The following is a 57,671-nucleotide window of genomic DNA, read 5'->3' on the forward strand; positions in this document are numbered from 1 at the left end:
TATTACTTGATAAGTGCTATCTTTTCCTCCACTTACAGGAATTATACAATCCCAATTTGCTCCATCCTTTGATTTATATTTGTCTAATACTGTTATTAACTCTTTCTTTCTTTCATTCCAATCTACTTCTACGCGTTCCTCATAATTTCTGCAAGCATTACATATACCTTCTTCATCTATATATAAGTGCGGTTTTGTTTCTGGGAATAAACATTTTCTGCAATATTTAATCATTGTCGGCCCTCCATTTATTTTTTTATATTAATTTTCTTTTATTTCATTCTTAAAATTATCCTGTAAATAATATGGTATTGTGTTCTTATTAAGATCTTTATTTTTCATAGATTACGTTGTTGAAATACAAATCTTTGTTTTTGAAAATCCGTCAAATCATTTCTCATTTACTTAGTTATTTTTAAAAATTATTAAATAAAATTTCAGTTAAATTTTAGAATTAAATATCGTCTAAGAATTTTGTTGCTATAATTGCATTTTGTCCTAATAAGCAAGGAATTTCATCAATTATAGGGTAAGCAAGAAGACTATCTTTCGAATAATAAGCATTATCTTTTTGAATAATATTACTTTTAGTGACTGGACAACATAATGGATTTGAAGTTTTTAAATTAGATTCTTTTTTAATTATTATTACTCCTGTAGGATTTAAAGGATTTAAGCTTGTCTCAAGCAATCTATGCTCAACAATATTATATCCAAGTCCTTTTGCCGTTGAATATAATCTTGTAATATATCCACATTTTATCATTCTCTCTTTTGCTTTATCACTTGCAAATTCATAAGCTGGTTCTATCAATATTAAATACTTGTTTGTTATGCGATACAACTCAACAAGAGCATCTTTTTCCCTTCCTCCATTGGGCTCAATGGAATGAGAAGTATATACTATATCAATAGAATTATCTTTTAATGGTGTAGAAAATAGATCCGCTGTAAATAATTTAACATCATTTATCTTTAACTTTTTCAAAAAATTTCTAGCATATTTAATTCTTGACCAGGATAAATCAAATCCATAACACCGTTGTGGCATTTTTTTTAGTAAAATCAAAACATTTCCCAATGTTGTTCCATCACCAACGCCAACTTCTAATAATGAATCGTATTCACCTAAGCTATAAATTATATTAGATATATATGAACAATACAATTTATACTTATCATTTAATATGGGATCTTTACTATATTCTTCATCATAGCTACCAGATTGAAAATCATAACTAATTAATATATCCTCAATTGAATTATTTTTTGCACCATCTATTTTTTTTAAATAACTTATTATATTGCCATTATGTAAATATATTTCCTTAACTTTATTCAAAATACTTATTTTGTCCATTTTTTATTATCACCTACATATTTATTAAATTTTTATATTTGCATTCGAATTGTTTATATAATTAACTTTGACTTCAATTCTTTAATATTATTCACAAGTAGCTTATTTAAAAATTCTAAATATTTTTCCAACTCCACAGTATACCCTAGTAATATATTTTCCTCACAATCAATTTTTTTTACCTTATCTTTACCTACATATGAATATTTTATAGCAATAGCGCTAAACTTAGTTTTTAATAATTCTGATTTTATATATTCCTTATAAAATGATTTCTCTTCTAATTTATTTTCATAACTTTTTATATATTCTAATTCATTTATCAATCTATTTATGCCTAATTTTTTTTCTTTATATTTATGAAATTTTTTTAATCTTTTTTTTCTATCTTCGTTAATTTGAGTTAAATTCTCAACTTGTTCTTCTGCATTTAACATCAATTTGATTAATTCTTGCAAATTTTTTTCCTCATCAAATTCTTCATAGATAGAATTTATAATGTTATCAATTGGAAAATCATTGGTTAAATCTTCTTTTATAACATCCCTAAATTTTTTATTTTTAGCACCTTCAATTAGTAGTCCAGATGAACTATTTATAAAAGACACATCAGTACACTCTTTAATATATTCTTCCATAACATTCTTAAATCCTAATAATGGTATTGTAGTATAAACATCTTCTCCCAAAATATTTTTTGTTTTGTTAGAATGAAATACTCCAACTGTCTCCATACCATTTAATTTACTCCATGATCCATTAGCATAATACTGATTATCTTTATAACAAAAATCTTGGCCCAATAATATAATTTTTCTACATCCTAATTTAACAAGAGCATCTAATGCTGTATTAGATATAGAAAATGCACTTATTATAGTTTCAAAGTTTGACTCAATTCTACTTTGAAAATAGTTACTCATAGTATCTGTACTCAGAATCATTCTTACTTTTTTTCCTTTATATTCAGGTAATATTCCATCATACAATCTATCCGAAAAAAATAATGGTGACGCTTCTGTATTAATATTTTGAAATATTTCTTTTTCTTCTTCTGTGCCATCAATTGCAAATCTAAAATGAGGAATAATACCATTACTATCTAAAATTTTTATTGCTGAACCTGCTGCTGCTATAATAACTTTATCCTTTAAAAGCTTTAGATCTTCAATATTTCTATCAAGAGAAGCTCCTGCTGATACTAATATAGCTGGAATATTACTAAATTTATTACAAAATGAGTTAAATGACAAAGCCATCATTTTTCTATTATTTATACTATTCTTAGTCCAATCATATAAGAAATGCTCATTAGTTCCTAAATTAAGTATTACATTTTTCAAAAAATTATTTAAACCCTTATAAATTTTTTCATAATAACCCTCATAAAGAGTTCTATAAGATATATTATAAACTATATTAAATTTTTCATAAACATTTTCGAATACTTTTTTTCCTATAATATTTATAACTTGATCTTCTCTAAAGTTTACCACAAAAGTTACTATGTTTAATTTTCCAACCAAATCTTCAATATCCATATAATGCAACTCTTCTTTAAAAAGATTTAAATCTGGTTCTATTATAATAACTGTTTTTAATTTTTTGAAATTATTCGCAATATATTCTTTTCCAATACCACATCCAAATCCAAACAAAACAAGGTTTTCAACATCTGATTCTATATTTCGAAACATCTCAGAAATTTCTCTATTTTCATCATACAAACTATGAATAAAACATTTTTTTCCATTATTCTCTACTAATAAGTTAAGCTTATCTTCTACCACCTCTACTTTTGAAGAATACTTAGATTCATCCTTTAATATAGAATTATATAATAGTTTATTATTATATTTTAAGTATCGTAAATTTCTTTCATAAAGATTCATACAATTTTCCTCCTACTTACACACTTCAATTTTATGAATAAGAGGTTCTAATTCATATTTTAAAATATCACTATATATTAAATAGTCTTTATTTTCTAAAGATATGTTCATATAATTAAAAATTTCATTCATATTAACAGCATATTCTTGCGGTATACTAGTTAATGCATTTGACAGAGAATTTATTAGACTATTTATATTTTCAAAAGCGTTTTTAATATCATATTCAAATATTTCATTTTGAATTTCTCTACTTAACTCAAGTATTTCTTTCATCTTTAAATACACATCCTTAATAAAATAATATTCATTTAAAAAGGTCAGAGATAGCTCTCTGACCTTTATTAATTATTATCTTAACAACTGTAATACTTGCTCTGGTTGTGATTTTGCTTGTGCAAGCATTGCTTGAGAAGCTTGTGAAAGTATGTTGTTCTTTGAGTACTCTGTCATTTCCTTAGCCATATCAACATCTCTAATTCTTGATTCTGATGCTGTTAAGTTTTCTGATGAAGTTCCTAAGTTATTTATTGTATGCTCTAATCTATTCTGGAATGCACCAAGTTTAGCTCTTTCACTTGATACTGCTTCTAATGCATTATTTACTACACTAATTGCAGTTTCAGCTCCAGTTTGAGTAGATATATCTATAGAACCAAGTTTCAATGACTTCGTTGACATTTCATTTATATCAATATTCATAGTTTGTCCTTGGTTAGCACCGATATGAGAAACTAATGAAGAATCAGAAGCTGCATCCTGTGCTTCCTGTGTAACTGTTACAGAACCAAACATTCTGTTAAATCCTGAAACTGTTGATGTATCTGTAGCAGATTTTTGAGCTGATAATTTCATATTACTTAAATCATTCTTTGCACCTGCTGCACCAGTAATATTTATTGTACCATTAGTAGCATCTAATGAGATTACTGCATCCTTTAATTCTGGAGTATTTCTCATTGAATTTAATAAATCACCTACTGTTGTTGAATTTGTAACAGTAAAATCTGTAGATTTAATTTCAGAACCATTTTGTGTTCCTGAGAATTTAATAACATTTCCTGCTGTAAGTCCTAAATTATTTCCGTCTTTATCAACTAAATCTGATAGCTTAGTTGAAGTGTCCAAAGTTTGCTTAATTGCATCAGCACCAGCAACAGCAGTATTATTTAAAGTTGGGCTCACAGTTGCTTTAGTATCTTGTGTTGCATCCCCTAAAATATTCTTTACAAAAGTCTGACCAGCAGCATCCTTCATTTCAAAGTTTGAAGCTCCTGCATTAACTGTAAATTTTAAAGTTTCCTTAGTACCAATTGTAGTACTAACTGTAATAGCATTGGCACCAAAAGCTTTGTCTAATTGTGATTGTAATGCTTTAACAATAGCATCTCTAGAAGATTTCTTTTCTGCTACACCATTAGTATTTATACCCAAAGCTTTCTCTTTTGACAAATCAATAATTGCAGATTTATTTCCTAAAGTTACTGTTGTTTTTGTATCTGTTGCTGTAGTAATAAGATCATGACCTGATTTTATATCTGCTCCATTTGTTGCAACATCTATATTTCCAGCACTTCCTGCTAAACCTAATGCTCCTAAAGCAGACCTAGCTGCTGTACTTGGAGCCGCTACAACTACAGAAGAATTCAAACCTTTTGTAGCAGATTCAAATTTAATTTTGCCATCTGAATCTAAGCTAGCTTTTACTTTTCCAACTAAATCTTTATTACTATTGATTTCACTATTTACTTCATTAACAAGATCTTGCTTTGTAGTATAAGTTCCTGCCTTTAATGTTATTGTATTAGCATCTCCACCATTTACAGAAATGTTGAATTGATCATTTACGTTATTAGCAATAACGCTTCCTGCACCTCTTGCCATAGTTGAACTAGTACCTGCCTTAATTACATTAGCCACGCCTGAAACTTTTTCTGTAGCATTCGCTGTAGCACTACCAAATAATGTTGTAGCTCCAAATCCTGTACCACCATCTGCAGCAGTAAGTGTAGCTGCATTGAGTCCAGCTTTAGTACTTAAAACGATTTTGCCATCTGAATTCACATTTGCTACAATATTGCCTGTTCCAAATTTTGTATCTAGTGCACTATTCATTGCAGTAACAATTTCAGCACCAGTCTTACTATCACCTGCAGCAAAACCTAAATCAATAGTAGCTTTTGTACTACCAACAGTTAATTCAAACTGATCTGTAGTAGCACTACCAAATGTTATACTAGCACTATTAACATCTAAACCAGTTATTCCAGTTTCTCTATCTGTAGCTTGGAAACCCATTGCTGATAAAGCATTATCGGCAGATGTAGTAGTTGATTTTGCAACTGTAAACGTCATATCTCTTCCAGTTTCAGCTGAAGTTATTTGAAGTTTATTATCACTTGTAATAGAAACATTTACTTTTTCAAGTTTTGCTTCAGTTACACCAACATTTGCATTTATTGCATCTTGAACTGCCTTTGCAAAGTCTGTTCTGCTGTATCCACCATCAGCACTATCAGCTATTTTAACATCAGCCAGTGCAGTTCCATTCACTGTTATATCAAAAGTTGAATTTACACCATCTTTAATAGTAGTTCTTTCTGATACTTCTAATCCTCCAGTTTGAGAATAACCAGTTCCTTCAACAGCAGTAATTGCTTCTTTATTGGTAATTGTATCTCCTGCTTTTAACATAGCTCCAACAGCATCTATGTCACCAACACCGAATTTACTTGTTGCTGCTTCTGTTCCTTGTGAAGTTTTAGCAGCACTTAAGCTACCATTTAATAATTTCTTTGTGTTGAATTCTGTATTTTCAGCTATTCTGTCTATTTCTGATTTTAATTGTGATACTTCTTTTTGCATTTGAGTTCTATCAGAATCTGTTGCAGTATCATTTGATGATTGAACGGAAAGCTCTCTCATTCTTTGAAGAATAGATTGAGTTTCATTTAAAGCACCTTCAGCTGTTTGAACCATAGAAATACTGTCTTGAGCATTACTTGAAGCTTGATTTAAGCCTCTGATTTGTCCTCTCATTTTTTCTGATATTGCAAGACCTGCTGCATCATCACCAGCTCTGTTTATTCTAAGACCTGAAGAAAGTTTCTCCATAGATTTTGATGTGTTTGAGCTGTTAGCTCCCATTAATCTTTGCGCATTCATTGCGGATAAGTTGTGATTAATTATCATAATATTTCCCTCCTTGATTTTTGCAGCACACTTCCTTGTGTACCATAATCTTATTTTTTAATTTATAGTTAAGCTAAAAAGCTTACTAACGGTTATTTGCTTGAGCTGGCCAGCTCCATTTTTTGCAATCACTTATATAATAAAGCCTTTTTCGGCTTATTATCCAATCAAAAAAGAGTGCATTCTTTCGCTTACATGGCGTCCTGCCAAACTGCGAAAATAATCCACTCCTCCTGAGTTTACTTATATTCAATTTTGTAATAAATGGCTTGTCTACTTTACTGCAATTTTTTGCTGTTCTTCCCAAACTTCACCTCTGGTGATTTTTACATCCTTTGGTGCTTCTATTGCAAGTCTTAAATCTCCTGCATCACTTTTTACAACCTTTACCTTTATACTGTCACCAATTATTACATATTCTCCCGGCTTCCTGCCTAAAACTAACATATTACTCCCTCCTTGAAGCAATAAAAAATGGACGATTAACACACCTATCATCCTCTGCCTCCTGCAGAATTAGATAAGTCTATTAATCGTCCATGATTACTTACTTTATATAATTTTACTGTTCTAGTAAGATTTTCGATAAACTAAAAAATTACTTTATAGCTTATGTAAAATTTTTTATGTTTTTAAAAATATTTTTTTATATTATGTCAAATTTCTCCCCTTGTTATCTCTATATCTCTGGGAGCCTCTATAGCAAGTCTCAATTCACCCTTTAAACTTTTTATAACCTTCACCTTAATTTTGTTATCAATAACTACATATTCTCCTGGCTTCCTGCCTAAAACTAACATATTTCTACCTCCATGTAAAAAATTAGCATTTATCGTTAAAAGCACCAAGGAATATTATACCTTATTTCATAACAAATTTACAATACATTAGATATATGAAATTTTATACGTCTTTTTGTTAATTCTTGATTAAAATAGTCATATGAGCCATAGTTCCATATCCATTTCCTTTTAAAAGATTAAAAACATGTTTTAAAAATTCTTTATTATGATCTATTGCTTTTGTAAAAGCTTGCACAACTTCTATCACTTTATCTGTATTAAATTTTTCTTTGTATAATGAAGCAATGCCAATCAAATGCATTTTAATCATAGCATAATGAACTATGAACATTACATAATTGTCAAACATATTATTATACTGTCCTAAAGGAAATAATTTTTTAAAAACGTAGTCTACCAAATAGTTTTCTAATATATATTCATGCTCCTTCATATAAGGCATATAATATTTTTTGCAGCCTTCACTATACCTTAGTGATATTTTTTCTATAGTAGATTCTCTTGTATAAAGAATTCCTGTAAGAAATTCTGAGTAACAGTTAAAGTATTTCTTACTTCTATTTCCTGCTAAAATTTTAATGTCACAAAGCTCTTTTAATAATTCCATCTGCATTGCATCACTACTTGGCATATTTTCTAATATATCTTTAAATTCTCCTGTAACAATTAGCTTAGTGTAATCTTCTATTAATGCTAATACATTTTCCACTTCATTTTCCTTATAAAGCTCTTGAATTTTTTGATAAAACATTCCGAGTATTATAAGTCTCTCATCAATAGTATAATCTCTTGCTTTTAAAACCTGTATAGTAAAAGTTCTCAATTTCCAAAAATATTTTTCTGATTTATTTTTAAATTTAAACTCTTGAAAATTAAAATTGTACTCAATAATATTCCTAATATTGCTATTTTCCTCAATTTCAAAAAAATTAATGCCTTCTTCCTTTAATAAAGCCAGCCTTGCAATTTCCGGACAAGATAATGTAGCTGATCTTTCAAAACTGCCATTTACTACATTTACGCTTCTTGGATATGTGGAACATACATTAGATAGATATTTTTCATCCAATACTTCTTGAATGCTACAGAATTTTTTTTCATTTAAAAATGGACAACAATCATTATCTAACATTTTTATTTTTGCATAATTCTCATTGGTTCCATTTGAACGATTTCTACTTATATATTTTTGTAGTTTTTCTTTTAATTCTTGGTTCCTCACATTTTTATATTTCATATTGGTTTCTTTATCTATTGCAACATTCCATCCTATACAACAGTTATCTTCACATTGTGCTCCTATACATTTAAATTCGTTCATATATTCTGGTACAAGTACTTTTCTCTTTTTCATTGTTAGAGTCACCTCATAAAATAAATAATTTTATTTTAAAAGAGGCTTTGTAATACAAAGCCTCTTTAATTGAATTATCTTAATAATTGTAATACTTGTTCTGGTTGTGATTTTGCTTGTGCAAGCATTGCTTGAGAAGCTTGAGAAAGTATATTGTTCTTTGAGTACTCTGTCATTTCCTTAGCCATGTCTACATCTCTAATTCTTGATTCTGATGCTGTTAAGTTTTCTGATGAAGTTCCTAAGTTATTTATTGTATGCTCTAATCTATTTTGGAATGCTCCAAGCTTAGCTCTTTCATCTGAAACGCTTTCTAGTGCATTTTGAATTACAGAAATTGCACTTTCTGCACCTGCCTGTGATGATATATCTACAGCATCAAGTTTTAATGCCTTTGTTGTCATTTCATTAATGTCTATATTCATTGTCTGTCCTTGATTTGCTCCAATATGAGAAACAAGTGAGTTATCACTAGATGCATCTTGTGCTTGTTGTGTTACATTAAAGTTTCCAAATACTTTGTTGAAACCTGGTACAGTAGATGTATCTGTAGCAGATTTTTGTGCTGTAAATTTCAAGTTTGAAATGTCCTTAGTAGAACCAGTTGCTCCTTGAATGCTTAATTTGCCTGTTGCTGCATCTAAAGAAACTGTAGCACCTTTAAATGCATCTAAATTTCTAAGTGTATTTTCAATATCTGAAAGTGTAGTAGTATTTGTAACTGTAAGGCTAGCTTCAAAAGAAGAACCATTTTGTGTTCCATTTACTTTAATAACATTTCCAGCACTTAATCCTAGATTATTGCCATCTGCATCAGCTAAATCCGTTACTAATGTATTATTAGCAATAGTATTGTCAATTGCATCTGTACCTGCTGTAGTTGTATTAGTTCCTGAAGCGCTTACTGTAGCTGTTTTAGCAGCACCAAATAATACTGTAGCTCCTGTATTTGCACCATCTGCAATAGAGAATGCTGCTCCACGAGTATTATTAGAAATACTTAAAGTATCTACTCCTGCTGCTGTAGTAGAAGTATTTACTGTTACTGCACCTTGGCCAAAAGCTGTATCCAATTTAGATTGTAATGCCTTAACAATAGCATCTCTTGAACTTACAACGGATCCACCAGTCGCAGTAGTATTAATTCCTGTTGCTCCTGCAAGGTCAATAGTAACAGTTTTATTTCCTAAAGTAACATCCATCTTTGTTGCTGTAGCAGCGGCACTTAAATCAACACCAGCTTTAAGATCAACAGTTCCTGTAACTCCTCCTGCTACACCTGCATATCCAAGAGCACCTAATGCACTTTGATTAGCAGCTGTAGGACCGCTTACAATTACATTGGAAGTAGATCCTGTAGAAGTAGAAACAAATTCTATTTTTCCGCTGTTGTCAGAAGCAAGCTGTGCCTTTACTTTTCCTACAAGTGAAGCATTACTATTTATTTGATTATTAACTTCTGTAACTAAAGCATCACGTGTTGCATAGTTTCCTGCATTTAATGTAATTGTTTGTGCAGCACCACCATCTACGCTAATATTAAACTGATCATTTGCATTTTTAGAAATATAAGTACCTGCTTTTGTAGCTTCTACTGTATTAACTCCTTTTGCAGTTATGTTTGCAGATTGAGCAACATCTGAAGATGTTAAACTTGTACCAAATAAATTAGCAGAACCATCATCTGCACCAGTAGTTGCAGCTGCAATAGCAAAGCCTCCTGCTGCAACATTTGATGTAAACTTCAAGTGACCGTTTCCATCATCACCTACTGTAACAGCTCCTGAACCTGCTCTCTTATCCATTGCTGTCTGAAGTGCTGTTTTAAGTGCATCAAATGTATATGTGGTACCAGCAGTCAAACCTCCATCTGCAACTAAATCTACGTCCGCTATACTTTTATTACCTAAAGTAACATTAAATCTAGAATCAGCAACAGCAACTGTTATTCCTGCTGACAAATCAACATTACCAGTTACAGTAGTTTGCTTATTGTCAAATCCCATAGCTTCTACTGCACCTTTATTCGCACCTGCAGTAGTAGGAGCTGAAATAGCTACTTGTAATGTAGCGCTGCTTCCTGTAGCTGCAGTAGTAAATTTAAGGTGATTGTCTCCAGTTAAAGATACATTTACTTGGTTGAATTCAATTTTTGAATCTCCTGCATTTGTAGCTTCTATCTTTGCATTAATTGCTGTACTTAAAGCAGATGCAAACTCTGAACGAGTATATCCTTGAGTTGTACTTGCTCCTATAGTAACATCAGTATATGCTACTCCATTAATATTAATGTTAAAAGTATCATTTGTACCTGTCTGTATTATTGTTCTTTCATCAAGAGCTGCTCCCGCTGTAGTAGAATAACCTGTACCAGTTGTTCCTGCTGCTGCATTACTTAGCACTACTGCTAAACCTGCTTTAGAAGCACCTGCTGTTGCTGCTGTTGTTGCTGCATCAAATACAGATGAACTTGCAGCAGTTCCTTGTGCTGATTTTGCTGCACTTAAGCTACCATTTAACAATTTTTTTGTATTGAATTCTGTGTTTTCAGCTATTCTGTTAATTTCTGATTTTAACTGGGATACTTCTTTTTGCATTTGAGTTCTGTCTGAATCTGTTTCAGTGTCATTTGCGGATTGAACTGAAAGTTCTCTCATTCTTTGAAGAATAGATTGAGTTTCATTTAATGCACCTTCAGCTGTTTGAACCATAGAAATACTATCTTGAGCATTTCTGGATGCTTGATCTAAGCCTCTGATTTGACCTCTCATTTTTTCGGAGATTGCAAGTCCAGCTGCATCATCTCCAGCCCTGTTTATTCTAAGACCTGATGAGAGTTTTTCCATTGATTTTGATGTAGCTGTATTATTAGCTCCCATCAATCTTTGTGCGTTTAACGCAGGTAAATTGTGATTAATTATCATAATAAATTCCTCCCTGAATTTTATTGGGCGTCCATGCCCGTTTATTTATAGTTAAGCTTTGATTAAGCTTACTAACTTAATTAAATTATTGTATTATTTTAAATCACATTAATTTATTCGAAAAAAATTTTTAAACCTTTATAACCTTTTTTAAATTATTTAGACTTTTTTGCATAATTTTATGATTTAAGGTTAAAATCTTTTATTAAATATTGTTGTTTGATACAATCTACTATTATAACTTTTATTGGCAATTCTACTATTGGATATTTTAGACAATTCCTTTTTCAAATTATTTCTTTTCTCATACATAAGTTCTGTTAATTTTTTTTGGAATGCAACTATATTAAGCTCTTCTGTAAAATTTACAAACTGTTCTTTTGTATATTCTATATTTGACATAGAATCTATTATTTCTTGTCTTTCATCTAACATGATCTGAAGGATATCATAATCTTCCTTTTCAACGGCTTCTATAAGCTGCAAAGTACAATTTTTGTATTTCGTTAAAGCTTCTTTTAAAATTTCATTTACATTATTTTCTATCATATGAATAACCTTACTTTATCATTTATTTTGATAATTGCTGTGACAACCAACTTGCTTGTGAATTTAATCGTGTCATAGCTGTTTCCAATTTAGAAAACTTTTGATAATAGGATTCTTCCTTATCGTTTAGCCTTTTAGCCATATCCTTTATAGTTGAATCTTCTTTAGTTAACTGTTTAGTTAACTCATTAGTATAATATGTGGTTGATCCATCATAACCCGCTTTCTTTAAAAGAATACTGTCTGCTGTAACTGCATTATCACGGAATGTGTCACTTAATCTTTGGAATACACCTGTATTATTATATTTTTGTTTAGAATCTGTTATGGATTCATCAGGACTTCCTTGGAAGAAATTCATTACCTGATCTCCCTTTGTTTCTAGTGCTTCTCTTAATTTACTTTCATTTGCTATTTTTATTTGTCCTGGCTTTTCCATAGTTGATGACGAACTATCAAATCCATAAGTATCTAAGCCTATATCCTGAAGTGTTAAGCCTGAGGATTGCACTTTGTCAGTAAATGCTCTTCTCATATTATTTAAAAGGCTATCAAGCTCATTTTCATTAGATAAAATACCTCCCTTGGCCTTTGTTTCCCAGGTTTTAATTTGTTCATCAGTCATAGATTCTTTTTGAGAATCAGTTAAAGGCTTGTAATCATAATCCTTCTTTCCATTTGCCATAGTATATATCTTATCTACCAATTTGTTGTACTTAGTTATAAATGCTTTTATTTTATCTACTGCACCTTTTGAATCTGCTTTTACAGTTAAAGTTTCTGTATATGGAGTGGGATGTCCATTTACATCTAGGGTAGCAGCAGGATCCTTTAAAATACTATAAGTCATATTATCAATAGTAAATGTATTACTTGACTTTGTAACCTCACTTGCTGATTCTCCTGGTGCTGTTATAGTAAGTTTAGCATCCTGACCTGTAGCTGTAGTAGTACCATCACTAGTACCTATTCCCAAACCGGATAATCCTACACCTTCATTATGGATAGAAATATTTTTTTCTGCTCCTGAGCTTCTTGTTTCAATAATAACTTTATGATTTAATTCACTGAAACCAACTTTATAGTTATCGCTTAAAGCATTTCCTGCACTATCTTTGGTATTATTTATGGCATATATAAGATCATTTACAGTTTTGTCTCCATTACTATTATCTAATACTATTTCATGGTTATCTATTACAAATTTTAATTGAGTTTTCATGTTTGAATTTATATCTGATAACTTACTTGTAGTTGTGGCATCATTAACTACATTATTGATTACATCTGCACCATTTACTTTAGTAGTAACTTGTGTGGTTGCCTTTAGTGCAGAACTTGGCAGTCTGGCTGTTTTAGCCATCTGGTTTACAGTTACTACATAAGTACCTGTAGCAGCACCAGGAAGACTTGTTCCATTTACTAAGGTACTTTGACTACTATTTGATGAAGTTGCACTTCCTGCAATAACTGAAGTCCCTGTAAGAGATTTACTACTTATCATGTTAGTTTCATCTGGAGAATCTGATAAAAAGGATGAATCTCTCAAATCCCTTATATCTTTTATAATATCCCTATAAGCTTCCTGCTTCCACTGGGTATATTGCCTCTCTTGCTTTAATTTATCTAATTTAGCATTTTCACCAGACATCATTTGCTTAACTGCAGCATCTACATCTATACCTGATGCTTGTCCAGTTACTCTAAGCTTACTGCTAGCAGCAGTAGCACTTGATGAACTCACTCCACTTACGCTAGACATTCTTATCACTCACCTTTTAATTTATTTGGATTTTTTTGAAACCTTATAAGCTTCTTCCCACATATCTTTTATTTGTTCAATAACAGGCAGTATCTCATCCATAATTGCAGCATCTTTTTTTATATTAGCATCTGTTAGTCTCCTAGTTATAAAATCATATACTCTCATAAGATTTTTTGCCCATTCACCACCTGCATCTACGTCTAAAGTAACCATAAGCTCATAAAATATATTTTGACATTTCACTATATTTTCATGTGATTTTGAAATATTTTTATCTAAAATAGCTTGTCTTCCTATTTTGGCAAACTTCACCGACGCTTCTACTAACATTAGCAACATTTGTTCTTTTGAGGAAAAATTTACGCTATTATTTTTATAAGTATTATATGCATTGGCTCCGTACATATATAAACACTCCTTTAAAATTATTTTCTTGTATCCAATATATTACCCTTTATTTCATCTTTACTAAGGTTTTCTACATCTTCCTTATAAACTGATACCTGCATCTCATCTACCTTTACTGCATCTACAGAAATTTTATTTTTATTTCTTTGCTTTTCTAGCTTTGAACCAAAATCAGCATCACCTTGATTTTTTTTATTTCTATCCTTGTTGTCTTTATTTATGGCTATGCCTGTCTTATTATGAACCTTTCCTGGTTTAGTTGTATCTTTTACTCTTTGCCTTACCTCAGGATCAATTTTATTTAACCTATATTCCATAAAAATCCCCCCTCATAATTAGCTAGAAAAAACTAATTATTAGTTTTAGATCACAAGAAAATAATAAACCTCAGTTTCTAGTTAATAATTTATACTTTTTCATCAAGAAACATTCCTGCCATTTCACAAAATTTGTCTATCATATCTATTATCTTTTTGGGAGGTATCTCTTTTATAACTTTTTTAGTATTATTATCTATAATACTTATAGTTATATCTTTAAATTTTCCATAGACTTCATATTCTGCATGAGTAGACTTATCTTCCATTAACTTATTAAATTTATCTACAGCTTTTTTTGCATCCTTTTCAGATACTTTGCCTATATCAGTTTCAGAATTTGAACTTGTTTGCACACTTTGTGAACTCTTTACTTCATCCACTGAATTATTAAAATCTAAATTTGTCTGTCTTCCTTGACCTACATTTCTAACTTCCATGCTAACACTCCTTATTTAGAATTAATAAATTTTATTTTCTATCTTTTATACTTTTTAATAATTTTATATCTAAAGCTGCAGCATTTTTATTTTCCTGCTCAACTTCTTTATATAATTCTTTTCTTAATATAGTTACACTTTTAGGTGCAGATATTGAAAGCTTAACTGAACTATCATCTATTTTTACTACAGTTACTTCTATATTCTCACCTATAAGAAGTGATTCATTTTTCTTTCTGCTTATAACTAACACTAAACTCCCCCCTTAAATAATGGGTATTTTATCGGATAATTAGGGTTATCTAATATTATTTGTTCCCCTAACCTCATCTTTATATTTATTATTATGGGAGCTTTTAAATTCATAGTTATATTTTCTAATTTTGAGTTTAATGTTACTGTATTTACTACTAGAATATCTTCATAACTTCCTATTTGGAGTTCTTTTTTTTTCTCATCATCTAACTTAAATTCATAATTTTTTACTAAACAGAAGGGAGATGCTACTATGATACCTGTACTTGGATCTTCTATAGATTGCAATATATTAAACATTTCATCATCTTCTACAGAAAATAATATAAAATTTTTTAAATCTTCAAATCCTGGTATTCCTTTTTTAAATGTTACCACATCTTTTTCATTATATTCTCTTTCACCATAATATTTAGTATTTAATTTCATAAAAATCACTCACACCCCCTTTTAGAAAATTGCAACAACAAATATATGACTATAGTTACAAATTGTTCATTTGTAACTTTATCTCATATAATCCATAAGCGTTGGTTGAAGAACTTTCGCACCAGTTTGAAGTGATGCTAGGTATACAGTTTGCATTGTAGCTAATTCCATAGTTTTTTGTGTTATATCAACACCTTCTGTTTTCGTAAGTATTTCACTCATGTCATAGTTTCCCATTTCATTTTGAGATTTGGCACTGTCCATTCTAACTTGCTTTGCACCTACTTCTGAACGAACTTTTAAAATCTGCTTCATAGCTAAATCTATATCTGATAAATCTTTAGTATTTAAAGCCTTTGTGGCATCACCCTCATTTGCATTTCCTGCATCATCTTTTCCATCTAAATGATTTACAATTCTTGAAAGCAAACTTCTTACATCCTCATCAGATGCAGCACCATATTTAATAACACTTGTAGCTGATACATTGTAGTCAACTAAAACTCCCTGAGATATTTCTGTTTGTCTTTTTGTACTTATCATATCAAATTGAAGTGCATCCTCAGAGCTTGGATCCGTATTTGCCACACTTGTATCTAATTCTGTTTTATCTGCTTTGCAGTAAATAAGTCTTGCATTTCCTGAAGATGTACAGTCAAAAGTATAAGTACTTCCATCTGTAGTTTTTTTGCCATCTTTATCATATGCCGCTGCTTTATTAGCTGAACCATCTTTTATTGAAAAAGTTAAATCATTGCCTACATTAAAAGTACCATCTGTACTAATTTGAATAGCTGATGGAGAAATAGCTTTAAAAGTAACTCCATTATCAGTACTTTTTAATACATTAACTTTTGTAACTTTATTAGACTTATTTACTTCTGCTATTTCTATTTTAAAACTAGCATTACCTGAACCATAAAATTTTCCATTTACAGTTCCTTCTTCACCAGAAGTTTTACTTACTGTTCCAACTGAAGAATCCATTGATGCATCTACTGGCTTTGAAGCTCCTTTGGTACCACCGAAAATATATTCTCCTGCAAAAGTAGTATTTAATATTTGGCCAATTTGTCCTATTTTCTGATTCACGTCATCCTTAATTTTAATTCTTTCATCAGAGCCATAAGCTGCATTTCCAGCCGCTACTATTTTTTCCCTTAGTCCTTGAAATACTTCACCTAATTCATTTAAAGAAGTATCCGTTACGTCCAGCCAGTTTATCGTATTAGATATATTCTTGTTATATTGTGTATTTGCATCTATAGCTGTATGCATTTGCATAGCCCTAGCTACATTAAAAGGATCATCAGAAGGTTTTGTAAAATTTTTTCCTGATGACATTTGCTGCTGAATTTTTTGTAAATTATTTAAGTTAGTAGTCATATCAGTTAAATAATTATTCGCAAGCATCTTATTAGTAACTCTCATTAAAATCACCTCATCTTTTTAGTAACAAGTAATTTGTTTCTACTTCTTAAGTCCATTTATTACTACATCCAAAAGTTGGTCTACAGTAGATATAAGCTTAGCATTGGCTTGATAACAATGTTGATATTGAACTAAATTTGCAAATTCTTCATCTAAAGATACTCCTGATACAGAATCTCTTGACTGAGTAAATCCGGCTAAAAGAGTTGCCTGGTTTGTCACAGTCTTTTTAGCTTCCTGTTCCTGAATTCCTAATCTATCTACAGTATCTTTAAAGTAGCTGTCTAGAGTCATTCCACCTGTTTTATTTTTTATTACATTTAATCCTGTCTTTCCATCTAAAGTAAGCACATCACTAACAAAATCTGACTTCTTATTTTTAGTAGCATTATCAGAATCTATATTTTGAATAGTCATAAGACTATCTCTCAACGTTTGTACTGCTACAGCTCTGCTGCCATCACTTTCACCTGATACAGGTCTATTATTTCCATCATACTTGGCTGCAGCTTTTATCTTCATTGGATCATCTATTATAGCTTGATTTATAGTAATATTTCCTGCCGTAATATCTTGTTCTGCTTCTTCTATTTTACTTAAATCAGTACCAGTATACACTCCCTTTTTTTGAGCATCTGCATTTACAAAGAAATTATTTACTTCAACAACCTTACCTCCACTTGTAATATCTGCAATTGTATCTGAACTTTGACTTGATATTGCATTAACAGAAAAAGCTAAGGCTTTTGCAAATTTATTCATTTGACCTTCATAGGTATCTATATCCTTTTGAACAGACATGTATCCTTTAAGTTCTCCTGAAGGTGGTTGAAACATTTTTAGATTTTCAAATTTTACCGAACTTCCTTGTGGAAGATTACCTGATACTATTCCTTGAGACTTAGTTGAAGTATCGACATTAAGTGCTACTCCATCATTATCTGCCCATAAAACTCTACATTCACTTAATTGTTTCACCTTATCTGCTGCAGTAGTCTTGACTCCATTTGCATCTGTACTATCTTGTATATCTACAGTTATAGTTACAGCATTGTTGCTATCTTTTTTATCTCCATTTTTATAGTATACTATAGTATATTGACCTGCATCACCAGCTTTTTTGCCTTCTGGTGGATTTATAGTATCTACATAAGAAAATCTACATGCTTGATCAGGGTATTGTGCCTGTACAAGATTAAGGTTAGTTGTACCATCAGCAGCTAAAGGAGGTCTTCCGTCATCTCCTGCTTCTTTAGATTTTGCATCATCAGATGTTGTTACATTATTTCCTTCAAATTGTTTTCTATCTATGTTTATTCCAAATTTTTCACTTAACTGATCTAAAAGTAAATCTCTTCTATCCATTAAATCGTTTGGACTATTTCCTGCTACTCTAACCTGTATTATCTCTCGATTCAATTGATCTATTTGCTTTAATTTACTATTTATGTCAAATACATCGTCCTTTATAACAGTCTGAGTATTTTCTTTTAATTTTTCTAATTCATTATAAGTATGATTTAAATCAGTAGTAAGAGTTAATGTGTTTTGTGCAACTATAGATCTTGAATTTGATTCCTTTGCATTTGTTCCTAAAGTATTCCATGCATCAAAGAAGTTTCCTATATCTTTAGATATACCAGTATCTGTAGGTTCGTTCATTATATTTTCTAACTGACTTAAAAACTTATCTCTACCTTTATATTGTCCGTCAACACCTTTTTCTACTCTTATCTGATAATCGAGAAAACTGTCTCTTATTCTATTTATTGCAGTTACTTCAACACCAGTTCCTAGTTGTCCTGGGCCTACTGCATTATTTGCACTAGGCATAGGAAATGGCTTAGTAGTTTGTAATTCCGCTCTTTGTCTTGAATATCCATCTGTATTAGCGTTAGCTATATTGTGGGATGTTACATCTATACACCTTTGTTGAGTAAACATTCCACTTTTTGATATATTTAAAGTTCCAAATAAACCAGACATTGTGTTTCCTCCCTATTTTCTTCTTCCATATGAATTGTAAGTTTTAGGTGCTTTATTAGGATTTAAAAAATTAAGCATTTGAGTTGTAAAACCAAGCTGCTGCTTAATTAAAACATCATTTGTATCTTTTTGAAGAACTACCATATCCAAAAGCTTCTTTATGTTTCTATAATTCTTTTCAAGTTCTACATCCTTAAGCTCCAAAACTATTTCGCTCATTTCTTTACCATTAGTTAAACTTCTTCTTTTCATTTCAAGGGAAGCTAACACTCTACTGCTTTGTTCTATCTTGCTCCTTACAGCATCCAGTGCAAAAACTTCCCTCTTCGTTAAATATTGAAACTGTTCATCTAAACAAGATAGCAGTGTTTGAAGTGCTTTGTGTTCTTCATTCATTACTGAATTCAATTCAGACGCGTTCATCATATACCTCCATTTTATATTTTCATTTCTTCCATGATCTTTGCTGCAACTAATTTTGAATCTATATTATAAGTACCATTTTTTACTTCATTAGTTAATCTCGCTATTTTTTCCTTAGAATTTATGAATTTATCATCTAATGAATAGGAGCTCAAGCTTTTACCTATTGAGGATATCTGAACAGTATCATTCTTTTGAACTTGATCCTTTTTTTCTATACTTTTCTTGTGTTCTGAATAAAGATTTATAACTTTATTCGGATTAATTCCATTCACTTTCATAATTATACACTCCTAACATTTATCAAGTGAAACAACTTCTTTTCTATGCATCGCTAATAGTATTATCGGGTATAAAAATCCAATGTTTATACCTGATAATAAAAGAAAAACCTTTATTTTTACTTCAAAATCCCTTTTTTTAGATACTTTAATAAGAACATAAATTTTATTAAAATTTTAAATTTAAAAATTAAATAAAAAACAGCCTTTTTAAGGCTGCTTACTTTATTTTAAAGATCTAATTCTTTCTTCGCTACTTATAATGCTGGTAATTCTTACACCAAAATTTTCATCTACTACAACTACTTCACCATAAGCTACTCTTTTTCCATTTACAAGTATTTCCACAGGTTCTTCTGCTAATTTATCTAATTCTATTAAAGATCCTGTTCCTAAATTTAATATATCCTTTATATTCTTTTTTGTTCTTCCTAGTACTACAGATATATCTAAAGGTACATCTAATATTAAATCTATATTCTTAGGCATTTCTCCACTTGGTCCTACTGGGGCTAAAGGCTGAAATGCTGCTTGCTTAACTTCAACATTTGGAGCGCTTGGTGCTTCTATAGTTTTTTCATATATAACTTGTTGTGCTTGTGGCTGCTGTGGTTGACTTTGCTGCACTTGCGGTTGTGTCACTGGTGCTTGCTGTGGTGGAGCTGCTTGCGGCTCTGCCTGCTGAACTGGTGCCTCCCCTTCAGGAGATTCCTGTCCCATCATTATTGATACTATCTTTTTCGCTGTAGCTATTGGCAATATCTGCATTATAGTACTATCTACTAAATCACCTATTGCTAAAGAGAAGGACACTTTAATTATTGGTTCATCATCCGATATACCTTTAGCCACAGGGGATTTTAAATCATTCCATATTGTGGATACAGGTGGTGATATATTTACTTCTCTCATAAACATGGTAGCCATAGATGTTGCTGCAGAACCTATCATTTGGTTCATGGCTTCCGATACAGCACTAAGTTCTATTTCAGATAATTCCTTAGGATCACCTTCTACACTTCCATTTCCACCCATCATGAGATTTGCAATTACAGCTGCATCTGTAATTTTCATAACAAGAAGATTTTCTCCAACTATACCGCTTACATACTTAACTTCCAAGGCAACATTTGGAACTTCAAATTGATCTTTTAAATCCTTTAATCTGGTTATGCTTACTATTGGAGTAGTTATATTTACCTGTTGATTGATTATTGTAGAAAGTGCTGTGGATGCAGAACCCATAGATATATTACCAATTTCCCCTAATAAGTCTCTTTCTATATCCGTTAATGCAGGTAATTCTGATTTATCTGATGCTTCTGGTGTTTCCTCTGAAGTTTTTGTTTCTTCTGATGGTTCAGGTGGTGTGTCTTCGCCTCCCCCATTTAAAAGTGCATCTATTTCTTCTTGTGAAAGAAACCCATTACTCATAATTTTCCACATCCTTATCTATAATATCTAGTATCTGAACCCCCATATTTTTCCCCAATACTCCTGGTTTTCCATAGCAATATGGTTTATCTTCCACCATTAATTTAATAGGCATATTTGCTTTATCATTTAAGGTCAACACATCACCTACACCTAATCTTAAGAAATCATCTACAGTAATATTTGTAGTACCTAACACTGCAGTAAGATTCATATTTACTATATTCAATCTTTGTCTTAACTTCGCTCTAGATTCCTCTAATATTCCTTCATCGTTACTATCTTGGAACCAATATTGTACTACAAGCTTATCTAATACTTTTTCTATACTTAAATAAGGTATACATATGTTAATAAAGGTGCTGCTTTTGCCCATTTCTACAGAAAAAGTTATTAAGGCTACTGCTTCATTCGGCGCTAAAGTCTGATTTAATGCTGGATTAGTTTCTAATCCTTCTATTTCAGTATTAACTTCAAGCACGTCATCCCAGGCTAATTTCAAATTAGATATAAGTCCTGTATTTATGACCATCATAATGTTTTTATCAATGTCTGTAAATTCTCTTGCTTTATATTTTCCCGTTCCCTTTCCACCTAAAAGCACATCTATTATTTCAAAAGAAAATTGTGGATTTGTTTCAAACAATACAGATCCATTTAAAGGCGGCATCTTAAACACAGTAAGGATTGTGGGATTTGGCACAGAGTGAATAAACTCTTCATAAGTTATTTGCTGTACAGACTCTATTTTCACTTTTACATTACTTCTTACCTGTGCAGTTAAATAATTTGAAATTATTCTAGCATAGTTATCATGAATAAGTTCAAGCGTCCTTATATGATCTTTTGAAAATTTTTGAGGACTTCTAAAATCATAAGGCTTAACCTTTTGTTTTTCTTCTTCTTTTGGTACTTCATCTGGAGTTAATTCTCCAGCAGACAAGGCAGCTAAAAGAGCATCTATCTCGCTCTGCGATAATACATCTGCCATTCTCTTCCCTCATTTCCTATTAAAGAATTTCTAATTTGAAAGAAGTTTATCTATATCTATAAGTGTTACAATTCTATCTTTAAAATTTATAACTCCTTCGATATAAGCTTTTTTACCATCGTTTATTTTTTCTATTATTCCTTCTTCCACTTCTAAAACTTCATCCACTTGATCAACTGTTATTCCTACTAATTCATCTTCCATTTCTAATATAATTATATTACTTTGTTTTTCTTCAGATTTTGATACATCTAATAAAAGATTTATATCTAAAAGTGATATTACATTACCTCTTAAATTTATGAGTCCTTTTATATGTCCTGGTGCATTTGGAACTTTTGTTATTTCCATGGCATCATTTATACTTTGAACCTTTGCAGTTTCTACTGCAAACTGTTCGTTATTTAACTTAAATACAACAACCTGCATTATTTAACACCTCCACATTAATTGCCGCAAAATACTGTTTTTACTGCAGCACTCTTAACTTCTCTATATTTCAATTCCATCATAACTTAATTGAGAATGGAAAATTTAGCATGGAGAATTAATGCAAACTTTAATATAAAATTTAATATCACTCAATAAATTCTCGTCTAAATTTATAATATCTTTATATGCCATAAATAAATTTTAGCTAAATTTTTATTTCCAATTCTCAATTCTATAAGTGACAGATAACTTATTTTGTCATCTGCCACCAAAAATTACATTTCTATCCTATTACTTTTTTAATAGCTTCAAGTACCCTATCTGGTTGGAATGGTTTTACAATAAAATCTTTTGCTCCTGCTTTTATTGCATCCATAACCATTGTCTGCTGTCCCATAGCTGAACACATTATTATTTTAGCTGATGGATCAAATGCCTTTATTGCTTTTACAGCTTCTATTCCATCCATATCCGGCATAGTTATATCCATAGTTACTACATCTGGTCTTTCCTTTTTATACAATTCTACAGCTTTTAGTCCATTATTTCCTTCACCTATTACTTCAAATCCATTTTTTTCTAATATGTCCTTTATCATCATTCTCATAAAAGCAGCATCATCAACAATTAATACTTTTGACATTTTATTCCCTCCAAATCTATTTACTCCTGTTGTTATTATTAAACTCCTAATGCACTTAACATTTTCTCAAGTGAACCAGGCATTGGTACATAATAAAAGTGTCCACTTATCTCCATTTCAGATTCACCCTGAATAAACATAGTTTCTATATCAAGTACATAGTCATCAAATTGTCCTGATTCTATAAAAGTTGTAGAAAGTATTGCCCCTAACATGTCATAACTTACTGCTGGAACAGAAGGCATTATAGCTAGTCCAGTAAATCTTGATATAGCATTCATATATGAGCTAGATATTATATTACCTATTTCACATATTACAGAATTACCCATTTCGTTTAAAAATTCTTCTTTTTCACCGGTTAAGGTTTCCACTAAATTTAGTGCAGTATCTTTTTCAAATACAAATAATATATTACCCGGTGCTTCACCTAAAACTCTCACTATAACTCCTACAACTATCTCGTCTCCACCTATACTTGAAAAAATATCATCAAAAGGTACAATATTTATGTCAGGAACTGTCATATCCACTTTTCTATTTATAAGTTGTGACAGTGCTGTAGCAGCATTCCCTGTACCTATATTTCCTACTTCCCTTAGTGCATCAAGCTGTAATGGCGTCATGTCTTGATAGCTCATATACTATTTTACCTCCCTACACTAAAGCAGCAACGTCTAGTATTAATGTTACTAACCCGTCTCCAAGTATTGTTGCTCCTATATATTCTTTTAATCCTTGAAGTGTTTTTCCAAGAGGTTTTATAACTATTTCCTTTTGTCCAAACAATCCATCTACCATGAGTCCTACAGTTTTTTCTCCAACATTTACTATTACTATATAGTTTTTAGCAGTATCCTCTTTAGATAAGTTAAGTCTATTACTTAACCTTACAAGAGGTATTACATTGCCATTGTGTATTATAACTTCTTTATTGTTAGTCATTTTAACTAAATCATCACTATAATCTATAACCCTATCTATGTATCCTAATGATATAGCCATAGTTTCAGTTCCAACCTTAACAAGTAAAGCTTGAATTATTTGAAGAGTTAATGGAAGCCTTATTATAAAGGATGACCCTTTATCTTTTTCACTTATTAAGTCTACGGTACCACCAAGAGCCGATATTTTAGTTTTTACTACATCCATACCAACTCCTCTACCAGAAATATCCGTAACCTGCTCATTAGTACTAAAGCCCTGCATAAAGATTAAGTTTCTTATATCATTGTCAGACATACCTTCTGTATTTATTCCTAATCTTTCTGCTTTAGCTTTTACTTTATCTACAGGTACTCCAGATCCATCATCTTCTACCTTTATTACAGCTTTAGTTCCTTCTTGATAAGCTATAAGTTTTATTTTTCCAACTTCACTCTTACCTTTAGCTAATCTCTCTTCTTTTGGTTCAACACCATGATCTGCTGCATTTCTTAATAAATGAATCAAAGGTTCTCCAATTTCATCTATTACAGTTCTATCTAATTCAGTTTCTGAACCCTGTATAATAAGTTCCATTTCCTTGTCTAATTCTACAGAAAGATCTCTTATCATTCTTGGGAATCTATTAAACACAGTATCCACTGGAAGCATTCTGATCTTCATAACTAAATCTTGAAGATCTGATGTGGTTCTAGCTACCTGCTCTAAAGTTTCATTTAAATCATTCAATTTATAATTACTACTTATTTGCTCTAACCTTGTTCTATGAATAACAAGTTCTGAAACCATATTCATAAACTTATCCAATCTTTCAAGATCTACTCTTACAGATTGGTGAGCCTTTTTATGTGCTGCTTCTTTATGAGGTGCTTTTGCACTCTTTGCTGGTGTATTTGTTGCTGCTGGTTTTGGCTGTATTGCAGGTTTCTGTTCATGCGCTTTAGCCTTTACCTCATCATCTTTAGATTTTTCTTCTATTCTCTTTGCTTTTTCCTGTTTTACATCCACATCATCGATAGTAACTTTATCCACCTCTGATATATTCATCAAGCTAATACTTATATCATCTTTTTCCTTAGTAGATAAAAGTATTAGGTCTATTTCAAAGTCAAAATTTTCATTTTCTATCTCTTCTGTACTTGGTACAGATTTTATTATTTCTCCAAAATCCTCAAGATTTTTAAATACAAGGAAAGCTCTAGCAGATTTTAAAAGTGTATTTTCACTTAGGAATATTTTTATCTGATAACACCCAAATCCCTTATCTTCTGCTTGCTTTACTACATTAATATCATATTCATTTAGTTCTATATTAATTTTTTTGCCTGCTGCACTATCTTCTTTTACAGGTTCTTCAGTTTTGCCTTCCATTTGTGGATTTTCATCTGCAAATTCTTTAATCGTTTCAAGCTCATTCATTATATCAACAATTGAAACTTCATCTTCAACTCCATCAGATATATTGTTAACCATTTGTTCCAAAGTGTCAAGACATTTAAACAACACAGTTACAACTTTTTGAGTAACCTTAAGCTTTCCTTCCCTAAATTCTGATAGCACATCCTCCATTTTATGAGTAAGCTCTGCCATTTCATTAAAGCCCATAGTAGCAGCCATACCTTTTATTGTATGAGCAACTCTAAATATCTCATTTAATTTATCTATATTCTCTGGCTCCTGTTCAAGTTGAAGTAATGATTCATTTAATGTTTGTAAGTTGTCCATAGATTCTTCAAGAAACATAGACATATATTGTGAAGTGTCCATTTTATCCCCTCCTTACAGCTTTCTATATATAAATGTAGAAGCCTTTTCAAATCCATAATCTCTATAATTATATATACTTTCAGTTGCTCCCACAAATAGTAGTCCACCTTTTTTTAACGATTCACTAAATTTTTTATATATTTTGTCCTTTATATCTTGATTAAAATATATTACCACATTTCTACATACAATTAAATCAAAGTCTCTATCATAGTTTTCAAGTATTAAATCATGCTTTTTAAAAGTTACCATATTTTTTATTTTAGAGCTCATAATATATTTATCGCCTTGATTCGTAAAATATTTATCCAAATATTGCTTTTTTACATTTTTTATTTCTGCTTCTATGTATTCGCCTCTTTTAGCTCTTTCAATTATAGTATTATCTATATCTGTCGCTATTATTTTATGTCTTCCTGTAGGTGAAATTTCATCTAAATACATTGCTATAGAATAAGGTTCTGCACCTATGGAACATGCTGCACTCCATATTTTTAAAGAACTGCTGTTTTTTAAAAGTTCACTTTTAAGCTTGTCCCTAAGTTCTTCAAATATTTCGGGATTCCTAAAAAATTCTGAAACATTTATGGTTATAAAGTCTAAAAACTTTTGTTTTTGTTCTGGATCTTTTTTTAGCATTTCTATATATTGTTCTATAGAACTTGCTCCTACTCTTGACATTAAACTGTTTATTCTTCTATGAAGCTGGTTTGATTTATAGGCAGATAGGTTTATACTAAATTCTTTAAGTACCCATTTTTCAAAATAGCTCATATCCATAAAATCTACCTCCTATTTCCTGATACTACTGTTATTATTTCATGTGCTACATTATCTATTGGTAGTACTATATCAACCATACCTGTTTCATAAGCTGCTTTAGGCATACCATATATAGTACAAGTTGACTTGTCTTCAGCTACAGTTATACCTCCCCTTTTTTTTATTTCTACAGTTCCATCAGCACCATCTTTTCCCATTCCTGTAAGTACTACACTCATAATTTGAGAACCGTATACTTTTGATGCAGAAATAAATAATTTATCTACTGCTGGGCGTACTCCCCATATAGGAGGTTCTGTATTTAAATGTATTTTATAATCTGCTCCTACCTCCATATGAAATCCTCCTGGAGCTACATATACTATATCTTTTTTTACATTCATACCTTCTGATGCTTCTACAACGTGTATTTTACTATTTGAATCAAGTCTTTCTGAAAAAGCTTTAGTAAATCCCACAGGCATGTGCTGAACAACAAATACAGGAACTCCTAAACTTTCTGGCAAAGCTGTAATTACTGTATATATTGCCTTTGGTCCTCCAGTAGATGCTCCTATAACTACTGCTTCAATTTTATCTGATCTACTTCTTAAATTATTATATTCTATTTTTGTTTCAATTTTATTTTCAACTTGTATATTTTCATTAATCATTTTACTTTTTGGCAACCCCTTTTTTAATGCCAATCTTATTTTTTCAATCAGTTCATTTTTTATTTTATCTATATCAAGAGATATTTGTCCAGAAGGTTTGGGTATAAAATCAAATGCTCCTGCTGCAAGACAATCCATAGTAAGTTCAGGACCTCTTTTTGAAATACTGCTTAAAACTATTACTGGCACGTTTATGTTCCTTTTTTTTAATTCCTTTAAAACAGTAATCCCATCTATTTTAGGCATTTCAAGGTCTAATGTTATAACATCAGGCACACTACCTTTTGATAATTTAATCAGTAAATCTTCTCCATTTCTTGCAATATCCATAGTTTCCATGTCATATTGTTCATTTATCATATCTGATATAAATTTTCTCATCAAAGCAGAATCATCTACAACCAAAACTTTAATCTTATTCAAACTACCACCTCTTTTTACTTAAGCCTATGGCATATTTTTACCATCAAATTAAAGTTCCCTTATTCCCATTCCTACTGTTTTTATTTTTACATCTCCATTACTAGTATCAAGTATCATGGTTCTACCTTTATTGCCCCCGATATCTTCTCCTAATATAGGTATTGAATACTCTTTCAAAGCGTTTTTTACTGCTATACCATTTCTATTTCCAATATCCATTATCATGCTTTTATCTGAAAAGTTAAACATAGAAGCTCCTCCAGCTATTTTAGCCTTAAGGTTTCTTCTTGATGCTCCTAGCTTTTCCAGTTTTTCTATTAATATAGGAACTGCTAAATTAGCAAATTTCAGCGGATTTGTTACATTATTAAATTGAGTACTATCTGGAAGCATTATATGAGCAAGTCCACCTAATGATTTTGTATTATCATACATAGCTATTCCTATACAAGAACCCAATCCCACAGTTATTATTCTGTCAGGAGAAAAAGCTGTATTTAAATCTGCAATTCCTACTTTTATCTCTTTTATCTCCATATATATGCACCTTTCATTTATAAATTAAATAAGCTTTTTTTCATCTTCTGTCAATATGCTTGCAAGGTTTAAGAATATAATTATTCTTCCTTGTATTTTTACTAGACCTTTTATGTATCTCTTTGAAATTCCTACTGCTATTTCAGGTGGAGCTTCTATTTCACTTTCATTTATATTTCTCACTTCTGATACTACATCGACTATCACTCCAAATTTATTGTCTTCTTGCTTTGACACTATTATTTTAGCATCATTTTTCTTTTCTTCTTTTTTCAAATTAAACCTTTTAGCTAAGGAAATCACTGGTAATACATCACCTTGATAATTTATCACTCCTTCTACAAAGTCTGGAGAATCAGGAAGCTTAGTTGGTTGTTCATATCCCAAAATTCTTTCAACTTCCATAATATCTGTAGCATAGTCTTCTCCATTTATGTTAAATATCAATATTTTAGCTTCTTTACTGTCCATTTTTCACAACTCCTTCTCACTTTGCTAAATACAGTTTAAAACTTTACAAAATATGCGCTTAAATTATTCAATTACAGTTTTAGCTTGTCTACAATTATGTCACCACTACTGTCTAAATATGCATGCAGTCCTCTACTTGGCATATCCAGTACATATTCCCTGTTTCCTACTAAAAGCACTGTATTTTGATAAGCTTCATCAATCCATATGTGTCCATCTTTTTCAACTTTTAATTTTGTAGACACACCTGCTGTACTTCCAACTATTCTACATTTAATTTCATTTTTAGCATTTAAACTTCCGCCTCTGGCCACACTTCTCTCCTGCATAAAATATATATTTCCATTTGCTATAATATTAGATATATACTCACCCTTTCCAGATATAACAACATCACCTGAACTTTGCACGTTTGAATCCTGACAGTAAGATAACTTTATATTCACAGGTATGGATAGGTCATTTTGAAAACCTATTAGCTTTTCTTCTACAGCTTCTACTATCTTGTATAATATTGAATAATGTTGTATACCAATAGGAGCTATTCCTATTAACTTTGTTTTTATAAGCTTTACTAAATTTTCTTCTTCATAATTATTCAATTGGCTATTTAAATCTGCAATAACATTTATGCACAATCTTGAAAATGTCTTAAACTTATTTTCTATGAGAATTTTTATTATCTCTCCATCCTTCTTATCTGGTCCTAGAAGATTGAACTTTTTTATTTCTTCCACTGCTGATACTAAATTACTTAATGTTTCTTTAAAACTCTCTAAATCCTTTATAGTTTTAAGCTTGCTTACATCTTCTCCACCAGCAAATATTTCAGCAGCAATTACATTTCCCTTAACATTTATATCTCCATTTGATCTTATATTAGCTCTTTCAACATCCTTTTCTATAGCTAATGAGTTTCCACATTCTACCTTCATACCTTCTTTTACACTACCATATATAATTATGTCTCCCATAAACTTTATGTTTCCTGTCTTTAAATCTACATCACTTCTAACTTCATGAATTGGATAAACATAAAAAGCATTATTTTTTATACACGGCTTACCTGCTATAGCTGCAAATATCAAATTTTCACTACTTGTACATCCTTCTCCTACCTTTATCTTTAATTTTTTTCCTGGTTTATGTTTTTTAATTCTTCCATTGACATCACAGCCATCTTTACCTTCATCTCCGGAATGTATTTCTCCTATTAAATCCCCTTTTTCTACTGCTGCTACAGAACCTATACTTTTAAAATCTATGTTTCCAACTTTATCTTCTTTTAATTTTTTTAAATCTTCATCAGTATTAAATTTTATTTCTACAAAATCGTTTTTTCCATTCTCTACTTGTTGACCTCTAGCAACTACAAAATTTTTACAAGGATTTTCTACGCAGGATTTTAAATTTTCTTCTATTATACCATATACTACATTATTATTGGATAACTCTTGCTTAAGTTCTTCAATGTTATATCTAGGAGGAGAATTTCTCTTAATAACTTCTGCTTTTAAAACTGCCATTGTAGTTTCTGATATATCTTTTAACTTATAAATATTTTCAGGTTTATATATAATCGTCGCATAAGCTTCCATTGCATCGTCAGATAAACTAATTTTTAATTGTCTTTGAGCTTTACTTTCTTCAAAAAAAACTTCTATTTTACTTTCCACAAAAACTTCTTTTTTCCCTCTAACTTGTTCACCATCTATAAACACCTTTATACTATCGCTTGCTGCTATAGAAGCAGGTGATCCATTTTCTTTAGGATTTTTAACAACTATCTTACCATCTACTATTTTTACAATACCATCGTTTTCATCTATAATTAAATTTTCATTATCATTTTCAGTTTCTTTATCTTCCTCATCTTGCTTACTGCCTTCAATTTTTATATCATCAGGCAATTCTATCTCTACAGTCACCCTTTTTCTAAATAAATATTTCTTTTCATCTAAAACTTTAAACTTTAATTGTTCTGTATTCACAGAAAATTCTTCACAAGCCTTTTTTATGCACTTCTCTAAAGAAGATTCCTCATATACTTTTTTCATTGATCTTCCCCCCCATATTACATATAAACCGAACTCTTTAAAATTTCAAAAGGTTCTTAATATTATCGTTTTATTTTCCCATCACTTTATCTAATGTTTACATTATTTAAATTTTCTTTCATAAAAAAACATTATTTATGCTCTTATTATACCATGTGCATATAGTTACATAAAATACTTATTCTGTACTTTATGACAAAATATTAAATAAAATGAGCTTAAAAGTATAAGCTCATTCACAGTACATTAAATATCGCAAGAAATTTATCCGATTACTATATGAAATTTGAAATATCATCTTTTAAAGCTTTATCATAAGCTTTCATTATTTTTAAAACTACTTCATTTTCTGCAGATTTAAAGTTAATTTTATCTATAGATCTTATAGGTAGAACCTTAGGGGAAGTTCCTGATATAAATAGTGCATCTAAATTTTCCAAACTATCACAGCTAACCTTCTCTTCTTTCACATCCATACCATTTTTTTTACATAAGCTCATTATAACGTTTCTGGTAACTCCTGGTAAAACATCTTTAAGAGGTGCTGTTAAGACATTTTTCTCCTTAATCATAAATATATTAGATTTACTTCCCTCTGTTATATATCCATTTCTATCAACTAGTATTGCTTCAAAAGCATTACCAATTACTATTTCCTTATCCACCATAGTTCTAAAATCTGCATTTATAATTTTTGCATTAGGATTTTCTCTTTCACCATGATAAAGTATTGTATGAACTCCATTTTCATAATCTTGTAAATTAGGATAATGATGCTTAACAAAATAACACAGAAAAATATTTATGTTTTCTTGTTGAAAATTGAATAGAAATTTTATATTACCTATCCTAGCTTTATTTATTTTTATTAGTTGAAGTATTTTTTCTTTTACTTCGTCTTTACTAAGCCATAAATTTAATTGAGACACTCTAGATGAATTATCCATTCTCTCCAAGTGCTTATCTAAGAATAAAGGTTTTCCATCTACTATTCTTATAACTTCATACAAGGATTTGCCTTTATGCAATATATTATCATCAAATTCTTCAGATTCTTTAACTTCTGAATTACATATAAAATATTTGCTAAAGCATTCACTCATTAAAATCACTCCATTAAATAATTTTTATTTTATAACAATTATTATATCATATTTACTTCCAGTTTAATATTTTAATTTTATCATGTGCTTTTTTATAATTAATAAGAAATGGGTTTCCTACCAAATTGAAAAGCGGCATATCTGACAATGAATCCGAAAACATATATGAATTTTTAAAATCTACTTCTACATTTTCTTTCTTCAAAACTTCCATTAACCTTTTTACTTTTTCTTCTCCCTTACAATTTTCTCCTACAATTTTTCTTCTGTATTTACCATTTTCACAGGTAAACCTTGTACCTATAACCATATCTACTTCTTTTATATTATATAGTTCATCCAAATAAAACTCTGCCGATGCTGATATTAAATATATTTTACAACCTTCAGCTTTTAATTTCTTAATAGTATCTATTGCATCTTTATAAAATATTTTACTTAGTCTAGTTCTATAAAATTCTTCAACTAGCCTTTTCATCTTAACTTCTTCTATTCCATCTATAAATGATATAAAATTTTCCTTTGCTTTGCCTGCATTTAACACTTTAAATGCATAAAATAATACAGATATAAAGCTCTTAGGAAGATGCATTATAAGCTTAGGATCCTTTTTTAGCATAAACAAATAAAATTCCATAAGAGTTTCTCTCTTGGTTAAAGTATAATCCACATCAAAAATTGCTAATCTCTCCAAAGTAACACTACCCTTCTAGTTAGTAATTCAACTTTTCTATATATAAAAAATTCGTACTTAATATAAAAATATTGCGAAGCAACTTTTTTAGTTAATAATTAACTATCAAAGCTTTGCGTCGCATTTTGCTTAAACCACAAAAATCGGTTTAATAAAGAAAGCCATTGCAATAATGCAGCGGCTTTCCTTTATTTAATCTAATTTAAATTTCTAACTAATACATGAAAATTTTCAAGCTTTAGTTGCATTAAAATATTTAGTTAAATTCAACTATTCTTGTTCTTTTTCTTCATTTTTTACCATTTCTTCATAGTAAGCTGATACTTCTTCAAATTCCTTATCATCAGGAATTACAAGTTCTCCTTCTTCTCCTTCACCTACTACTTTAAATAAATATACTGCTCCATTATCTGGATGTTGTACTATAGCATATTCACTATTTTTATATTCAAATCCATCAACTACTTCACATGGAACTGTATTTCCGTTTTCATCTTCTAAATCAACTATTATACTTTCATGTTCTCCACAGCCGCAGCCACAATCATGTTCATGTTCATGTTCATGTTCATGACTATGTTCTCCGCATCCACAACTTTCATCATTACAGCCACAACCGCAGTCATGTAAATTTTCTTTATCCATAAATAAAAATCCTCCTTAAATATGTTATGTTCTAATTGTACCCTTAATTGCTGAATTTTAAAAGGATTTTTTTAATTTATGACATAAATTTTTTTCAGAGGACAGAGTACAATTGACAGAGTACAGTTAAGGATGATTGTTCTCTGTCAATTATCCCATAAAAAAAGAAGTGCCTAAGCACTTCTTTTTTTCTTATATTATTTTGCTGCAAGTTCTTTGTATCCAGCAAGTCTTTCCTTAGCATCTCTTTCAGTTTTTTCAAATAATGCTTCTGCAGCTTCTGGGAATTGTTTAGAAAGTGAAGCATATCTTACTTCGCCCATTAAGAATTCTCTGAAGTCTCCAGTTGGTTCTTTTGAATCCAATGAGAATGGATTCTTTCCTTCTTCTTTTAATGCTGGATTGTATCTGTATAATGCCCAATATCCACAATCAACAGCTTTCTTAGATTCTAATTGGCTCTTACCCATGCTAGCTTTTAAGCCGTGGTTGATACATGGTGAGTAACCAATTACTAATGATGGTCCTGGATATGCTTCTGCTTCAGCTAAAGCTTTTACTAATTGGTTCTTATCAGCACCCATAGAAACTTGTGCTACATATACATAACCATAGCTCATAGCCATCATACCAAGATCTTTTTTCTTAGTCTTCTTACCACTAGCTGCAAATTTAGCTATAGCAGCTGTTGGAGTAGCTTTTGATGATTGTCCACCTGTATTTGAGTAAACTTCTGTATCAAATACAAATACATTTACATCTTCTCCTGATGCTAAAACGTGATCTAATCCACCATATCCGATATCATAAGACCATCCGTCTCCACCAAATATCCAATGTGATCTCTTAACTAAGAAATCTTTATTTTCATATATTTCTTTTACTAAACCGCAGTCAGTCTTTTCAGCTTCGATTGCAGCTATTACCTTATCAGCTCTTTCTCTTGAACCTTCTCCAACATTTATGTTGTCTAACCAGTCTTGAAGAGCTGCTTTTAAGCCTGCACTTGCATTTCCGCCTAATACTTCTTTTACGTTCATAGCTAATTTATCTCTTAATTGTTCAACTCCAAGGAACATTCCAAGACCAAATTGAGCATTATCTTCAAATAATGAGTTAGCCCATGATGGACCATGTCCTCTGTGGTTAGTAGTATATGGAGTTGCTGGTGCTGATGCTCCCCAGATTGATGAACATCCAGTAGCATTAGCTATCATCATTCTGTCACCAAATAATTGAGTTACAACTTTAGCATATGAAGTTTCCATACAACCTGCACATGAACCTGAGAACTCAAGTAATGGTTTTTCAAATTGGCTTCCCTTTACAGAGAATTTCTTAGCTGGGTTTTCTTTATGCGATACTGTCATAGCATAATCCCATGCAGCAGACTTCTCTAATTGAGTATCAAGAGGCTTCATAACAAGAGCTTTTTCTTTAGCTGGACATATATCTGCACAGTTTCCACAACCTAAACAATCAAGTGGTGATACTGCCATATGGAATTTAAGTCCTTTAGCTCCTGATGCGTCCTTAGTTTCAAATCCTGCTGGTGCAGCAGCAACTTCTGCTTCAGTAGCAAGGATTGGTCTTATTGCAGCATGTGGACATACAAATGCACATTGGTTACATTGTATACACTTGTCCATTTGCCATTCTGGAACACTTATAGCTACGCCTCTCTTTTCGTAAGCAGCAGTTCCTTGTGGGAATGTACCGTCTTCCATTCCTAAGAATGCACTTACAGGAAGTTTATCTCCTTCTTGTCTGTTCATTGGGTTAACGATTTTTTTGATGAATTCTGGAATTTCAGTAGTTGCAGCAGCTTCTTCTACGATACTAGCCCATGAAGCTGGAACTTCTATCTTAACTATTGATTCAACACCCTTATCGATAGCAGCATTGTTCATATCAACAACTTTTTGTCCCTTCTTACCATAAGAAGTTACAACTGCATCTTTTAAATATTTGATAGCGTCATCAACTGGAATAACGTTAGAAAGTTTGAAGAATGCTGATTGCATTATCATGTTTATTCTTCCGCCAAGACCAATTTCTTGAGCTATTTTAACAGCATTTAATGTATAGAATTCAATTTTATTTTCAGCTATAAATTTCTTATATGAAGCTGGTAAATGTTCTTCTACTTCTTCTGGAGTCCAGATAGTATTTAATAAGAACTTACCGCCTTTTTTCAATCCTTCTAATACGTTATATTTATAAACATATGATTGATTATGACAAGCTACGAAATCAGCTTTATTTATTAAGTATGGTGACTTGATTGGAGTCTTACCAAATCTTAAGTGTGAAACTGTTATTCCACCTGATTTCTTTGAGTCATAGAAGAAATATCCTTGAGCATACATATCTGTCTTGTCTCCGATAATCTTGATAGCACTCTTGTTTGCTCCAACAGTACCATCTGATCCAAGACCCCAGAACTTACAAGCCTTAGTTCCTTCTGGTGTTGTATCTATATCTTCTCCAACTGGTAATGAAGTATTAGTTACATCATCAACTATACCAATTGTAAATCCGCTCTTTGGAGCTTCTAATTTTAAGTTTTCAAATATTGGAAGAATGTGAGCTGGTACAGGATCTTTTGAACCTAATCCAAATCTTCCTCCAACTATTACTGGTTCTTCTTCTTTTCCGTAGAATGCATTTTTAACATCTAGGAATAATGGTTCTCCTATTGAACCTGGTTCCTTAGTTCTATCAAGAACTGCTATTTTCTTTACAGTTTTTGGTATATATTTAAAGAAATGATCTAATGAGAATGGTCTGTATAAGTGAACAGTTAATAAACCAACTTTTTCACCCTTAGCTGTTAAGTAATCAATAGTTTCTTCAATTGTATCACAGACAGAACCCATTGCTATGATCATTCTATCAGCATCTGGTGCTCCATAATAATTGAATAAGTGATATTCTCTTCCTGTTATTTTAGTCATTTCAGCCATGTAGCCTTCAACTATTTCAGGAATTGCTTCATAATATTTATTTGAAACTTCTCTTTCTTGGAAATATATATCTGCATTTTGAGCAGTACCACGAGTTACTGGATGATCTGGATTTAATGCTCTTCTTCTAAATGCACTTACAGCATCCATATCAACTAAGTGTTTTAACTCATCATATTCTAAAACTTCAATTTTTTGTACTTCATGTGAAGTTCTAAATCCATCAAAGAAATTTAAAAATGGAACTCTTCCTTTTATTGCTGATAAGTGAGCAACAGCTGAAAGATCCATAACTTGTTGTACTGAACTTTCTGCAAGAAGTGCAAAACCAGTTTGTCTACAAGCCATAACGTCTTGATGATCTCCAAATATGTTAAGTGAATTTGTAGCAAGAGCTCTTGCTGATACGTGGAATACTCCTGGTAGAAGTTCTCCAGCTATTTTATACATGTTAGGTATCATAAGTAAAAGACCTTGTGATGCAGTATATGTAGATGTTAATGCACCTGCTTGTAATGAACCATGAACAGCGCCTGCTGCGCCACCTTCTGATTCCATTTCCATAACCTTTACAGTTTGTCCAAAAATATTTTTTCTTCCTTGTGCTACCCATTCATCAACATGTTCAGCCATTGGTGATGATGGAGTTATAGGGAATATTGCTGCTACATCGATAAATGCATATGAAATATGAGCTGCAGCTGTGTTTCCATCCATAGTCTTCATTTTTCTCATAAAAAATTTCCCTTCTTTCTCTTATATTTAAATCTATAAAAAGATTATGCAGATAATTTCTGCATATTAATTATAGCCATAATAAATGATATTATGTCATTTCTTTTAGTTTATATATATCTAAATAAGTTGAAATTTGTATTTATTTCTTTAACTATATTTAAATTTTTCTATTAATCCTACTTTTTTACTATACAACAAATTTATTTTATTGTAAAACTCCATTTAAATAGCTTTTTAACATATTATCAATCTCTTATTTTATATTACTATAGAAAGGTACTTTTATTCAAGTATTAATTAAAATTTTTTTTTGCTGTTAAATATTTATTGTTTAACTGTACTAATTTTCTTATCATCTGAAATCATTGACCTAACACAATCTTTAAAAATCTGTTTTTCTATATTTAATTAACTGTTTGATATTTTTTAAACATTTTCATTTTGTGTACTTTTTAATAGTATTTATTATAGCTTCAGTTCCATTTTTAACTGTACTATTTTCCATATTATTTATATACTTACTTCTATTATTACATAGTTCTCTTAAATTTTCCATTAAAACATTTTCATTTAGTTCTTCCTCTTGTATTACAACACTATATCCACTTTTTTTAAAAGAAGCTGCATTTAAAATTTGATCTCCTCTGCTGGATTTTTTTGAAAGTGGAACTAGTATATTAGGCTTTTTTAAGGCTAGAAGCTCAAATATTACATTAGCACCTGCTCTTGATAAAACTATATCTGCTGCATTCATAATATGTGGCAACTCTTCATTTACGTATTCAAATTGCTTATAGCCTTTTTTCTCCATCAATCCTTTATCTAGATTTCCTTTTCCACATATATGAACAATATTATAGTTTTCTAAGAATTTATCTATATTGTTTCTTATGATATCGTTAATAAATTTAGATCCAAGACTTCCCCCTATTATTAAAAGTATGGGCTTTTCTTGCCCAAATCCACAAATTTTACGTCCCAATATTCTACTTCCATTTAATAGTTCTTCCCTTATAGGTGTTCCTGTAAGTATTGCTTTATTGTCTTTTACCTTATTCAGTGACTCAGGGAAAGTTACACATACTTTATTACAGTACGGAGCTGAAAGTCTGTTTGCAAGCCCAGGAGTCATATCAGACTCATGAGCAATAACTGGAATTTTATTTAGATGAGCTGCTATAACCACTGGTACAGCTACAAATCCACCCTTTGAAAACACTATATTAGGTTTTTCTTTTTTCATTATTAATATTGCTTCACATATTCCTTTTAGTACTTTAAAAGGATCTGTAAAGTTTTTTATATCAAAATATCTTCTAAGCTTTCCACTAGATATTGCATAATAATCAATCTTTTCTTGTTCAATTATTTTTCTTTCTATACCATCCTTAGTTCCTATATATTTTATTTCATATCCTAGTTCTTTTAGTTTCGGTACTAAAGCAAGGTTTGGTGTAACATGTCCCGCTGAACCTCCACCAGTCATTATTATTTTTTTCAACCCTTTTCCTCCCAACACTTATTCCAAATAATATAATCCCTTATTTCTAATTTATATAATACTACTTTAATATTCTTTAGTCCACAAGCTTATAGCTCTTAGTTTATATCTGAAAATTCCACATTTATTCTATCATTTATGTTTTGTGTTAAAATGGCATATTTACTTATATGATTTTCTTTTTTACTAACCTTTTTTAATTTCACTATAAACTCAGTACCTTTACCAACTTCACTTATCACTTCAATTTTTCCATCCATAAGTTCTATTATTTTTTTTACTAAAGCGAGTCCAACACCACTTCCTTCAGCTCTTCGAGTCAATGAACTATTTAACTGTGAAAATCTATCAAATATAGAATTTATTTTATCACTAGGTATACCTATACCAAAATCCTTTACACTTAAATAAAAATATTCTTCTTCATTTTTAAGCGTTACTATAATCTTCTTTCCTTCAGGAGTAAATTTTATAGCATTGGAAAGAAGATTCAGTAAAATCTTTTCATATTTATCTTTATCTAACCTTACATTAATTTCTTCTTCATCAGTATCAAAAATAAGTTCTATACCTTTACTTACAGCATAAGAATTAGAAGAGTTTATAATAACCTCACTTACATAGACTGCTTCAAAATCAGTATTATTTAAACTTAAGAAACCTGCTTCTGCTTTTGATATATCTAATATATTGTTAATAAGTTTTAACAATCTACTGCAATTTTGACTGATTCTAGAAAGTGTTTTATCCATATTTGGAGTTATTTCTTTATTATAAACATCATAAGCTAACTGTAATGATGAATAAATTATGGTCAATGGAGTCCTTAATTCATGGGAAATTATAGTAAAAAATTCATCCTTTAATTTTGTTATTTTTTCAAGTTCAATATTATGATTTACCTCTTCTGTAATATCAGATCCATAAATGTGTATTCTAGTATTGTTATTTTTATTTTTATATGGTGTGAATTTTATCTTATAAAATCTTTCTTCACCTTTATCATCTTTTACTTTATAATGATTAACAGCATAGGGTTTATTCTTTTTTCCTACATTGTTTAATATTTTATATATATTTTCATTAACACATTCAAAATTTCCTTTTTCACAATCTAGAGCCTTTTCATCAAGCAGAATATGATTATTATACCCAAGTATTTGTTCATACTTTTTATTTATAAGTCTATAGCTTATACCTGGATAATCTACTACAGCTATAGGTACATCTACAGTATTTACTACATCTTTTATAAAAGCAGCTTGCTCTTCTGCATTTATTTGGTGAAGTCTCGATTCTGTAACGTCTTTTATTGTCATTATAGTATAGATTATTTCATCCTTTTTATTTAATATGGGTGATATATTCAATTCTAGATATTTAATTTCAAAAGTGACTCTATCCTCAATTTTAAATATCATATTTCTCATAGCTTTTTTTACTTTAATATAATCATAAATGGTTTTTTCAATAGTTTGACCTTCATCATTAATGTAAATTGCTTTATACTTTTTTGAAAATGCGCTTTCATCTATTAATTGTATAACTTTTAAATTTAGTATTTTAAAAACTGCCTTATTACACAAACTTAATTTTTCATTAGTATCAAAAACCATTATTCCTTCTGAAATATTGTTTATAACATCCTTTAAATGCATAAGATGCTGCTTTTCTCTATTTCGCAATATTTCTATAATGTCACACTTAGTCTTTAATTCCGTTGACAATTCTAAAAACTTTTTTCTCTCATCCTTAATTTTTGCATTATACAAACAATCCTCTACTGTACTTGCAAATATTAGAATTCCACCTTCAACTTTATTTTTTTTTATTAAAGGAAAACATGTTAATGAAATATTTTTAATCTCAGAATTGCATTTAACCTTTAAAATTCTATTTTTTGTATTTTCTTGATTCTTTATAGCTCTGTATAATGGATTATCTTTTTTTTCAACTTTTTTATTATTTCCCTTAGAAAGTCTATACTTACATGAAGCATCAAAAAAATTTTTAAAATCATTTATTTGATATTTAAGTAGAATATTTTTCCCCTTATCGTTAATATAAATTATATCCCCATCTTTATTCGTTACACACAAAAAATCCGGAAATGCTTCTACTAGTTTTTCCGTTAAATTGCTGCCACTGAATATATCATTTATAGAGTTATTCATTAATAAATTTCCCCCAATTCACAATTATGATAAATTAGATTATATATTTAACATAATTAATTTCTTTATTTACCACAAAGTTCCCCTTATTGTATTGATCCGATCGCTACCATTGCTAATTTCCCCATGACAAACTCCACCTAAGTCTAAGAATCACTTGATAGTATAGTAGTACATTTTCACATAGATAGCCTAAAATCCTTTACCACCAATTGCAATGACTTGTTCCCCTTAAATTCATTTATTTCTGGTGAAAATATAAAGTCCAATTTCAAATTAGCTATATTGCTTTGCAAAATTTCTTTAAGTCTTTTCTCCCCATAACTTTCTTCTATGATCTGTTTAAACTTATCTCCACCATCAAAACAAATAGCATCTAATTTCTCAAAGTTATTTGTATTTCTGCAGAAAAATTTCACTATATTTTTTTCTTTACCAATAAAATATATTCTAAATACATTTATATTTTTTTCTGCAAAATAAGGATGAGAATTGCTCTTTCCAAATGGTTCTAATTTTTGAATTTCATTTATTAAATCAAAACTAACTTCATTTAAACTTAATTGTTTATCTATTCTTATTTTAGGTGTTATATCATCTTTTGTGAGACAACAATTATCATTTAAAGCGCTCCTAAACTTGTCTATATTTTCTTCTTCTATAGACAATCCTGCCGCTAAAGGATGACCTCCAAATTTTTTTAACATATCCTTGCATCTTGTAAGCTCATGAAACATATTATATTCTTCAATAGATCTACCTGATCCTTTAGGCGTTTTTTCTCCTTTTGTAATTACAATAGATGGTACATTATATTTTTCTTTCAATCTTCCTGCAACAATACCGGCTATACTTTCATGAACATCTTTTTTATAAATGACCAAAACTTTATCATTTTTCATATCTGAATTTTCAATAGTATCTATAATTTGATTCACACTATCCATAGTCATGTTTTGTCTCTGTACATTTAATTCATGAAGTTTTTTTGCAAGACATTCAGCTTCTTCATCATCATTACATAAAAGAAGCTTTAAAGCCAATGTAGCACTATCTAATCTTCCTGTAGCATTTATGCATGGTCCTATAACAAACCCTATATGATATGAATTTATTTTCTTTTCATCTAAAGCAGTTTCCTTTATAAGTGCTTTTAATCCAATATTCTTAGTTTCGTTCAACATGTCCAAACCATTTTTAGCAATAATTCTATTTTCATCTAATAAGTCTACTACATCACATATAGTTCCAATGGCTGCATATTCTATGAATTTGTATGATTTTTTTTCGTCTATTCCCATTTTGCTATAAAGTACTTGTACAAATTTAAATGCTACTCCAGCACCACATAATGATTTGAAAGGATAATTGCAATCTTCTTGTTTTGGATTTATTATGGCATCTGCTTCAGGTATAACAAATTTTTTATTTCCATCAGCTTCTTCTGTAAATGGTATATCATGATGATCTGTTATTACCACTGTCATATCAAGTTCTTTGGCAATTTTTATTTGTTCCAAGGCTGATATACCATTGTCACAAGTTATTATAGTATCGTATCCTTCTTCTTTAAGAGCTTTTATACTTTCACTATTTATACCATAACCTTCTGTAACCCTATCTGGTATGTGATATTTTACTTCAGCTCCACATTCTACAAGAGCAGAATATAAAATATATGTACTTATAATCCCATCTGCATCATAATCACCATATACCACTATTTTATTTTTTTTCAATATGACATTCTTTATAATATTTGTTCCCTTATCTATATCCTTCATAAGTAGAGGATCATATAAATACTCCAATGAAGGGTTCATAAACTTCTTTATTTTGTCTTCAGTTTTTACTCCTCTATTTATTAAAATGCATGCTAAAATTTCACTTACTCCTAAACTTTTAGCTATATCCTTTGCATCTCCTCTACACCTTTTTAACATCCATTTTTTTTTCAAACTTTCCACCTCTTTCTTTACTATATTATATTATATATTCTAAAGCAGAAAGTTAAAAGTATATATAACTGTTATATTATGCCTTCAGCTTTAATTTCCCACAATATTTTAAGTTAAATACTAACTTTGTTATAAAATTCATTAAAATGTACAAAATGTATACTATGATAAAAATTGAAAGAGAGGACTTTAGATGAAAAAGAAATTAACAATCGATGGAATGAGTTGTATGCACTGTGTAAATCATGTTTACCAAGCTCTAATGAATATTTCAGAAGTAACTTCTGTAAATATAGACTTGAAAACTCAAATTGCATTTTTAGAAAGTAATAAATCTATTGATAATGATGTAATTAAATCTGCTATATCAAATGTTGGATATAAAGTTATTGAAATAGAAAAAATTTATGTTTAAAACATCTGAAAGAAAATAATAAGTCCAAATGCGGCGGATATTTTGTGCCAGGCAATAAGGAAGGTTCCACAGATAGTAAGATAGTAAATCTATCTAATGGTTCTGCCAACGCCGCATGACGCAAAATAGACTAGCATATGGACTTATTATTCTTTGAAAATGCTTAAGATAAAATAATAATTTACAAAATCATATAACTATTTTCTTATGAAATTTTTTATTCTGCTTCCCATACTCCATCTTTCAAAAACTTATATGCCTTTTCTTCTGCTTTTTTAACAATAACATCACTATATCCCAAAATGCCTAAAAGCCTTATAGCATTTTGTGTATTGGATCTTCCTTGGTGTACTAGATAATCAAATGTTATTTCATTATCTATAATTTTTTCCTCAAAATGATAGTTAGAAAAATATCTTTCTAATATGTATGTAAGTTCTACATCATGTGTTGCTGCAACACATATACAATTATTTGAAGTTAAATATTTTAAAACCTGTGAAGAAGCTGATATTCTCTCTACAGTATTAGTTCCTCTAAGAATTTCATCTATAAAACATATAGTAGGTATATTAGAGTTTAATGCATCAATAATTCTTTTTAATGATTTAGTTTCAGCAATATAATAACTCTCATTATTGAATATATCATCCTTTAAAGCCATAGAAGTATATATTTTAAAATAGCAGCATTTGAATTCTTTAGCTAAACAAGTATATATAGTTTGAGCTAAAATAATATTTATAGCCACTGTTTTTAAAAAAGTTGATTTTCCAGAAGCATTAGATCCTGTAATTAAAATAGAATCTGAAACTTTCATAGAATTAGATACTTGTTCTTTCATAAGAGGATGATTTATATCCTTAAAAATAATAGTTGCATCTTGTTTACTTAAGCATTTAATTAATTCTGGAGTAACGTAGCCTTTAAGCCTTTCTCTGTATGATGCAATAGATATTGAACTATCTATAATACCTACAGCTTCAAATATGATTTTAAATTCTTCACTTTTTTCTATAAGAGTATTTGAGATTTTTTCGTAATTAATTAAATCCAAAAGAAAAATTATGCTAATATATTCATTCATAACTCCAACGTCTGTGCCATTATTCCCTAAAGTAAACGAAGCATTTTTAATACTTTTTATTAGAGTAATAGCTTCCTTTAATTTCTTATTGCAAATTTCTAATTCTTCTAGATTTTCTTTTAAAATTAAATCTGCAATTTTAACTATTTGCACTATATACTTAAAGGACTCAATCTTATATTTAATATTATTTTGGTCAATATAATACACAAGCACATTTATAACACAAGCTACAGAGACTATAAATAAACCAATATATGGATTTAGAAATGTAATGCATATACCTGCTATAGGTAATATTGCTAAAGCTCTGTAAAAATTCAAATTAGATTTCCTTTTTTCTCCTTCAGAATTATAAAAATAGTCTGATATAAAACAATTTCTCTTTTTACCTAATTTAGCAAGAATATATTGTATTTTTTTCCTCTCTTTTTCATGAGTTTGAAAGAATTTTATTAACTTATCCCTATATTTAAGTTTTTCTTCATCATACAAAGGCTCTCTTAAAATATTATACAAGTATTGCTCACCAGGACTGCTTTCAGTAGTATTTATTTTTTCGAAAATGCTATCCATACTCAAATCATTCCAGGTAATTTCATCAATAAAAAATGCTCCTTTTTCATCTTGTTTTCTATTGTTGAAGTATTCTGCTATTGTTTTTAAGTCATCACTACTTAGTTTTTCATCTGCATCCTTTCCCCAACAACTCTCTAGCCTCTCCTTAAGCTTTCTATTTCTCTCTGCATTTAATCCTAAAGAAATTATAGTAGTTAACACCACAATTATTAAAATATAACCTACAATAGCTACCATCATTTTCACCCCTCTGAATCCTTACATCATCCCTTGGTAAATATTGTTTCTTAACCCTAATAAAAGGTATTCTAGGTATTTTACTAAAATCCTTCCGCACAATGTAACAAAATTTAAGAATAAAAAATATTCAAAGTGACTAGAACAATCCATAGTCACTTTGAATAGCACTTATTAAAGAAGAAACGTTTAAAATAAATGTAGCAATTTTCTAATCTATTATGCAGAATATGAGTTGGAAAAAACTTTTTTTATTTTATAAAGTTTTTTATTCTGCCTTACCAACGGCAGCTAAATAAATTGTAAATTCTTCATTTCCATCTACATTTATAAGTTTATCAATCTTCTCCTGATCATATGCTGTTACAGCACATACTCCTGCATTTATGCACTCTGCTGATAAATATAAGTTTTCACAAACATGACCTGCATCCAAAGCTATTAGTTTAGGAGACGCTATATCATATCTCCATTCCATTCTATATGGAATAGTAGTCCAAATAAAAGTTACTGCACTTTTTCCTACGAATCTTTGATTAAATACAACATCATCTAGTTTTTGTTGTAAATCCTCAACAGAAAACAAAAAAGATAACTTATGTTCAAGTGGTAAATATCTATAAATCCCTTTTTCCAAACCTTCAACTTTTGAAACAGCTATATAAGTTTCAAATGAATGTCTAGCTCCAGCTGAAGGCACAGTTCTCAATGTAGCATATCCTTTATTAACTATTTTTTTAACTCCTTGTACGCTCCAAAGCAAAAATGATAATTCTTCTAACGACAAAGGTTCATTTGAAAAAACTCTCCTTGTTTTTCTATGTTTCAACGCTTGAAAAACACTGGTTTCCTCCAAATTTATATCTTGAATGGGTACCAAATCAATTAAAGGAATTGAAGATGGAGAACTTTTCTGAATTGCTGGTTGAGCCAATTCCTTTTCCTGATCTGTTTTAATATTATCTAATTCCTTAAACACATTAGCTTTTAAAAAATCTTTTAATACTTCTTTATTCATAGCAAACCATCTGCCTTTCCAAAAATTTTCTCAAAATTCAAATATATTCACAACTATTATAACATAAAACTCGTATATTGTTAAAAAATTACTTTATTCATATCTCTTATTTACTAGTTAGCACTTGAATACTAGGATTATTTAAAACTTTATTTATAACCTCAATTACTTTTTCCTCATTAATATTTTCCAATCCTTCAACTTCCTTATAAAGTTTTTCTGCATTATCGTACATTATTTCATATGTACTTAATTCTTTACATAATTGAATAGCTCTTTCTAGTTTTAACTGTCTTTTTAATTTTATGTTTTTACTTAGAATTTTTATTTTTTCTTTACTAAAATAGCCTTTTTTATTTTTTATTTCTCTAATTTTCTTATTAGTTAGATTTATAGCCTTATCCACATTTTCTGCAGAAGTCCCCATGCTTATAATGAAACTTTTTACTCCTCTTTCATTTTTTATATAACTCTTAACATCATATGCTAATCCATTTTTAGTTCTTATTTCATCAAATATTAAACTGTTAGTACCTTCTCCAAAGGCTGAATTAAACAAATTTAGAACTCTGCATTCTTCTTCATTTAATTCATCTATGGAAAAGAGATATTGTATTTTTGCTCCTTTTATGTCTCCAAGTTTTTCTACAAACACTCCCTCTTTATTCTTCTCTTCAGTTACATTTGCAATTCCATGAAAACTTTTATTCCATTTACTAAAAAACTTATTCACTACTTTAGATATATATTCTAAATCAAAGGAAGAACATACAGCTATAGAACAATTTTGAGGGCTATAATAATTATTATAAAACTCTTTTATTTCCTCCAATGTAATATTTTTTATATCTTCTTCTGTTCCTATTATTCTGTTTTTTATTCTCTTGCTAGAAAAGGCATTATACAATAAACTATCTTCGCAATACTGATATATATCATCTTTCCACTCTTTAAGTTCTTCTAAAATAATGTTCATTTCCTCTTTAAACCCTTTTTCAGGAAATGTAGGATTTAAAATTATATCAGAATAAACATCTATTCCTTTTTCAAAATCCTCAGAAAGACAGGTTCCATAATAAATTACATATGAAAAATTAGTCATAGCATTTTCAAATCCAAATATCTCACTGCATATTTTATTTATTTCCTCTTCATTCCTAGATTTAGTCCCTTTTGATATCATGTGCTCCACTGCATGAGCTGTACCTAATTTAAATTTTCCTGTTTCCTCTAGCGCTCCCCCATTAAATGCAATGCAAAAAGAGGATAAATCTCCTTCTCTATGTTCATATATCAATTTCATTCCATTCTCTAATGTGATTTTCTTCATAATAAAACACCCTTCTTTAAGTATTTCTATTTATAAAAATAAAAAGAGAGATATCCTCTCTCTTTATTTTACTATTCTTGAATTATATATGGTACTGTAATCATTGCTATATTTCTTCTTTTTAAAAGCATAGTCTTTATAAATAATGCTGTTTGATTGTGAAGTATATTACCCCACCACTTTCCAACTACAAACTGAGGCATTATTACAGTTACAGTATCTTTAGGACCTGCTGCATATTCTTCTGATTCTATAAACTTAACTAATGGTGTTACTATATTTCTATAAGGTGATTTCTTTATAATTATAGGAATACCTACATTGTACTCTTCCCATCTTTTAATAAGTTTTGCTGTTGCTGCATCATCTACAGAAACGTGAAATACTATTATTTCATCTGATATAGTTCTTGCATAATTTAATGCCTTTAAAAAAGCCTTATTTAAAGTATCAATTGGTAGTATTACATATCTTTTTTGTTCTGCAAAATTTATTTCCTTTGGTCTCAAATCTACACTTAATTTTAGCTGCTCAGCAACTATTGTATAATGATGTTTTATTTTTATCATCAAAAGTACAAGAGCTGGTACTACAATACATACTATCCAAGCACCATGTTTAAATCTGGTTACTCCAATTATTAATGCTGTACCAAAAGAAACCATAACTCCTAATCCATTTATAAAAGCTTTATGTCTCCATGCACCTTCTTTGCTTCTTACCCATTTAAGAAACATTCCTGATTGAGACAATGTAAAAGATATAAACACTCCTACTGCATATAAAGGTAATAACAAGTTAGTATCTCCTTTAAATGCTATAACAAGAATACATGAAAATACAGATATTAATATTATACCATTGGAGAATCCTAATCTTTTTCCTCTTTTTGCAAATTGTCTTGGCACAAATCCGTCCTTTGCCATAAGAGCTAATAATAATGGTAATCCGCTATAAGCAGTATTAGCAGCCATAATAAGTATGATTGCTGTTGTTATTTGAATTAAATAGAAGAAAAAGTTTTTTCCAAAAACCTGAGTAGCTATTTGTGCTACTACTGTAACATCTGCTCTAGGTACTGCATGATACAATGTTGCTAAATAAGATAAACCTCCAAATACGAAAAAGATAGTTAATGCCAATAATTCAAGTACTACTTTTGCATTTTTTTGTGAAGGCTCCTTAAAGTTAGGGATACCATTACTAACTGCTTCTATACCTGTTAAAGCTGTACATCCAGAAGCAAAGGCAGTTAAGAACAGTGCTATGGTCATATGGCCTGTCCCCTGTGGAATCGCATATTGAGCAACAGGAGTGTATCCAAACACGTGAACTTTGATTATTCCATATAATATCATTCCGATAACTGCAAATATAAATATATACGTAGGTACTCCAAAAATTCTGGAAGATTCTCTTATTCCTCTAAGATTTCCTATTGTCATAATTATTATAAGAACTATTGTTATTGGAACTTTATGTTGAATTAATGAAGGCACTGCCGAAGTTATTGCTGCAGTTCCTGCACAGGTACTAACTGCAACAGTAAGAACATAATCAATGGATAATGCTGCCCCTGCTACAAGACCTGGTACAGTTCCAAGATTATCTTTAGCTACTATATATGACCCACCACCATCTGGGTAACTATCTATAGTTTGTCTATAAGAAAATACAAGTATAAACATTAAAGTCACTATGCACAAAGTTGCATAAAACATATACTTATATGACTCAGCTCCCACAGTAGATATTAAAACGAGCAAAATTGCCTCTCCAGCATACGCCACAGATGATATAGCATCACTAGACAAGATAGGCAGTCCCCAAAATACATTAAACTTTTCATTTTTTAATTCGTCTGTTTTTAAAGTTTTTCCAATAAGGAATTTACCTAACTTTAACTCCATTTTTACACCTCTACAAAGTTATATTTTAATTATGGAATGATTATATATCATTCTATATTTTTGTCATAGCTCTTATTCTTACATTTTATCTTCATTTTATTTTAAATTTGGTGGTCTATTCATATAGAATTTCTATTACGTTTATTTTTTAATTAATGCTAGTCCTAGAATGAATATCGATATATTAAAAATAATTTCAACATTCGCAATTGTAACTCTATTGAATATTTACTTTTCATTTAATCATTACTTATTTGTTATAAAACATAAATATCATATATATTTGATAAAATAAAAAAATGAAACTAAATGTGTATGAATTTAGTTTCATTTTTTATTATTATATTTTATTTTTTAATATATCATTTTCTACAAAATTTAAAAGCATAGCTTCTCTCAAATTTTCTGCAATTTTTATACCTTCTAAGCTTTCAAGTATTTTAAATGCAAAATGTATGGCTGTAGCTGGTCCTCTACTTGTTATAATATTACCATCCTGCACAACCATATCTTCACTATAAACAACCTCTCCTAGCTGTTCTTCAAAACCTGGATAAGATGTACCTTTTTTACCATCAAGCACTCCTGCTCTTCCAAGAACTATGGGTCCTGCGCATATAGCTGCTACGATTTTGTTTTCTTTATTGAATTTTTTTACAAGTTCTATTACTTTTTCACTATCTCTTAAATTAGAAGCTCCCGGCATTCCTCCTGGAATAACCACCGCATCATATTTGTTCACATCCACCTTTTCCAGAAGATTATTAGCTTTTACATGTATACTGTGCGAGCCAAGAACTTCCTCCTCACCATCTATAGAACATGTTATACAGTGCACACCACCTCTTCTTAATACATCTACTACTGTTAACGCTTCTACTTCCTCAAATCCCTTTGCTAATAAAACTATAGCTTTTTTCATAAACTTATCAATCCCTTCTAAAATTTCTACTAATAAAAACCTGCTAAGGTTTCATAAAAGAAACCTTAGCAGGTCTTTTGCTTCAAAGGCTGGTTATTATTTAGCCCATCCCATAGATCTCTTTACAGCTTCATGCCATCCTTCTAGTAATTTTCCTTTTTTGTCTTCTTCCATGTTAGGTTCAAAGCTTCTTGATAAAGCCCAGTTTTTAACTACATCATCTCTATTTTTCCAATATCCTACAGCTATACCAGCAAGGTAAGCTGCTCCAAGTGCTGTAGTTTCAATTACTTCAGGCCTATCAACTTGTACGCCTAATATATCTGATTGGAATTGCATTAAGAAATTGTTAGCACATGCTCCTCCATCTACTTTTAAAGCCTTGAGTTCTATACCTGAATCTTCTTGCATAGCTTTAAGTACATCATAAGTTTGATATGCAAGTGACTCTACTGTAGCTCTTATAAAATGCTCCTTTTTAGCACCTCTAGTTAATCCAACCATTGTACCTCTAGCATATTGATCCCAATATGGCGCACCTATTCCTACAAAAGCAGGAACTAAGTATACCCCATTAGTATCTTCTACTGCTGTACAATATTTTTCTGATTCTGGAGCAGATTTAATCATTCTAAGTTCATCTCTAAGCCATTGTATAGCAGCTCCTCCTATAAATATACTTCCTTCTAAAGCATATTCAACCTTTCCATCTATACCAACTGCTATAGTTGTTAATAATCCATTTTTAGACTCAACAGCTTTTTCTCCTGTATTCATAAGTAAGAAACATCCTGTACCATAAGTATTTTTAGCTGTTCCTGGTTTAAAACATGTTTGCCCAAATAAAGCAGCTTGCTGATCTCCTGCATCACCAGCTATCTTAATTGGTGCTCCAAATAATTTTTCATCAGTTTCGCCATATACACAACTTGATGGTTTTACTTCTGGAAGCATGGATTCTGGTATATCTAAAATCTCTAATAATTCTTTATCCCATTTCAATTCATGTATGTTAAATAGCATAGTTCTAGATGCATTTGTATAATCGGTTACATGGATTTTACCTTTTGTTAAATTCCACATAAGCCAAGTATCTATATTACCAAAAGCTAAATTTCCTGCTTCTGCTTCTTTTCTAGCACCTGGTATATTATCAAGTATCCATTTTACTTTTGTTCCTGAGAAATATGCATCTAATATAAGGCCAGTTTTTTCCTTTATAATTTTATCTACGCCTTTAGCTTTTAATTCATCACAATATGAGGAAGTTCTTCTACACTGCCAAACTATTGCATTATATATAGGTAATCCAGTTCTCTTATCCCATACTACTGTAGTTTCTCTTTGATTTGTAATACCTATAGCAGCTACATCATCTGCACTTATATTAGCTTTTAATAGAGCTTCCGATGCTACAGCAAATTGAGTAGCCCATATTTCCATCGGATCATGCTCAACCCAGCCTGCTTCTGGATACATTTGTTTGAATTCTTTTTGAGCTACACTTACAATTAAACCCTTTTCATTAAATAATATACACCTTGAACTTGTAGTTCCTTGATCCAATGCCATTACATACTTCGCCATAATCCATTCCTCCTCAAATTTATATAAAATGCTAATGTTTTCTATAATTTTTAATTTAATAATATGAATTTTAAAACATTATAAGTTCCATAACTGAGATGCAGTAGTTGATATAGCTACCGCACCTGCAGATAATGATTCTATAACATCTTTTTTAGTTTTTATAAGTCCGCCTGCTATTATACAACTATTGGTTTCTTGTTGTATAACACTTATTATTTTACTTGCAACCCCAGGCATAACCTCTACTGCATTTGGCTTATTCTCATGAATATTTTTTATACCTGTTTTTATTGAAAGTGAGTCCATTATAAACACTCTCAATATTGTATATAAGCCTAGTTGGTTGCCATATTTTATATTTGACGTTTTTGTACTTATAATACCTTGAGGATTCACATTCTCTTTTATATATCTTATACCCGCAGAATCTCCTCTAAGCCCTTCAATTAAATCTACATGTACAAAAACCATTTTATTTTTTTCTTTCAATCTAGAACATATTTTAGATATAGTTAAAATGTCTCCATATAATACAAATACAATGGAAGCCTTGCTTAATAAAGCCTTGTCTAAATCATGATCATTTCTTATTGCTACTATTATTGGATTTGCTATTAATCTTTCTTTTAATTTCATATTACTTTGAGACTCCTTTGTTAATTTTTCTATTTTTTGTATATTTTAATTTTATCACTTTTGAATTTTGTTGCAAGTTATAAAATCAAAAGAGTCCAAAGTTTTCAAAATTTAAAATACAGCAACAAATAATAAAGCACCTAGAAGTCCTCCAACTATAGGTCCCAAAACTGGTACCCAAGAATAAGACCAATCTGAATCACCTTTTCCTGCTATAGGAAGTATAGCATGTGCTATTCTTGGTGATAAATCTCTGGCTGGATTCATAGCATATCCTGTAGGTCCTCCCAAAGATGCACCTAAAGCAAAGATTAGAAATGCTACAAAAAGTGTTCCAAATCCATCTGCAGCTTTTGAAGCACCTATACCCATAATACTAAATACCAATGTAGCTGTAGCTAAAACCTCAGTTAAAAAGTTTGCTTTTAAATTTCTTATAGCTGGAGCTGTACAGAATATTCCAAGCTTAGCTGCTTTATCTTCTGTTTGTTCCCAGTGTGGTAAATAAGTTAACCATACTAAAGCTGCTCCTACTACACCACCTAACATTTGAGCAATTACATATCCTGGTACTTCTGCTGCTGGAAATTTACCTACAGCAGCTAGCCCTATGGTAAGTGCTGGATTTAAGTGCGCTCCACTTATACCACCAAATATATATGCAGGAAGTCCAACTGCTATAGCCCATCCTGCTGTTATAACTATCCAGCCTCCATTTTGACCTTTACTTTTAGTTAATGTACAGTTTGCACAAACTCCATCTCCTAAGTACACCAAAATCATAGTTCCTAGAAATTCGGCCATCATTTTTGACATAATATCCTACCCCCTTAATTAAATTTTCCAAACTTGTTTGTAACCGGTTACAAACAGGTTTGAATAAAATCTCCATTTTATAAAATAAATACCAATACATATGGCAATAAAAAAAGCCGACTTTAAGACAAACCTCACATAGGCTTCTCAAAAAGCGGCTCTCTAAATCTCTGCCACAATCATTATTCTATAAAATAGCTTATATTAATAATAGCATATATATATACATATATCAATATTTTTTAAAAGTTCAAATTAGCTAAATTTATCTATATGTTGATATTTTTTTCACTATCAAATCACATTTTATACTTGTTTTATTGCATCATTTTTCTATAATCAAACTTAAAATGAGTTTTATTTTATAGATTGAATTTTAACTTCTTTTATGTAATCTTCCATTTCCAATATTGTTATGCATTTTCCTCTTCCTGCTCTATTTTGAATCTTAATGTCATCAATATCCACATCAATTGTAATGCTTTGTGAAGATTTTAATAAAAATCTATTATTTAAACATTTTTTACAGCTTAAAATTTCCGAATAAATTACTTCATCATCTTCTTTCAAGCTTATACCTGTAACACCAGAAGCTATCTTTCCCATTGAATTTATAGTATTTCCTTGAAATCTTATACACATAGCTTTTTTGGTTATCATAACTATCTCTTCTTCACTATTTAGTGATAGTTGAACATTTATTAAAGCATCCTTATCACTTTTAAATTTATAACCTATGGTAGAAAAATAATCTCCTTCAAATTCCTTTAAAGATGTCTTCTTAACCATACCTCTCTTTGTAAAAAAGTATATATTGCCATTATCAAAATCACTAACAGATGCAATATTTATAATATTATCCCTATCAACACCATCCCATATATCCTTTATGCTTATTCCCTGATCTCCAATATTCTGTAGAATAAGAGCTGATGTAGAAAATACAGTCCCGTCCTTTGAAAAAATCAAAATCTTACTTTTTGAATCTGTACTCACATTTAAAGTTTTACTACTCATTCTATTTTTGTCACTGGCTTTAATTATTCCAAATCTATTTATACTTAAATTAAATGTTTTAAACTCAAATTCCGTAGTAAAATCTATATTTATTATTTTATCATTAGAACTTAAATTTACTAATTGCAATCCCATTATATTTCTATCTGATTCTTCTATTTTAGGTTCTTCAACTACAAATTTAAGTCCCTTATCTGTTTCAATATTTATAAAGGTCTCTTTCCTATCTTTTGGTGCAATAATAACTTTTAGAACTTTTTCTTCATTTTTTAACTTTAATGCCATAATCTTAGTGTAATTAGTATTAAATTTATCTACACCTGTCTTTTTTACAATTCCTCTATCAGTAAAGAACATTAAATTCTGAGACTCCATAAAATCATTTTCAGAATAAACTGCCACAATACTTTCTTGACTTACATCTAGTGTTTTTATTATACTTTCTATTCTTTCCCCTTTATCCTTCCACTTAAATTCTGGAATATTTATGCCTTTACTCTGATACATGTTTCCTTTATCAGTAAAAAACATTAGGGTACTTTTAGTATTGGAGTTAATTAGAAATTTATTAAAATCTCCTTCTCTATACTCTATATCTCCTACTTCAGCATTAATTCTATTGTAAGTTTTTAATGGTATCCTTTTAATGAATCCTTCATTAGACATAGTTATAACTATGTCTTCTTCTACTATAAGTTCTTCTAAATTTATTTTAGCCTCATCATCATTTTCAACTATTGTAGTTTTTCTATGATCACCATATTTTTCTCTTATTTCTATAAGCTCTTTTTTTATTATTTTTAAAAGCTCCTTTTCGCTGGAAAGTATTTTATTTAATCTTTTTATTTCTTTTTCAAGTTCTTTATGTTCTTTTTCAAAAGCTACAATTTCAAGTCCTGTAAGTCTATATAACATAAGTTCTAATATAGCTTCTGACTGAACCTCTGTAAATCCAAAACCTTCTATTAAATTTTTTCCTGCATCCTTTTTTGATTTGGAACTTCTTATAACTTTAATAATCTCATCCATTATACCTATAGCTTTTATAAAGCCTTCAACAATATGAAATCTTTTAGCTGCTATTTCCAATTCTCTTTCAGTTCTTCTTTTTATTACATCTTTTTGATGCTCTATATAGTGATAAAGTATGGTTTTTAGGCCCATAGTTTGAGGTTTTCCTTTTGCTAAAGCTACCATATTAAAAGAAACGTTACACTGCATATCCGTTCTCTTGAAAAGATATTTTAATACTTTATCTACAGTTTCTTCATCTGAAGACTTTTTAAATTCTATTACAGCTCTAACTCCTGTTCTATCTGACTCATCTCTTATATCAGAAATAGACTCTAAAGCTTTTGCATGTTTTTTATCTGCCGTCATTTCAGATATAGTTTGAAGTAATTTCGCTTTACTTCTTCTATAAGGAAATTCTGTTATAACAATACCTAGTCTTCCACTTTCTAATCTTTCTATAGAGGTTTTAGATCTTAATGTAACTCTACCTTCTCCTGTTTCATAAGCCGATAGAAGAGATTTTTTTCCTATTATGATTCCACCTGTAGGTAAATCAGGTCCTTTTATGTATTCCATAAGTTCTCTTGTATCTATATCTGATTTATCAATACAAGCAATAGTTGCATCTATTACCTCTTTTAAATTATGTGGTGGTATATTAGTAGCAAGTCCTACAGCTATTCCAAAGGCTCCATTTACCAAAAGATTTGGATATTTAGCTGGAAGTACTTCTGGTTCTTTTTCAGAAGCAGAATAGTTATCCATCATATCCACTACACCTTTATCTATATCCCTTATTAATTCCATAGCAATTGGAGTAAGTCTTGCCTCAGTATAACGCATAGCAGCAGCATTATCTCCATCCTGACTTCCCCAATTACCATGACCATCTATAAGTGGTTTTCTTGTAGTAAACTCTTGAGCCAATATTACCATAGCATCATACACAGATGTATCACCATGAGGATGATATTTACCAAGTATGTCTCCTACTATTCTAGCTGATTTATAATAAGGCTTATCCGGAAAAGCCTTAAGCATATATGAACCATACAGTATTCTTCTATGTACAGGTTTAAGTCCATCACGTACATCAGGAAGAGCCCTATCCTTAGCTACTTCTACGGCATAGGGCAGATAGTTCTCAGGCATAGCTTCTTCTATAGAAACTTTTATTATATTATTATCTACTGGAATTGTTGTTTTCTTAGACATCAATTACCTCCTAATGTGAGTTTTTAGTATAGTTTAATCATCAAATACAGCGTACTTGTACATATAGTTTTTTCTAGGTGCAACTACATCACCCATAAGCAGTGATACCATCTTTTCTGCTTTTGCAGCATCTTCTATGGTAATCTGTTGAAGGGTTCTAGTTTCAGGATTTAATGTTGTTTCCCAAAGCTGATCTGGATTCATTTCTCCAAGTCCTTTATATCTTTGTATTAAAGCACCTTTTCCTACTTGTTTTTTTTCTTTTTCTAATTCTTCATCACTATAAGCATATCTAACAATTTCCTTGTTCTTATTCTGTTTATATACCTTATATAGAGGAGGAAGTGCTATATAAAGATGACCATTAGATATTATCTGTCTCATATATCTATATATATAAGTCATCCATAGAGTTCTTATATGATATCCATCTACATCAGCATCTGACATTATTATTATTTTATCATATTTAAGATCTTGTTCTTTATAATTTTGAAGAACCCCTGTACCTATTGCAGTATTGAATATTTTCAACTCTTCACTCCCAAGTACATTTTCTAACTTTTGTTTTTCAGTATTCATTATTTTACCTTTAGAAGGCATTATAGTTTGAAATCTTCTATCTCTAGCTTGTTTAGCAGATCCACCAGCTGAATCTCCCTCAACAACTATGAATTCACAAAAAGAAGAATCTTTTAGTGTACAAACCGCTATTTTTCCAGCAAGTGGAGCAGTTCCCTTACCTATTTTTTTCTTTTCAGCTTCATTTATTTTTTTTATTTTTTCACGCCTTGCAGCTGCATCTATAGCATTATTAATAATCGAACTAGCTGTGTCCTTGTTATCTTCTATCCATTCAGAAAACTTGGTATAAGCTAAATCATTCATCATTGTGTAAGCTTCAGTATTACCAAGCTTTGTTTTTGTTTGTCCTTCAAATATAGGATTAGTTATTTTTATTCTGACTATAGCAGTCATTCCTTCTCTTAAATCGTCACCTTCAAACTCTTTATCTTTTTCTTTTAATAGATTTAGTTTTTTAGTCCACTCTTTAAAAGCTCTTGTCATCCCGGCTTTAAATCCACTTTCATGAGTTCCTGATTCTGTAGTCGGAATATTATTTACATAACTTGCTATATACTCTGTTGTAGAATCTGTAAA

General features: G+C 30.2%; 47 protein-coding genes and 4 pseudogenes (2 of these 51 cut by a window edge). 1 reads left to right on the top strand and 50 read right to left on the bottom strand.

Translation table 11 applies throughout. The features are described from left to right. From EG57_RS0207805 to recJ, 40 genes and pseudogenes are all read right to left on the bottom strand, one after another. A protein-coding gene (locus EG57_RS0207805) for an N-acetyl sugar amidotransferase (RefSeq protein ID WP_032076682.1) crosses the window boundary here: on the bottom strand, positions 1–234 show its start. It extends 918 nt beyond the left edge of the window; only the first 234 of its 1,152 coding nucleotides appear in the window; the start codon lies at positions 232–234; the stop codon falls past the left edge of the window. 220 nt (positions 235–454) lie between these two features. After that, on the bottom strand, positions 455–1,360 hold the full coding sequence (locus EG57_RS0207810; protein ID WP_032076683.1) for a methyltransferase domain-containing protein: 906 nt from the start codon (positions 1,358–1,360) through the stop codon (positions 455–457). A gap of 53 nt (positions 1,361–1,413) precedes the next feature. Beyond that, a complete protein-coding gene (locus EG57_RS0207815) occupies positions 1,414–3,252 on the bottom strand; it encodes a motility associated factor glycosyltransferase family protein (RefSeq protein ID WP_032076684.1) in 1,839 nt (612 codons plus the stop codon). A gap of 12 nt (positions 3,253–3,264) precedes the next feature. Further along, positions 3,265–3,528: a hypothetical protein gene (locus tag EG57_RS0207820; RefSeq protein WP_032076685.1), complete on the bottom strand. Its 264-nt coding sequence runs from the start codon at positions 3,526–3,528 to the stop codon at positions 3,265–3,267. 75 nt (positions 3,529–3,603) lie between these two features. Next, positions 3,604–3,861: pseudogene (locus EG57_RS25735) on the bottom strand (flagellin); the annotation flags it as partial. A 2,166-nt stretch (positions 3,862–6,027) separates the two neighbouring features. Next, positions 6,028–6,444: pseudogene (locus tag EG57_RS25740) on the bottom strand (flagellin N-terminal helical domain-containing protein); the annotation flags it as partial. Between the two features lie 273 nt (positions 6,445–6,717). Next, complete coding sequence (locus EG57_RS0207830; RefSeq protein ID WP_032076687.1) at positions 6,718–6,891, bottom strand: carbon storage regulator; 174 nt, start codon at positions 6,889–6,891, stop codon at positions 6,718–6,720. 209 nt (positions 6,892–7,100) lie between these two features. Further along, the gene (locus tag EG57_RS0207835) at positions 7,101–7,244 is read right to left on the bottom strand and encodes a carbon storage regulator (RefSeq protein ID WP_032076688.1); all 144 of its coding nucleotides are present in this window, start codon (positions 7,242–7,244) and stop codon (positions 7,101–7,103) included. Positions 7,245–7,362: 118 nt separating this feature from the next. Beyond that, positions 7,363–8,601 carry a flagellin lysine-N-methylase gene (fliB, locus tag EG57_RS0207840; protein ID WP_032076689.1) on the bottom strand — a complete coding sequence of 413 codons (1,239 nt, stop codon included), beginning with the start codon at positions 8,599–8,601 and terminating at the stop codon, positions 7,363–7,365. A gap of 74 nt (positions 8,602–8,675) precedes the next feature. Beyond that, positions 8,676–8,936, bottom strand: a pseudogene (locus tag EG57_RS27445) (flagellin); the annotation flags it as partial. Positions 8,937–11,168: 2,232 nt separating this feature from the next. Then, positions 11,169–11,525 (bottom strand): annotated as a pseudogene (locus EG57_RS27450) (flagellin N-terminal helical domain-containing protein); the annotation flags it as partial. A 192-nt stretch (positions 11,526–11,717) separates the two neighbouring features. Next, on the bottom strand, positions 11,718–12,074 hold the full coding sequence (locus tag EG57_RS0207850) for a flagellar protein FliT (RefSeq protein WP_032076691.1): 357 nt from the start codon (positions 12,072–12,074) through the stop codon (positions 11,718–11,720). Between the two features lie 22 nt (positions 12,075–12,096). Further along, positions 12,097–13,836: a flagellar filament capping protein FliD gene (gene fliD, locus EG57_RS0207855; protein ID WP_032076692.1), complete on the bottom strand. Its 1,740-nt coding sequence runs from the start codon at positions 13,834–13,836 to the stop codon at positions 12,097–12,099. Between the two features lie 21 nt (positions 13,837–13,857). Then, positions 13,858–14,244 carry a flagellar export chaperone FliS gene (fliS, locus tag EG57_RS0207860; protein ID WP_032076693.1) on the bottom strand — a complete coding sequence of 129 codons (387 nt, stop codon included), beginning with the start codon at positions 14,242–14,244 and terminating at the stop codon, positions 13,858–13,860. A 20-nt stretch (positions 14,245–14,264) separates the two neighbouring features. Beyond that, a complete protein-coding gene (locus EG57_RS0207865; protein WP_032076694.1) occupies positions 14,265–14,564 on the bottom strand; it encodes a hypothetical protein in 300 nt (99 codons plus the stop codon). Positions 14,565–14,653: 89 nt separating this feature from the next. Next, the gene (locus EG57_RS0207870; RefSeq protein WP_032076695.1) at positions 14,654–15,004 is read right to left on the bottom strand and encodes a flagellar protein FlaG; all 351 of its coding nucleotides are present in this window, start codon (positions 15,002–15,004) and stop codon (positions 14,654–14,656) included. 31 nt (positions 15,005–15,035) lie between these two features. After that, positions 15,036–15,257 carry a carbon storage regulator CsrA gene (csrA, locus tag EG57_RS0207875; protein WP_032076696.1) on the bottom strand — a complete coding sequence of 74 codons (222 nt, stop codon included), beginning with the start codon at positions 15,255–15,257 and terminating at the stop codon, positions 15,036–15,038. Continuing rightward, the gene (gene fliW, locus EG57_RS0207880; protein ID WP_032076794.1) at positions 15,257–15,688 is read right to left on the bottom strand and encodes a flagellar assembly protein FliW; all 432 of its coding nucleotides are present in this window, start codon (positions 15,686–15,688) and stop codon (positions 15,257–15,259) included. Before fliW ends, csrA begins: the two co-directional genes overlap by 1 nt. 78 nt (positions 15,689–15,766) lie before the next feature. Then, the gene (flgL, locus tag EG57_RS0207885; protein WP_032076697.1) at positions 15,767–17,119 is read right to left on the bottom strand and encodes a flagellar hook-associated protein FlgL; all 1,353 of its coding nucleotides are present in this window, start codon (positions 17,117–17,119) and stop codon (positions 15,767–15,769) included. A 39-nt stretch (positions 17,120–17,158) separates the two neighbouring features. Further along, the gene (flgK, locus tag EG57_RS0207890) at positions 17,159–19,105 is read right to left on the bottom strand and encodes a flagellar hook-associated protein FlgK (RefSeq protein WP_032076698.1); all 1,947 of its coding nucleotides are present in this window, start codon (positions 19,103–19,105) and stop codon (positions 17,159–17,161) included. Between the two features lie 12 nt (positions 19,106–19,117). Then, a complete protein-coding gene (locus EG57_RS0207895; protein ID WP_032076699.1) occupies positions 19,118–19,528 on the bottom strand; it encodes a flagellar protein FlgN in 411 nt (136 codons plus the stop codon). Between the two features lie 14 nt (positions 19,529–19,542). Further along, entirely contained in the window at positions 19,543–19,809 is a 267-nt protein-coding gene (locus EG57_RS0207900; RefSeq protein WP_029162533.1) for a flagellar biosynthesis anti-sigma factor FlgM, read from the bottom strand. Between the two features lie 225 nt (positions 19,810–20,034). Next, positions 20,035–21,243, bottom strand: coding sequence for a flagellar motor switch phosphatase FliY (fliY, locus tag EG57_RS0207905; protein WP_032076700.1), 1,209 nt, complete (start codon positions 21,241–21,243; stop codon positions 20,035–20,037). Beyond that, complete coding sequence (gene fliM / locus EG57_RS0207910) at positions 21,236–22,234, bottom strand: flagellar motor switch protein FliM (RefSeq protein WP_032076701.1); 999 nt, start codon at positions 22,232–22,234, stop codon at positions 21,236–21,238. Before fliM ends, fliY begins: the two co-directional genes overlap by 8 nt. Before the next feature lie 30 nt (positions 22,235–22,264). Next, the gene (locus EG57_RS0207915) at positions 22,265–22,663 is read right to left on the bottom strand and encodes a chemotaxis protein CheW (RefSeq protein WP_032076702.1); all 399 of its coding nucleotides are present in this window, start codon (positions 22,661–22,663) and stop codon (positions 22,265–22,267) included. Positions 22,664–22,949: 286 nt separating this feature from the next. Beyond that, positions 22,950–23,309 (bottom strand): response regulator, encoded by a 360-nt coding sequence (locus EG57_RS0207920; protein ID WP_007059605.1) that lies wholly within the window; start codon positions 23,307–23,309, stop codon positions 22,950–22,952. A 38-nt stretch (positions 23,310–23,347) separates the two neighbouring features. Further along, the gene (locus EG57_RS0207925; RefSeq protein WP_032076703.1) at positions 23,348–23,950 is read right to left on the bottom strand and encodes a chemotaxis protein CheC; all 603 of its coding nucleotides are present in this window, start codon (positions 23,948–23,950) and stop codon (positions 23,348–23,350) included. Positions 23,951–23,966: 16 nt separating this feature from the next. After that, a complete protein-coding gene (locus EG57_RS0207930; RefSeq protein ID WP_032076704.1) occupies positions 23,967–26,021 on the bottom strand; it encodes a chemotaxis protein CheA in 2,055 nt (684 codons plus the stop codon). A gap of 12 nt (positions 26,022–26,033) precedes the next feature. Continuing rightward, positions 26,034–26,801, bottom strand: coding sequence for a CheR family methyltransferase (locus EG57_RS0207935; RefSeq protein WP_032076705.1), 768 nt, complete (start codon positions 26,799–26,801; stop codon positions 26,034–26,036). Positions 26,802–26,806: 5 nt separating this feature from the next. Then, the gene (locus EG57_RS0207940; protein ID WP_032076706.1) at positions 26,807–27,880 is read right to left on the bottom strand and encodes a protein-glutamate methylesterase/protein-glutamine glutaminase; all 1,074 of its coding nucleotides are present in this window, start codon (positions 27,878–27,880) and stop codon (positions 26,807–26,809) included. 48 nt (positions 27,881–27,928) lie between these two features. Further along, positions 27,929–28,417 carry a chemotaxis protein CheD gene (locus EG57_RS0207945; RefSeq protein WP_032076707.1) on the bottom strand — a complete coding sequence of 163 codons (489 nt, stop codon included), beginning with the start codon at positions 28,415–28,417 and terminating at the stop codon, positions 27,929–27,931. A 24-nt stretch (positions 28,418–28,441) separates the two neighbouring features. Beyond that, positions 28,442–28,888, bottom strand: coding sequence for a chemotaxis protein CheW (locus tag EG57_RS0207950; protein ID WP_032076708.1), 447 nt, complete (start codon positions 28,886–28,888; stop codon positions 28,442–28,444). Positions 28,889–28,959: 71 nt separating this feature from the next. Then, entirely contained in the window at positions 28,960–30,945 is a 1,986-nt protein-coding gene (locus tag EG57_RS0207955; RefSeq protein WP_032076709.1) for a flagellar assembly protein A, read from the bottom strand. Positions 30,946–31,220: 275 nt separating this feature from the next. Then, positions 31,221–32,048 carry an aminotransferase class IV gene (locus tag EG57_RS0207960; protein WP_032076710.1) on the bottom strand — a complete coding sequence of 276 codons (828 nt, stop codon included), beginning with the start codon at positions 32,046–32,048 and terminating at the stop codon, positions 31,221–31,223. A 52-nt stretch (positions 32,049–32,100) separates the two neighbouring features. Then, the gene (locus EG57_RS0207965) at positions 32,101–32,742 is read right to left on the bottom strand and encodes an HAD-IB family hydrolase (protein WP_032076711.1); all 642 of its coding nucleotides are present in this window, start codon (positions 32,740–32,742) and stop codon (positions 32,101–32,103) included. 270 nt (positions 32,743–33,012) lie between these two features. Beyond that, on the bottom strand, positions 33,013–33,387 hold the full coding sequence (locus EG57_RS0207970; protein ID WP_032076712.1) for a DUF1292 domain-containing protein: 375 nt from the start codon (positions 33,385–33,387) through the stop codon (positions 33,013–33,015). 197 nt (positions 33,388–33,584) lie between these two features. After that, the gene (gene nifJ, locus EG57_RS0207975; RefSeq protein WP_032076713.1) at positions 33,585–37,088 is read right to left on the bottom strand and encodes a pyruvate:ferredoxin (flavodoxin) oxidoreductase; all 3,504 of its coding nucleotides are present in this window, start codon (positions 37,086–37,088) and stop codon (positions 33,585–33,587) included. Positions 37,089–37,527: 439 nt separating this feature from the next. Continuing rightward, the gene (locus EG57_RS0207980; protein ID WP_032076714.1) at positions 37,528–38,592 is read right to left on the bottom strand and encodes an undecaprenyldiphospho-muramoylpentapeptide beta-N-acetylglucosaminyltransferase; all 1,065 of its coding nucleotides are present in this window, start codon (positions 38,590–38,592) and stop codon (positions 37,528–37,530) included. Positions 38,593–38,690: 98 nt separating this feature from the next. Next, the gene (locus tag EG57_RS0207985; RefSeq protein WP_108849438.1) at positions 38,691–40,766 is read right to left on the bottom strand and encodes a PAS domain-containing sensor histidine kinase; all 2,076 of its coding nucleotides are present in this window, start codon (positions 40,764–40,766) and stop codon (positions 38,691–38,693) included. Between the two features lie 179 nt (positions 40,767–40,945). Then, positions 40,946–42,724, bottom strand: a complete 1,779-nt coding sequence (recJ, locus tag EG57_RS0207990; protein WP_032076715.1) for a single-stranded-DNA-specific exonuclease RecJ — start codon at positions 42,722–42,724, stop codon at positions 40,946–40,948. A 193-nt stretch (positions 42,725–42,917) separates the two neighbouring features. Between recJ and EG57_RS0207995 the strand changes: the two genes are divergently transcribed. After that, the gene (locus EG57_RS0207995; protein ID WP_032076716.1) at positions 42,918–43,139 is read left to right on the top strand and encodes a heavy-metal-associated domain-containing protein; all 222 of its coding nucleotides are present in this window, start codon (positions 42,918–42,920) and stop codon (positions 43,137–43,139) included. A 217-nt stretch (positions 43,140–43,356) separates the two neighbouring features. Here EG57_RS0207995 and EG57_RS0208000 read toward each other — a convergent pair whose 3' ends face one another. The 10 genes from EG57_RS0208000 to EG57_RS0208045 all read right to left on the bottom strand — a co-directional run. Continuing rightward, a complete protein-coding gene (locus tag EG57_RS0208000) occupies positions 43,357–45,045 on the bottom strand; it encodes a MutS-related protein (RefSeq protein WP_242859824.1) in 1,689 nt (562 codons plus the stop codon). Positions 45,046–45,310: 265 nt separating this feature from the next. Next, positions 45,311–46,060: a SagB/ThcOx family dehydrogenase gene (locus tag EG57_RS0208005; protein WP_032076718.1), complete on the bottom strand. Its 750-nt coding sequence runs from the start codon at positions 46,058–46,060 to the stop codon at positions 45,311–45,313. 106 nt (positions 46,061–46,166) lie between these two features. Continuing rightward, complete coding sequence (locus EG57_RS0208010; protein WP_032076719.1) at positions 46,167–47,390, bottom strand: M16 family metallopeptidase; 1,224 nt, start codon at positions 47,388–47,390, stop codon at positions 46,167–46,169. Between the two features lie 71 nt (positions 47,391–47,461). Beyond that, on the bottom strand, positions 47,462–49,300 hold the full coding sequence (locus EG57_RS0208015) for an APC family permease (RefSeq protein ID WP_032076720.1): 1,839 nt from the start codon (positions 49,298–49,300) through the stop codon (positions 47,462–47,464). Positions 49,301–49,640: 340 nt separating this feature from the next. Then, the gene (locus tag EG57_RS0208020) at positions 49,641–50,222 is read right to left on the bottom strand and encodes a DJ-1 family glyoxalase III (RefSeq protein ID WP_032076721.1); all 582 of its coding nucleotides are present in this window, start codon (positions 50,220–50,222) and stop codon (positions 49,641–49,643) included. Between the two features lie 96 nt (positions 50,223–50,318). Further along, positions 50,319–51,809, bottom strand: coding sequence for a glycerol kinase GlpK (gene glpK, locus EG57_RS0208025; protein WP_032076722.1), 1,491 nt, complete (start codon positions 51,807–51,809; stop codon positions 50,319–50,321). Positions 51,810–51,887: 78 nt separating this feature from the next. Then, a complete protein-coding gene (locus EG57_RS0208030; RefSeq protein WP_029162558.1) occupies positions 51,888–52,448 on the bottom strand; it encodes a glycerol-3-phosphate responsive antiterminator in 561 nt (186 codons plus the stop codon). A 111-nt stretch (positions 52,449–52,559) separates the two neighbouring features. After that, positions 52,560–53,264, bottom strand: coding sequence for an MIP/aquaporin family protein (locus EG57_RS0208035; protein ID WP_032076723.1), 705 nt, complete (start codon positions 53,262–53,264; stop codon positions 52,560–52,562). A 357-nt stretch (positions 53,265–53,621) separates the two neighbouring features. Further along, a complete protein-coding gene (locus EG57_RS0208040; protein ID WP_032076724.1) occupies positions 53,622–56,510 on the bottom strand; it encodes a DNA topoisomerase IV subunit A in 2,889 nt (962 codons plus the stop codon). Between the two features lie 33 nt (positions 56,511–56,543). Continuing rightward, positions 56,544–57,671 carry the 3' portion of a DNA gyrase/topoisomerase IV subunit B gene (locus EG57_RS0208045; protein ID WP_032076725.1) on the bottom strand. Its footprint extends 834 nt past the window's final position, so 1,128 of the gene's 1,962 nt are visible here — the last part of the coding sequence; its start codon lies off the right edge, out of view — the gene reads right to left on this strand; the stop codon is at positions 56,544–56,546.

This window comes from Clostridium drakei (assembly GCF_000633595.2).
GTDB lineage: Bacteria > Bacillota > Clostridia > Clostridiales > Clostridiaceae > Clostridium_AM > Clostridium_AM drakei.

Coding starts and splice junctions, on each gene's coding strand:
- EG57_RS0207810 (WP_032076683.1), bottom strand. CDS start 1,360: ATGGACAAAATAAGTATTTTGAATAAAGTTAAGGAAATATATTTACAT.
- EG57_RS0207815 (WP_032076684.1), bottom strand. CDS start 3,252: ATGAATCTTTATGAAAGAAATTTACGATACTTAAAATATAATAATAAA.
- EG57_RS0207820 (WP_032076685.1), bottom strand. CDS start 3,528: ATGAAAGAAATACTTGAGTTAAGTAGAGAAATTCAAAATGAAATATTT.
- EG57_RS0207830 (WP_032076687.1), bottom strand. CDS start 6,891: ATGTTAGTTTTAGGCAGGAAGCCGGGAGAATATGTAATAATTGGTGAC.
- EG57_RS0207835 (WP_032076688.1), bottom strand. CDS start 7,244: ATGTTAGTTTTAGGCAGGAAGCCAGGAGAATATGTAGTTATTGATAAC.
- fliB (WP_032076689.1), bottom strand. CDS start 8,601: ATGAAAAAGAGAAAAGTACTTGTACCAGAATATATGAACGAATTTAAA.
- EG57_RS0207850 (WP_032076691.1), bottom strand. CDS start 12,074: ATGATAGAAAATAATGTAAATGAAATTTTAAAAGAAGCTTTAACGAAA.
- fliD (WP_032076692.1), bottom strand. CDS start 13,836: ATGTCTAGCGTAAGTGGAGTGAGTTCATCAAGTGCTACTGCTGCTAGC.
- fliS (WP_032076693.1), bottom strand. CDS start 14,244: ATGTACGGAGCCAATGCATATAATACTTATAAAAATAATAGCGTAAAT.
- EG57_RS0207865 (WP_032076694.1), bottom strand. CDS start 14,564: ATGGAATATAGGTTAAATAAAATTGATCCTGAGGTAAGGCAAAGAGTA.
- EG57_RS0207870 (WP_032076695.1), bottom strand. CDS start 15,004: ATGGAAGTTAGAAATGTAGGTCAAGGAAGACAGACAAATTTAGATTTT.
- fliW (WP_032076794.1), bottom strand. CDS start 15,688: ATGAAATTAAATACTAAATATTATGGTGAAAGAGAATATAATGAAAAA.
- flgL (WP_032076697.1), bottom strand. CDS start 17,119: ATGAGAGTTACTAATAAGATGCTTGCGAATAATTATTTAACTGATATG.
- flgK (WP_032076698.1), bottom strand. CDS start 19,105: ATGTCTGGTTTATTTGGAACTTTAAATATATCAAAAAGTGGAATGTTT.
- EG57_RS0207895 (WP_032076699.1), bottom strand. CDS start 19,528: ATGAACGCGTCTGAATTGAATTCAGTAATGAATGAAGAACACAAAGCA.
- EG57_RS0207900 (WP_029162533.1), bottom strand. CDS start 19,809: ATGAAAGTGAATGGAATTAATCCGAATAAAGTTATAAATCTTTATTCA.
- fliY (WP_032076700.1), bottom strand. CDS start 21,243: ATGAGTAATGGGTTTCTTTCACAAGAAGAAATAGATGCACTTTTAAAT.
- fliM (WP_032076701.1), bottom strand. CDS start 22,234: ATGGCAGATGTATTATCGCAGAGCGAGATAGATGCTCTTTTAGCTGCC.
- EG57_RS0207915 (WP_032076702.1), bottom strand. CDS start 22,663: ATGCAGGTTGTTGTATTTAAGTTAAATAACGAACAGTTTGCAGTAGAA.
- EG57_RS0207920 (WP_007059605.1), bottom strand. CDS start 23,309: ATGTCAAAAGTATTAATTGTTGATGATGCTGCTTTTATGAGAATGATG.
- EG57_RS0207925 (WP_032076703.1), bottom strand. CDS start 23,950: ATGAGCTATCAAGACATGACGCCATTACAGCTTGATGCACTAAGGGAA.
- EG57_RS0207930 (WP_032076704.1), bottom strand. CDS start 26,021: ATGGACACTTCACAATATATGTCTATGTTTCTTGAAGAATCTATGGAC.
- EG57_RS0207935 (WP_032076705.1), bottom strand. CDS start 26,801: ATGGATATGAGCTATTTTGAAAAATGGGTACTTAAAGAATTTAGTATA.
- EG57_RS0207945 (WP_032076707.1), bottom strand. CDS start 28,417: ATGGAGATAAAAGAGATAAAAGTAGGAATTGCAGATTTAAATACAGCT.
- EG57_RS0207950 (WP_032076708.1), bottom strand. CDS start 28,888: ATGGACAGTAAAGAAGCTAAAATATTGATATTTAACATAAATGGAGAA.
- EG57_RS0207955 (WP_032076709.1), bottom strand. CDS start 30,945: ATGAAAAAAGTATATGAGGAATCTTCTTTAGAGAAGTGCATAAAAAAG.
- EG57_RS0207960 (WP_032076710.1), bottom strand. CDS start 32,048: ATGAGTGAATGCTTTAGCAAATATTTTATATGTAATTCAGAAGTTAAA.
- EG57_RS0207970 (WP_032076712.1), bottom strand. CDS start 33,387: ATGGATAAAGAAAATTTACATGACTGCGGTTGTGGCTGTAATGATGAA.
- nifJ (WP_032076713.1), bottom strand. CDS start 37,088: ATGAGAAAAATGAAGACTATGGATGGAAACACAGCTGCAGCTCATATT.
- EG57_RS0207985 (WP_108849438.1), bottom strand. CDS start 40,766: ATGAATAACTCTATAAATGATATATTCAGTGGCAGCAATTTAACGGAA.
- EG57_RS0207995 (WP_032076716.1), top strand. CDS start 42,918: ATGAAAAAGAAATTAACAATCGATGGAATGAGTTGTATGCACTGTGTA.
- EG57_RS0208000 (WP_242859824.1), bottom strand. CDS start 45,045: ATGATGGTAGCTATTGTAGGTTATATTTTAATAATTGTGGTGTTAACT.
- EG57_RS0208005 (WP_032076718.1), bottom strand. CDS start 46,060: ATGAATAAAGAAGTATTAAAAGATTTTTTAAAAGCTAATGTGTTTAAG.
- EG57_RS0208010 (WP_032076719.1), bottom strand. CDS start 47,390: ATGAAGAAAATCACATTAGAGAATGGAATGAAATTGATATATGAACAT.
- EG57_RS0208015 (WP_032076720.1), bottom strand. CDS start 49,300: ATGGAGTTAAAGTTAGGTAAATTCCTTATTGGAAAAACTTTAAAAACA.
- EG57_RS0208020 (WP_032076721.1), bottom strand. CDS start 50,222: ATGAAAAAAGCTATAGTTTTATTAGCAAAGGGATTTGAGGAAGTAGAA.
- glpK (WP_032076722.1), bottom strand. CDS start 51,809: ATGGCGAAGTATGTAATGGCATTGGATCAAGGAACTACAAGTTCAAGG.
- EG57_RS0208030 (WP_029162558.1), bottom strand. CDS start 52,448: ATGAAATTAAAAGAAAGATTAATAGCAAATCCAATAATAGTAGCAATA.
- EG57_RS0208035 (WP_032076723.1), bottom strand. CDS start 53,264: ATGTCAAAAATGATGGCCGAATTTCTAGGAACTATGATTTTGGTGTAC.
- EG57_RS0208040 (WP_032076724.1), bottom strand. CDS start 56,510: ATGTCTAAGAAAACAACAATTCCAGTAGATAATAATATAATAAAAGTT.